The sequence below is a fragment of the Lysobacter niastensis genome (genome assembly GCF_015453285.1).
Lineage (GTDB): Bacteria > Pseudomonadota > Gammaproteobacteria > Xanthomonadales > Xanthomonadaceae > Lysobacter_J > Lysobacter_J niastensis.
Window position 1 is genome coordinate 1 of record NZ_JADLZT010000009.1, and the last position, 56,181, is coordinate 56,181.

At 64.0% G+C, this 56,181-nt stretch carries 55 protein-coding genes (1 of these 55 only partly in view); 21 read left to right on the plus strand and 34 right to left on the minus strand.

Annotated elements, in window-relative coordinates:
- Positions 1-462 precede the first annotated feature (462 nt).
- Positions 463-768: a tautomerase family protein gene (locus IU514_RS15255; protein WP_194932006.1), complete on the minus strand. Its 306-nt coding sequence runs from the start codon at positions 766-768 to the stop codon at positions 463-465.
- A gap of 263 nt (positions 769-1,031) precedes the next feature.
- Here IU514_RS15255 and tehA point away from each other — a divergent pair, with 263 nt between their 5' ends.
- Entirely contained in the window at positions 1,032-2,015 is a 984-nt protein-coding gene (gene tehA / locus IU514_RS15260) for a dicarboxylate transporter/tellurite-resistance protein TehA (RefSeq protein WP_194932007.1), read from the plus strand.
- A 71-nt stretch (positions 2,016-2,086) separates the two neighbouring features.
- On the opposite strand, the gene IU514_RS15265 is transcribed toward tehA, so the two are convergent.
- Positions 2,087-3,010, minus strand: coding sequence for an AraC family transcriptional regulator (locus IU514_RS15265; RefSeq protein WP_194932008.1), 924 nt, complete (start codon positions 3,008-3,010; stop codon positions 2,087-2,089).
- Between the two features lie 94 nt (positions 3,011-3,104).
- On the opposite strand from IU514_RS15265, the gene IU514_RS15270 reads away from it, so the two are divergent.
- From IU514_RS15270 to IU514_RS15285, 4 genes are all read left to right on the plus strand, one after another.
- Positions 3,105-3,542, plus strand: coding sequence for a nuclear transport factor 2 family protein (locus IU514_RS15270; RefSeq protein ID WP_194932009.1), 438 nt, complete (start codon positions 3,105-3,107; stop codon positions 3,540-3,542).
- 12 nt (positions 3,543-3,554) lie between these two features.
- Positions 3,555-4,646 carry a Gfo/Idh/MocA family protein gene (locus IU514_RS15275; protein ID WP_194932010.1) on the plus strand — a complete coding sequence of 364 codons (1,092 nt, stop codon included), beginning with the start codon at positions 3,555-3,557 and terminating at the stop codon, positions 4,644-4,646.
- A gap of 38 nt (positions 4,647-4,684) precedes the next feature.
- Positions 4,685-5,680 carry a quinone oxidoreductase family protein gene (locus tag IU514_RS15280; protein WP_194932011.1) on the plus strand — a complete coding sequence of 332 codons (996 nt, stop codon included), beginning with the start codon at positions 4,685-4,687 and terminating at the stop codon, positions 5,678-5,680.
- A gap of 82 nt (positions 5,681-5,762) precedes the next feature.
- The gene (locus IU514_RS15285; RefSeq protein WP_194932012.1) at positions 5,763-6,770 is read left to right on the plus strand and encodes a zinc-dependent alcohol dehydrogenase family protein; all 1,008 of its coding nucleotides are present in this window, start codon (positions 5,763-5,765) and stop codon (positions 6,768-6,770) included.
- Between the two features lie 93 nt (positions 6,771-6,863).
- Here the strand turns inward: IU514_RS15285 and IU514_RS15290 are convergent, their stop codons facing one another.
- Positions 6,864-7,298, minus strand: a complete 435-nt coding sequence (locus IU514_RS15290; RefSeq protein ID WP_228760782.1) for a DsrE family protein — start codon at positions 7,296-7,298, stop codon at positions 6,864-6,866.
- A 289-nt stretch (positions 7,299-7,587) separates the two neighbouring features.
- On the opposite strand from IU514_RS15290, the gene IU514_RS15295 reads away from it, so the two are divergent.
- Entirely contained in the window at positions 7,588-8,505 is a 918-nt protein-coding gene (locus tag IU514_RS15295; protein ID WP_194932013.1) for an SDR family NAD(P)-dependent oxidoreductase, read from the plus strand.
- 413 nt (positions 8,506-8,918) lie between these two features.
- Positions 8,919-9,644 carry a hypothetical protein gene (locus tag IU514_RS15300; RefSeq protein ID WP_194932014.1) on the plus strand — a complete coding sequence of 242 codons (726 nt, stop codon included), beginning with the start codon at positions 8,919-8,921 and terminating at the stop codon, positions 9,642-9,644.
- 126 nt (positions 9,645-9,770) lie between these two features.
- Here the strand turns inward: IU514_RS15300 and IU514_RS15305 are convergent, their stop codons facing one another.
- The 12 genes from IU514_RS15305 to IU514_RS15355 form a co-directional block, all read right to left on the minus strand.
- Positions 9,771-11,786 (minus strand): AAA family ATPase, encoded by a 2,016-nt coding sequence (locus tag IU514_RS15305; protein WP_194932015.1) that lies wholly within the window; start codon positions 11,784-11,786, stop codon positions 9,771-9,773.
- Positions 11,783-12,226: a hypothetical protein gene (locus tag IU514_RS15310; protein ID WP_194932016.1), complete on the minus strand. Its 444-nt coding sequence runs from the start codon at positions 12,224-12,226 to the stop codon at positions 11,783-11,785. Before IU514_RS15310 ends, IU514_RS15305 begins: the two co-directional genes overlap by 4 nt.
- On the minus strand, positions 12,223-12,432 hold the full coding sequence (locus tag IU514_RS15315; protein ID WP_324187853.1) for a helix-turn-helix transcriptional regulator: 210 nt from the start codon (positions 12,430-12,432) through the stop codon (positions 12,223-12,225). The genes IU514_RS15310 and IU514_RS15315 overlap by 4 nt, the downstream gene beginning before the upstream one ends.
- A 125-nt stretch (positions 12,433-12,557) precedes the next feature.
- Positions 12,558-13,826, minus strand: coding sequence for a tyrosine-type recombinase/integrase (locus IU514_RS15320; RefSeq protein WP_194932017.1), 1,269 nt, complete (start codon positions 13,824-13,826; stop codon positions 12,558-12,560).
- A gap of 751 nt (positions 13,827-14,577) precedes the next feature.
- Entirely contained in the window at positions 14,578-15,957 is a 1,380-nt protein-coding gene (locus IU514_RS15325) for an alginate export family protein (protein WP_194932018.1), read from the minus strand.
- 61 nt (positions 15,958-16,018) lie between these two features.
- Complete coding sequence (locus IU514_RS15330) at positions 16,019-17,644, minus strand: MFS transporter (protein ID WP_324187854.1); 1,626 nt, start codon at positions 17,642-17,644, stop codon at positions 16,019-16,021.
- An 11-nt stretch (positions 17,645-17,655) separates the two neighbouring features.
- On the minus strand, positions 17,656-18,051 hold the full coding sequence (locus IU514_RS19030) for a DoxX family protein (protein WP_324187855.1): 396 nt from the start codon (positions 18,049-18,051) through the stop codon (positions 17,656-17,658).
- A 60-nt stretch (positions 18,052-18,111) separates the two neighbouring features.
- Entirely contained in the window at positions 18,112-19,977 is a 1,866-nt protein-coding gene (locus IU514_RS15335; RefSeq protein WP_228760784.1) for an amidohydrolase, read from the minus strand.
- A 107-nt stretch (positions 19,978-20,084) separates the two neighbouring features.
- Entirely contained in the window at positions 20,085-20,360 is a 276-nt protein-coding gene (locus IU514_RS15340; protein WP_194932021.1) for a XapX domain-containing protein, read from the minus strand.
- 128 nt (positions 20,361-20,488) lie between these two features.
- The gene (locus tag IU514_RS15345) at positions 20,489-21,145 is read right to left on the minus strand and encodes a hydrolase (protein ID WP_194932022.1); all 657 of its coding nucleotides are present in this window, start codon (positions 21,143-21,145) and stop codon (positions 20,489-20,491) included.
- 166 nt (positions 21,146-21,311) lie between these two features.
- Positions 21,312-21,545 carry an ester cyclase gene (locus IU514_RS15350; RefSeq protein WP_194932023.1) on the minus strand — a complete coding sequence of 78 codons (234 nt, stop codon included), beginning with the start codon at positions 21,543-21,545 and terminating at the stop codon, positions 21,312-21,314.
- 78 nt (positions 21,546-21,623) lie between these two features.
- Positions 21,624-22,448 carry an alpha/beta fold hydrolase gene (locus IU514_RS15355; protein ID WP_194932024.1) on the minus strand — a complete coding sequence of 275 codons (825 nt, stop codon included), beginning with the start codon at positions 22,446-22,448 and terminating at the stop codon, positions 21,624-21,626.
- Positions 22,449-22,600: 152 nt separating this feature from the next.
- Between IU514_RS15355 and IU514_RS15360 the strand changes: the two genes are divergently transcribed.
- Entirely contained in the window at positions 22,601-23,050 is a 450-nt protein-coding gene (locus tag IU514_RS15360) for a MarR family winged helix-turn-helix transcriptional regulator (RefSeq protein WP_194932025.1), read from the plus strand.
- A gap of 5 nt (positions 23,051-23,055) precedes the next feature.
- On the opposite strand, the gene IU514_RS15365 is transcribed toward IU514_RS15360, so the two are convergent.
- From IU514_RS15365 to IU514_RS15385, 5 genes are all read right to left on the minus strand, one after another.
- Complete coding sequence (locus IU514_RS15365; protein WP_194932026.1) at positions 23,056-24,030, minus strand: pyridoxamine 5'-phosphate oxidase family protein; 975 nt, start codon at positions 24,028-24,030, stop codon at positions 23,056-23,058.
- 287 nt (positions 24,031-24,317) lie between these two features.
- Entirely contained in the window at positions 24,318-25,295 is a 978-nt protein-coding gene (locus IU514_RS15370; protein ID WP_194932027.1) for a copper resistance protein B, read from the minus strand.
- On the minus strand, positions 25,292-27,091 hold the full coding sequence (locus tag IU514_RS15375) for a copper resistance system multicopper oxidase (RefSeq protein ID WP_194932028.1): 1,800 nt from the start codon (positions 27,089-27,091) through the stop codon (positions 25,292-25,294). The genes IU514_RS15370 and IU514_RS15375 overlap by 4 nt, the downstream gene beginning before the upstream one ends.
- A 90-nt stretch (positions 27,092-27,181) precedes the next feature.
- A complete protein-coding gene (locus IU514_RS15380) occupies positions 27,182-27,601 on the minus strand; it encodes a CopL family metal-binding regulatory protein (protein ID WP_194932029.1) in 420 nt (139 codons plus the stop codon).
- Positions 27,602-27,657: 56 nt separating this feature from the next.
- Positions 27,658-28,068 carry an OsmC family protein gene (locus IU514_RS15385; RefSeq protein ID WP_194932030.1) on the minus strand — a complete coding sequence of 137 codons (411 nt, stop codon included), beginning with the start codon at positions 28,066-28,068 and terminating at the stop codon, positions 27,658-27,660.
- 174 nt (positions 28,069-28,242) lie between these two features.
- Between IU514_RS15385 and IU514_RS15390 the strand changes: the two genes are divergently transcribed.
- From IU514_RS15390 to IU514_RS15410, 5 genes are all read left to right on the plus strand, one after another.
- Positions 28,243-29,328, plus strand: a complete 1,086-nt coding sequence (locus IU514_RS15390; RefSeq protein WP_194932031.1) for a sensor histidine kinase — start codon at positions 28,243-28,245, stop codon at positions 29,326-29,328.
- 2 nt (positions 29,329-29,330) lie between these two features.
- Positions 29,331-30,185, plus strand: a complete 855-nt coding sequence (locus tag IU514_RS15395; RefSeq protein WP_194932032.1) for a LytR/AlgR family response regulator transcription factor — start codon at positions 29,331-29,333, stop codon at positions 30,183-30,185.
- 144 nt (positions 30,186-30,329) lie between these two features.
- Positions 30,330-33,446, plus strand: coding sequence for an efflux RND transporter permease subunit (locus tag IU514_RS15400; RefSeq protein WP_194932033.1), 3,117 nt, complete (start codon positions 30,330-30,332; stop codon positions 33,444-33,446).
- Positions 33,447-33,471: 25 nt separating this feature from the next.
- Positions 33,472-34,569, plus strand: a complete 1,098-nt coding sequence (locus IU514_RS15405) for an efflux RND transporter periplasmic adaptor subunit (protein ID WP_194932034.1) — start codon at positions 33,472-33,474, stop codon at positions 34,567-34,569.
- Between the two features lie 16 nt (positions 34,570-34,585).
- Complete coding sequence (locus tag IU514_RS15410; protein ID WP_194932035.1) at positions 34,586-34,948, plus strand: hypothetical protein; 363 nt, start codon at positions 34,586-34,588, stop codon at positions 34,946-34,948.
- Positions 34,949-35,026: 78 nt separating this feature from the next.
- On the opposite strand, the gene IU514_RS15415 is transcribed toward IU514_RS15410, so the two are convergent.
- Positions 35,027-35,977 (minus strand): alpha/beta fold hydrolase, encoded by a 951-nt coding sequence (locus IU514_RS15415; RefSeq protein WP_194932036.1) that lies wholly within the window; start codon positions 35,975-35,977, stop codon positions 35,027-35,029.
- A gap of 124 nt (positions 35,978-36,101) precedes the next feature.
- Between IU514_RS15415 and IU514_RS15420 the strand changes: the two genes are divergently transcribed.
- Positions 36,102-36,950, plus strand: coding sequence for an AraC family transcriptional regulator (locus IU514_RS15420; protein WP_194932037.1), 849 nt, complete (start codon positions 36,102-36,104; stop codon positions 36,948-36,950).
- 332 nt (positions 36,951-37,282) lie between these two features.
- A complete protein-coding gene (locus tag IU514_RS19170) occupies positions 37,283-39,493 on the plus strand; it encodes a methyl-accepting chemotaxis protein (RefSeq protein ID WP_194932038.1) in 2,211 nt (736 codons plus the stop codon).
- Positions 39,494-39,762: 269 nt separating this feature from the next.
- Here IU514_RS19170 and IU514_RS15430 read toward each other — a convergent pair whose 3' ends face one another.
- Positions 39,763-40,506 carry an aspartate/glutamate racemase family protein gene (locus IU514_RS15430; protein WP_194932039.1) on the minus strand — a complete coding sequence of 248 codons (744 nt, stop codon included), beginning with the start codon at positions 40,504-40,506 and terminating at the stop codon, positions 39,763-39,765.
- A gap of 262 nt (positions 40,507-40,768) precedes the next feature.
- Positions 40,769-41,308 carry a GNAT family N-acetyltransferase gene (locus IU514_RS15435; RefSeq protein ID WP_194932040.1) on the minus strand — a complete coding sequence of 180 codons (540 nt, stop codon included), beginning with the start codon at positions 41,306-41,308 and terminating at the stop codon, positions 40,769-40,771.
- Positions 41,309-41,378: 70 nt separating this feature from the next.
- Here IU514_RS15435 and IU514_RS15440 point away from each other — a divergent pair, with 70 nt between their 5' ends.
- The gene (locus IU514_RS15440) at positions 41,379-42,287 is read left to right on the plus strand and encodes an acyltransferase (protein ID WP_228760785.1); all 909 of its coding nucleotides are present in this window, start codon (positions 41,379-41,381) and stop codon (positions 42,285-42,287) included.
- A gap of 86 nt (positions 42,288-42,373) precedes the next feature.
- Here IU514_RS15440 and fabR read toward each other — a convergent pair whose 3' ends face one another.
- Positions 42,374-43,021 (minus strand): HTH-type transcriptional repressor FabR, encoded by a 648-nt coding sequence (gene fabR, locus IU514_RS15445; RefSeq protein ID WP_194932041.1) that lies wholly within the window; start codon positions 43,019-43,021, stop codon positions 42,374-42,376.
- Positions 43,022-43,110: 89 nt separating this feature from the next.
- Between fabR and IU514_RS15450 the strand changes: the two genes are divergently transcribed.
- Positions 43,111-44,214 carry a ferredoxin reductase gene (locus tag IU514_RS15450; RefSeq protein ID WP_194932042.1) on the plus strand — a complete coding sequence of 368 codons (1,104 nt, stop codon included), beginning with the start codon at positions 43,111-43,113 and terminating at the stop codon, positions 44,212-44,214.
- Between the two features lie 7 nt (positions 44,215-44,221).
- Positions 44,222-45,370, plus strand: coding sequence for a fatty acid desaturase family protein (locus IU514_RS15455; RefSeq protein ID WP_194932043.1), 1,149 nt, complete (start codon positions 44,222-44,224; stop codon positions 45,368-45,370).
- An 87-nt stretch (positions 45,371-45,457) separates the two neighbouring features.
- On the opposite strand, the gene IU514_RS15460 is transcribed toward IU514_RS15455, so the two are convergent.
- From IU514_RS15460 to IU514_RS15495, 8 genes are all read right to left on the minus strand, one after another.
- Positions 45,458-46,237: a hypothetical protein gene (locus tag IU514_RS15460; protein WP_194932044.1), complete on the minus strand. Its 780-nt coding sequence runs from the start codon at positions 46,235-46,237 to the stop codon at positions 45,458-45,460.
- A gap of 140 nt (positions 46,238-46,377) precedes the next feature.
- Positions 46,378-47,070 carry a hypothetical protein gene (locus tag IU514_RS15465; protein ID WP_194932045.1) on the minus strand — a complete coding sequence of 231 codons (693 nt, stop codon included), beginning with the start codon at positions 47,068-47,070 and terminating at the stop codon, positions 46,378-46,380.
- 319 nt (positions 47,071-47,389) lie between these two features.
- Positions 47,390-47,977: a hypothetical protein gene (locus tag IU514_RS15470; RefSeq protein ID WP_194932046.1), complete on the minus strand. Its 588-nt coding sequence runs from the start codon at positions 47,975-47,977 to the stop codon at positions 47,390-47,392.
- A complete protein-coding gene (locus tag IU514_RS15475) occupies positions 47,974-48,594 on the minus strand; it encodes an SCO family protein (RefSeq protein WP_194932047.1) in 621 nt (206 codons plus the stop codon). Before IU514_RS15475 ends, IU514_RS15470 begins: the two co-directional genes overlap by 4 nt.
- 14 nt (positions 48,595-48,608) lie before the next feature.
- Positions 48,609-49,136, minus strand: coding sequence for a c-type cytochrome (locus tag IU514_RS15480; protein ID WP_194932048.1), 528 nt, complete (start codon positions 49,134-49,136; stop codon positions 48,609-48,611).
- A 26-nt stretch (positions 49,137-49,162) separates the two neighbouring features.
- Positions 49,163-49,378, minus strand: coding sequence for a hypothetical protein (locus tag IU514_RS15485; protein WP_194932049.1), 216 nt, complete (start codon positions 49,376-49,378; stop codon positions 49,163-49,165).
- A complete protein-coding gene (locus tag IU514_RS15490) occupies positions 49,378-50,031 on the minus strand; it encodes a cbb3-type cytochrome c oxidase subunit II (protein WP_194932050.1) in 654 nt (217 codons plus the stop codon). Before IU514_RS15490 ends, IU514_RS15485 begins: the two co-directional genes overlap by 1 nt.
- 1 nt (position 50,032) lies before the next feature.
- Positions 50,033-51,658 carry a cbb3-type cytochrome c oxidase subunit I gene (locus IU514_RS15495; protein ID WP_194932051.1) on the minus strand — a complete coding sequence of 542 codons (1,626 nt, stop codon included), beginning with the start codon at positions 51,656-51,658 and terminating at the stop codon, positions 50,033-50,035.
- A 395-nt stretch (positions 51,659-52,053) separates the two neighbouring features.
- On the opposite strand from IU514_RS15495, the gene IU514_RS15500 reads away from it, so the two are divergent.
- On the plus strand, positions 52,054-52,773 hold the full coding sequence (locus IU514_RS15500) for a hypothetical protein (protein ID WP_194932052.1): 720 nt from the start codon (positions 52,054-52,056) through the stop codon (positions 52,771-52,773).
- 35 nt (positions 52,774-52,808) lie between these two features.
- On the opposite strand, the gene IU514_RS15505 is transcribed toward IU514_RS15500, so the two are convergent.
- Positions 52,809-53,177: a nuclear transport factor 2 family protein gene (locus IU514_RS15505; protein WP_194932053.1), complete on the minus strand. Its 369-nt coding sequence runs from the start codon at positions 53,175-53,177 to the stop codon at positions 52,809-52,811.
- A 348-nt stretch (positions 53,178-53,525) separates the two neighbouring features.
- Between IU514_RS15505 and IU514_RS15510 the strand changes: the two genes are divergently transcribed.
- Positions 53,526-54,038: a tautomerase family protein gene (locus IU514_RS15510; RefSeq protein ID WP_194932054.1), complete on the plus strand. Its 513-nt coding sequence runs from the start codon at positions 53,526-53,528 to the stop codon at positions 54,036-54,038.
- A 225-nt stretch (positions 54,039-54,263) separates the two neighbouring features.
- Here IU514_RS15510 and IU514_RS15515 read toward each other — a convergent pair whose 3' ends face one another.
- On the minus strand, positions 54,264-55,175 hold the full coding sequence (locus IU514_RS15515) for an MBL fold metallo-hydrolase (RefSeq protein ID WP_194932055.1): 912 nt from the start codon (positions 55,173-55,175) through the stop codon (positions 54,264-54,266).
- A 410-nt stretch (positions 55,176-55,585) separates the two neighbouring features.
- Between IU514_RS15515 and IU514_RS15520 the strand changes: the two genes are divergently transcribed.
- Positions 55,586-56,181, plus strand: partial view of a LysR substrate-binding domain-containing protein gene (locus IU514_RS15520; RefSeq protein WP_194932056.1) — the 5' portion only. It continues 445 nt past the right edge of the window; the window shows 596 of its 1,041 coding nt (coding positions 1-596); its start codon is at positions 55,586-55,588; its stop codon lies off the right edge, out of view.

A 56,181-nucleotide genomic window follows, 5' to 3' on the forward strand; every position in this document is an offset into this window, starting at 1 on the left:
GAGGGGGGTGGGGGGAACAGGCGCAGGCGGGGTGGTCGGCGCATCCTGGCTGCACCCCGCGAGCGGGAACTGCAACGCAAGAGCGCTTAAGCCGCTGCTGACGAGCAGGGCCCGTCGCAGCTGGTCGACCTTTCCGTTGGGGGTGAGTGACGACGAGGTCATGGTGAGCTCTAGACTGCGGAAACGTGGATGCGGGAGCACGAGGCTTCACGACTTGGGAGGGGGGGGTAGCCCGCCGATCGCCCAGCCATGCGCGAGATGGCTTTCGCGCTAGGCAACGCAGACACGTCGCAGACTTGATGTCCTTTCGGAAGCACGTGGCTTCGTTGCGATCGACGAACTAAGGGGGCGCCTCGGCGGGCAATAAGTCAATGCGATTCCAAGGCGGCGGGAACGCAGTTCGCAACAGCAGGCAAGCCCGACGCAAGAGCGCGAAACTCGGCGGCAAACAGGGTGGAGTTCTCAGCCCTTCGTCTTCGGTGGCATGAGGTCGGCGAACTCCTGCCGCGTGATTGGGTGGCCGTTTATCATCTCGAACACCTGCTTCGAGCGACCTAAGGTATCCAGCAAGGACCGGGGGCCCTCGAATGGACGGCCACCGATATGCCAACCATCGGTGTGCAGCTCTTCGATCAGAACCCACACCACCTCACGAAAGGCCTCAGAGCCTTCGCACTTCACCATCACGTCGGTGATCTGCCTGGCCATGTCGTGCTTCTGCTCAGGCGAGAAGACTCCATCTACAAGTTTGATGTTGACGAACGGCATGATCGGTACTCCGCAAGTGGGGGGCTGCATGTCAAGTGGCCATGCGCCAAGCAAGCAGACGCGCGCCAGCGATGGCGGTCAATACGACTCGGGCCTCCGGCGGTCTAACCCCGCAATCTTGAAAAGGACCAGCGCAACCATGCGCAACTGCGCGCCCAACGTCGCGCATAGACTCGGTAGCGAAAGATGAGACGCGTCGCGCACGACACGTGGAACATGCTCGATGCGCGCGACCGCTCATCTCCGTAACTACGGAGGTCACCATGCGCGCTATTGCACCGCCGGCCTCGCTCTTCGGTGCCGTACTCGGGATCGTTGGCTTGGGCGCGAGTTGGCGGGCAGCTGCCGTGCTGTGGAATGTGCCAACCACCATTGGCGAATCCATCATGGTTGCCGGCGCGATCGTATGGGCGATCCTGGCCATGAGTTATCTACTCAAGTGGCTGCTCCAGCGCGAAGAGGCGTTAGCCGAACTGCGTCATCCGATCCAGTGCTGTTACATCTCACTGGTGCCGGCTACGACCACGTTGATGGGCCTTGTCCTCGCGCCCCATTACCGCGGTACTGCAGTCGTGCTCTGGATCGTAGGCACCGTCTGTCAGATCGGCTTCGCGGCATACCGCGCCGGCGGCCTGTGGCGCGGTGGCCTGAACATTGAAGCGGTGACTCCGATCCTCTTCCTGCCATCCGTGGCCGCAAACCTCATCAGCTCGATTGTCGCGGGCGTGCTTGGCTTGACCTCGTGGGGCTTGCTGTTCTTCGGGATGGGCTTCTTCAGCTGGATCGTTATCGAGTCCGCGATCGTGTTTAGGCTATGGACTGCAGCGCCGTTGCCGATGCCGTTGAGGCCGGCGTTAGGCATTCACATGGCCCCGCCAGTCGTTGCATCGGTGGCGTACTTGGTCAATACCGACGGACCGGCGGATCTGTTCGTTCAAGCCATGTGGGGCTACGGCTTGCTGCAATTGGTAATGCTCGCGCGACTGCTGCCTTGGGTCAGCGACCAGCCTTTCTCCGTTTCCTACTGGGGCTACAGCTTTGGCGTCACCGCCATCTCGACAGGCGCGCTGCAGATGGCGTCACGCGGCGGAAGCGAGGCAATCAGCGTCTTGGCACCGCTGGTCTTTGTCATCAGCAACGCCGCCATCGCGGCGCTGGGAGTTGGGACGTTGACTCGGATCGTACAGGGGCGATTGCTGCCGCCGCGTCTGACGGGCGAGCGGACCGTGAAGGAGGCGCCGCCGTGACCCGGTACCACCGCGCAACAGCCAACAAGACTCCACAGGATCGTGGCATGGGCGCGCCGCGGAGGGCGGGCTCAGGCCGCCTCTTCGTGGTGCGTGCGACGAAACGCGCCAGGCGCCAGTCCCGTCTCGCGCTTGAAGACGCGGCTGAAAGCGGCGACCGACTCGTAGCCAACGCGTTCTGCCACCTCGGAGATCGAAAAGTTGCGTTGCTGCAGCAAGCGCACCGCACGGTGCACGCGCCAAGCGGTCAGGTACTCGAGCGGGGCCTGACCCACAACCGACTTGAACCGGGACGCGAACGCCGAGCGGGACATCCCTGCAATGCGCGCCAAACTCTCGACAGTCCAGTCGCCCGCAAAGTTCGCGTGCATCGCTTCAAGGCTGAGCGCCAGTTGTCGGTCCGAAAGAGCGGCAAGCCAGCCTCGCGCCAGTTCGTGGGGCTGAGCCGAGTAGGCGCGGAGGGCGTGCACGAACAGCAGCTCGAACAATCGGCTGACCACGGCTTCCGAGCCCAGCCCTGGACGCTCCGTCTCCAGAGCCAGCAGTTCAAGGACCGACTGGAAAGCAAGGCTGCGCGACTGATCGAGCTTCAAGTGGAGCAGCTTGGGAAGCACGCTCAGCAGCGGCCGTACTTCGTCGGTGTCAACGTCAAAGAAGCCGCTGACAAAGGTCGTGAGCGGGCCACCACCTCCCACCTCGATCCGATTGCCCACGCGCAGCTTCTCGACCTCGACGCAATCGATCGTCTGCGAAGCCTCGTCATCGAACATCCGGTAGGGATCGGCGTCAAACATGATGAACACGTCGCCACCGCACAGCCGGATCGGTTCGGGATGCGAGGACGTTGTCAGCACGGCCGACCCGCGCACGACCAGCACGAACTTCACCACCGGGTCGCCCCGCGAGGCCCAACCCCATGGCGCCGTGGCGTCCAGGCGCGTGAACTGCGCCCCGCGAATGTTCATTCCAGCGATTACGTCAGACAGAGGGTCCATGCGCCACCTTGGACGATCAGGCAAAAGATTCGGACGCAAAGTTCTAGATCATCCACAAAACCAACCATAGCATGGACGACAACGAGGTGAGTCCATGAATAGCGCAATCGAACAGGTAAGGCTGAACAAGGCGAGGTACTGCCGTTTCCTCGACACCAAGCAGTGGGAGGCGTTCGCCGCATTGTTCGTCGCAGACGCGAAGGCCTCGGTCTTCGATCCAGAGGGTGGGCTGATCGCCGAGTTCCAGATGGCAGGCGCATTCGTCAATGCCGCCCGGCAGTTCCTGGAGGGCGCCCGATCCATTCACCAAGTGCACAACGACGAACTCGAATTGGTCTCGGAAGACGAGATCAGCGCGATCTGGTCCATGGAGGACTACATCGTCTTCCCCTTTGCATCCAAGGGCGAACCCATAAGCGTGCACGGCTACGGCCACTACAACGAGCGCTGGGTCCGTAAGGACGGGGTGTGGCGGATTTCAAAGCTTGAACTTCGACGCACCATTCTCGAGCTCACCCCCTCAATCGACTAAGAAGCAGTACCCATGAACGACACCCCGATCCGCGTCGGCATCATCGGCGTCCACCCTGATCAGGGGTGGGCAAGCACGGCGCACCTCCCTGCGCTGAAGGCGCTCCCGCAGTACCACGTGCAAGCGCTAAGTCACCACGACGCATCCATTGCAAAGACCGCAGCGGAGAAGTTCGCGGTTCCTCTGCACTTCGATTCCAGCTTGGCCCTCGTCGAGCACCCCGAGGTTGACCTCGTAGTTGTCTCGGTCAAAGTCCCGCGCCACCGCGCGTTGATCATGCAAGCCCTCAACGCTGGCAAAGCGGTCTTCTCCGAGTGGCCACTCGGCGTCGACCTGGCCGAAGCGCAGATGCTGCACGAGGTCGCGACATCGAAAGGGCTGGCGTCGTCCATTGGCTTGCAGACGCGATCCGCTCCGGCGTTCGCGTATGTGCGCGACTTGATTGCGTCCGGCTACGTGGGCGAAGTGTTATCCGCCACCATGATCGGGTCGGGCATCATCTGGGGCGACGCCATGAGCGAGGGATATGCCTACACCCTGGATCCACTCAATGGCGCAGCGATGGTGAACGTGCCGTTCGCCCACTCGATCGATGGGCTGCTGCACGTCCTCAACGCACGTTTCGAGACCGTTAACGGCCTGCTAAGCAACGCCCGCCGGACAGTTCGGATGACCGAGACGGGCGTCGAGCGCCCGCTGTCCGTTCCCGACCAGATCCAGGTGGTGGGACGCTTGACCAACGGGGCGAACCTCACGGCGCACTTCCGCGGTGGCTTGTCGCGAGGGACCAATTTCCATGTCGAGATCAACGGTACTCAAGGCGATTTGGTCATCACCAGCCCGGTGGGCTATGTCGGCATCGGGGGCACCCGTCTGATGGGCGCGCGCCTGGACGAGGCGCTGCACGAGCTTGAGATCCCGGATAACTACGACCTCTACCGCGAAGTCGGCATGCCGGCGCAGAGCATTGCCATCGGCTACGCGCGGCTGGCTACGGATTTGCGCAAGGGCACCCGCCTCAGCCCGACCTTTGCAGATGCCGTTGAGTTGCACCGGCTGATCACCGCGGTTGAACACAGCGAAGGTGCGCAACAGCGCCTCTAACTTGCGTTGGCGCACTACAAACTTACCGAGCTCTGAATATGAAAGCCATTGCGATGTCATCCCCCGGCGGCATTGAAGTGCTGACCCTGATCGACGCTGCGGAACCGCGAGCCGGCATGGGGCAAGTCCTCGTGGAAGTCGCGGCCGCGGGCGTGAACTTCATGGACACCGGTGTGCGACGCGGCCAGTTTTGGACCGAGATGCCCAACCCCAAAGTCCTGGGGGTCGAAGGCGCGGGGCGAATCCTGGAGGTCGGTCCCGGCGTCGACGACCTGCAGCCCGGCCAGCGGGTCGCATGGGTATACGCCCCCGGAAGCTACGCCGAACGCTTGGTCATCCCAGCGAGCGCAGTCGTCCCGATTCCCGATGGCATCGATGATCGCACGGCCGCGTCATTGATGATGCAAGGCATCACCGCCAGCCACTTCGCAACCGAGTTTTACCCGATACAGCCCGGCGACATCGCGCTCGTGCATGCCGCTGCTGGCGGCGTCGGCCTGTTGTTGACCCAGATCATCAAACTGCGTGGTGGTCGCGTAATCGGCCGGGTGTCGCACCGGGACAAGGTCGCAACGGCTCAAGCCGCCGGCGCGGATCACGTGATCGTGGACGTTGAAGGCTGTTTCGCCGAAGAGGTGATGCGATTGACTCAGGGCGAAGGCGTGAACGTTGTCTACGACGGCTCAGGGCCAACCACCTTCGAGGGCTCGCTCGCGTCATTGCGCCGCAATGGCACGTTCTGCTGGTTTGGCCCAGTATTAGGTCCGCCAGCGGATTTCGATCTCACGAGCCTGCCACGCAGCATCAAGATCGGCTACGCCGTATTCTTCGATCACGTGCCAACGCCAGGGCTACTTCGCGCGCGTGCGGCGCAACTGTTCGACTGGGTCTTGGACGGGAAGTTGCGGGTATATGTCGGTGCTACGTATCCCCTCGCCGCAGCGGCGCAGGCCCACCTCGATATCGAGGGTCGCCGCACCACCGGAAAGTCGCTCTTGATGCCCGCAACGGGCCGCTCGGACGCGCCTGCCTGATCGGAGCGACACGTGTCTTGGGCGCGCCCCGCCGTACACGGCCCGGTTCGCCGATTCCAAACCCTCTACGTAGGAGATTGTCATGAACACCATCATTCCTTCTTCCATGCTCGCATCCGTGCAGGACGTCGAAGGCGAGGCGCTGCAGGTGCGCCTTGTCGCTGCCCCGACCTTGGAGGCGGGCCAGGTACTGGTGCGGGTGCAGGCCGTCGGGCTTAATCCCCTCGATACCAAAATCCGTGCTGGCAAAGCCGCGCATGCGCAACATCCGCTGCCGGCCATCCTCGGCATCGATATGGCGGGCGTAGTCGTAGCCGTCGGCCCAGGCGTAGAGGGGTTCGCGGCTGACGACGAGGTCTTTGGCATGACCGGCGGCGTAGGCGGCGTGCAAGGTGCACTCGCTCAGTTTGCAGTCGTCGATCCGGCCTTGCTCGCGCATCGCCCCAAGTCCCTCACCGCGCGCGAGGCGGCGGCGCTCCCCCTCGTGTTCATCACTGCTTGGGAAGGGTTGGTGGACCGCGCCCGGGTCGCACCGGGAAAGACCGTCCTCATTCACGGCGGTGCGGGCGGCATCGGGCACGTGGCGGTCCAGATCGCCAAGGCCCACGGTGCGACTGTGTTTGCGACAGCGAACGCCGCGCAGCGGGCTTACGTCGAAAGCCTGGGCGCCACGTTTATCGACTACCAGCAAGAGTCGGTGGAGGAATACGTTGCGCGGTACACCGACGGCGAAGGCTTCGACATCATCTTCGATACTGTGGGTGGCGCGATCCTGGACAACTCCTTCAAGGCGGCACGCCGCTACCACGGTCACGTCGTCAGCGCGCTGGGGTGGGGTACGCACTCCATCGCGCCGCTGTCCTTTCGTGGTGCGACGTACTCCGGCGTCTTTACCTTGATGCCATTGTTGAGCGGTCGCGATCGGGCGCATCACGGAGACATCATGCGCGAGGCGTCGCGCCTGGCAGACGCCGGACAGCTGCGTCCTCGTGTGGACCCCAATCGCTTCAGCCTGAATACTGCCGAAGAGGCTTACCAGTACGTCGAATCCGGCGACACGGCCGGCAAAGTGGTGGTCGAGGTGGAATAGCGGTCGTTGGCACACCGAATGTCAAGTCGCACCCGTAAAGCGATCTGGATGCATGGTGGCAACCGGCGTGGTCGCCACCATGCCCCACGCGGCTTACGACTCGGAGATCATGACGAACCCTTGCTGGACGAGCTCCGTCGTTCTCGCCATCGCATCAGTATTGATCTGGACGCCTTTCAGCGTGTCCGCATTCGTCCAGCCGTGTGCCTGCGCCGTGGCACCACACAACTCAATTCGCGCGCCGCGATCTATCAGGTTTACCAGTAAGCCCTTATAGGGATTCCCGGTATCGATATTGCGATCGCTGTTGTATGACTGGTCGTGCAGGGTCACGTGACCTGCGTTCGTGTGGAAGACGGCGACCACCTGCGCAGAAGCATTCCATGCGCCAACATCGTCCATGAGCAACTTGAGATGGAACAGCGCCGCGGGCAAATCCCCCTCGAAAGACAGAGACGCGATGCTGAAGACGTTCTTTACCCGCGCCAGCTTGACGGGGACATCAATGCGAAGTTCGTTGGTTTCCATGGTCAGGCTCCGGGAGATGGTGAACCCAGCGGCCGTGCCACGTGACGCAGAAGGCAACACGGAGTGGGTTTGTGCAGGAAGCGCCTGCCATCAAGACGAGTCAATGCCGCAACATGGTTTCGGTGCTTCGGTCAGCAATTACAAGAAAGCACTGCGCAATGCTGCGAAACCTTGTTTGAGCTGGTGCTACATCATTGACCTGCCCTGATGCGACGATGAAGTGGCGCCAAGTCCGGAACCAAATAGTGCGAGAAAGCTGCATTAGTTGTACGTTAGAGAGGCCATCAAGATGTTCACGACTCCATTTGGTTTTCAGTCCACCGCCGCACAGGTTCTGGAAGGCGTCGACCTTGCAGGCAAGCGTGCCATCGTCACCGGCGCGTCGTCCGGTATTGGCGTAGAGACGGCGAGGGCACTCGCCCGCGCGGGTGCCGAGGTCACGTTGGCGGTGCGCGACGTCGAGTCAGGACACCGTGTCGTGGCGCAGATACGCCAGGCCATAGGCGACGGGCAGCTTCAAGTGCGTCCGCTGGACCTGTCCGATCTCAACACTGTTCGTGAGTTCACCGACAGTTGGATGGGGCCACTGCACATCCTGGTGAACAACGCCGGCATCATGGCCACGCCGACGCTAGTACGCGGTGCCGACGGTTGGGAGGGGCAAATGGCGACCAACTTCCTTGGCCACTTTGCCCTGACGATGGGCTTGAAGGATTCCTTGGCTGACGCAGGCAATGCGCGCGTTGTGTGCCTAAGTTCTAGCGCGCATCTGCTGGCACCCGTGATCTTCGACGATCCACACTTCAACTTCGTTCAGTACGACCCGCTCGTCGCCTATGGGCAATCAAAGACCGCATGCGCGTTGCTGGCCGTCGGAATCACGCATCTGTGGCGCGGCAAATACGGGATCAACGCCAACGCCGTGAACCCGGGAGCGATCGCGACCAATCTGCAGAAGCACACGGGTGGACTGAAGACACCGGAGAGCCGCCGAAAGACGGTTGAGCAGGGCGCCGCGACCACGACCCTCCTGGCGGGATCTCCGTTGCTCAGTGAGACGAGTGGCCTCTACTTCGAGGACGGCAACGAGGCTCCACCCGTTCTGGCGAGGCCAGATGACTTCCGCGGCGTGGCCCCTTACGCACTTGATGCCGGAAACGCCGAAAGACTGTGGCGGCTGGGGTCGAGCGTGGTGTCGGGAGGATGACAACGCCTAGGCAGAACCCGGCCGAGGCCTCGGCCGGGTTCTCTTGGCGAGTCGGTGCGAGACGTGGCTCGTCGTTGGGCAATCGCAAGCGCGGCAGCCCACTTTCTTTCTAGTGAGGCTTGTTAGCGTCGATAACCGGGCCTTATCGGCAGTGGCCATCCCGCTAGGCCAACTGTTCGGTCCAAGTCTTTCGATATTGGCGTGCGTTCGCCCTTGGTCGAATAGCCCACCCTGGCTAAGGGTGAGTTGGTATACCTATGGGTACAGTAATTAAAAAGTGGGTTTCTGAGGACTACGCACGCCGAAAATCGGGCGGTGTCGGCGCCCCCGCAGACGCCACCCCTTTAGGAAGGACCCAAGACCAGGGGGCGGACCGATCGGCTATCGTCTGCAACACCAACCAGGGGACTTCGATGGGAATTCCGGCCGACCAATGCGTAGCGCTACTGCGTGACGCTCTTAGCAATAGACCGACCGACCCCTGGTCGGACGAGGCAGCAGCGTGGTTTGCCGAGGTGGCTGGCATCATCAACGCCCACGACGGTGTTCTCGGCATGCCGTTTCAGATGCTGATCCCGCGCGTAACAAACCGACACTCGGGTGGGCCGACCGCCGCTAACCTCACATTGAACGCACAGACGGAGTTCGTCACTAGGGCAAAGAGCGCGCTAACGCAGCTTCAGCTCGTAACCAACACGTTCACAACACGCCAACTTGGAGCGGGTGCGGTACATGACTACTTCGAAGAAGTCCGCCAGTTGATTGCGGGAGCGACGCGCGAAGTGCTGTTCATCGACCCCTATATCGATACCACCTTCGTTACGCGTTACCTGCCACAGATTCCGTCAGGTATTAGAGTTCGGCTGCTTACAGCAGAGCGACAAGCCGCCGCCCTTCGCGAATCTCTGAACCTGTATCAGCAACAGCATGGCACCGCTGTCGAGCTGCGTGTGATGCCCGATCGGTCATTGCATGACCGACACCTGGTCGTCGATGCCCGCGACGTGTACCAGTCCGGTGCGTCATTCAAGGACGGCGCGAGGAACGCCGCGACATCCATCAATCAGATTGTCGATGTAGCCGCAGACCTCATCCGCGCCCATGATGCGAATTGGACGGCCGCCACCGTAGTCGCCTAGCCAGGCCTGTCCGTTTTGTGTCCGTCGTCCGGTTGCCTATAGGCAAACCGGACAAAACGGACGCGGCAAATCGGGCAAACAGGACGCAAAGCGGGAACAAACCGGACGCAAACCGGACGCTGGGTTTCACAGCGCGCGGACGTAATCTCCATATTCGATGGCAATCTTTCCAGCGGTTTGAAGCGTACTGCGCAGGTCGTAGAACCGCTTCCGGTCGATGTCCTCGCCTGCAAGCCTGGCGCGCCATTCGTCAAGCTTCACGCGAGCGCCGTTCGGATCGTGCCCGCTGCGCTCCAGTCGCTGGCGGCGCTCGGCTTCCAGTTCCGCCAAGATTTGCAAGGCGACTGTCTGATGGCGACCGCGGCCAGCCTTACCGGCCTTCGCTGCAGGAACATAGGAAACGCCACTAAGGGCAACGCTATGCAACGGCTGCCCGTCGTCATCCCGGATCGGAAGCTCTACGCGATCCATGCGAAACGCGACTGGCTCGGGTTGCTCAGCGTCCTTCATCTTCGTGGCCTCGATGCGGACAAGGCCGTTTTCGTCCTTTGTGACCGAATACTCGGCGTCCAGCGCGCCCTTCAGTGCGGTTGAACCACGCGCGCGGGTCTTGTCGGCATGGCCCGAGTGGTGAACGATCATGACGCACGCGCGAAACCGCGTGCGGAGGTATTCGTCGAGGTTGGCAACGAATGCGCCCATGTCCTGCGCGCTGTTTTCATCGGCGCCGCCGAAATTGCGGGCCAAAGTGTCGATTACAATGAGGGCCGGGGCTTGCCCACTCGTCTTAGCCAGTTCCTCGACAGCTTCGGAAACCGCTTTGGCCGCAGCCATATCGAACAGGCGAGCAGGTCGCAGGCTCACGAACAGCGGAGCGCCCTTCAAAGAAACCCCGTTGTGTACCTCCCAACCGGCGAAGCGCCGCGCCAATCCGTTGTGACCCTCACCGGCGATATAGAACACGGGGCCCGGGGTCGTGCGGCGGCCATGCCAAGACGTACCCGTGGCGACGCAGCAGGCCAGATCGATGGCTGCGAATGACTTACCGCAGCCAGGGTCGCCGAACATCAACGCCAGGGAATCGGTTTCAACGTAGTCGCGCACCAGCCAGGTAATGGGCTTGATGTTCTCTCCGATCAAGTCGCCGACGCGACAAAAGGCGAAGGATCGCGCCCCAGCAGCGTCATGAGCGGCAGTGATCTGTTGTTCGTTCCGGAGCAACTCCCGTACAACTTCGATCCCATCACGGATGTACAGGTCGTTCACGTCTGCGCCGTCGGGCAGGTCACTGGGCAGCTCAATCCACGTGCAGCCCAAGCGTTCGGCATCCGCTTCGCGGGCCGACTCCTTTCCGCGGTCGGCCACCAGCACGAGACGCGACGCACGGGAGCGCACTGCGGCGGCAACGCGTGACGTGTTTCCCGACCCAAACGTCACCACGGCCGGGGCGCCAGTCGCTTCGTGAACTGTCCATGCGGCTCCGATGCCCTCTACGATATAGGCAGGTGAATCAGTGTTCAGATCGCCCACGACGTAGAGCGTGCCTGCCATAGTCGCGCCCGACAGGTTCAGTTTTTTGCCCGGTGTCGGAGGGATGAATTGAATGCTCTGCAACAGCCCATCGGTTGTACGCGCTGGGATCATCAGCCAACCGTCGATCGCCTCCCCAGCAATCCGCAGTCGGCCGCGATACACCCGCAGCCCACCAGGGTCGCCACTTTTGCGGACGATGTAGCCATGTTCGGCCGTTGCGGGCTCGGCAGCGTCCCACAGTCGGAACGGATCAGGCGTAGGCGTGCGGGCCACCTTCCTCGCTGATTCCTGGTGTGATTGCGGCGGAGTAGACGCCAGCGGTGCCGAGCGCTCATCCCATCCATTTTCCCGCGCCAGGTGGAAGAGGGTGGCGGGTTTGATGCCGCCGCCCCTGCGCCAACTCTCCCACCGGGTGCGGGTGTCGCGCTCGCCCTTGTAACGATCGCCGCCGTGGCTACTCCATGAATTGAATGCTTCGAAATCTACCCCCGCCGCTTTTGCGGCCATACCGGCTTTCAGCCAGACCTCTCCGCTGCAGTCCGGTGGTATTGCGTGCAGGGCCGACAGCGCCCGAGCACATTCCATGTTGTCGCGAAGCACGGCGCTCATGCGGTCCTCTTCCTCTCAAGGGCGCGCATGTCGGCGAGCATCATCGCAGCGTCCAGTTCATCGAAGTCGAACTGCGAGTAAGGGTAACGGCGAGCCTCTTGCGCCAATGACCTTGCGGCAGCCTCCGGATCGAGGTGATTCCGTATTGCGGCCACAATCACACGCTGTGCTGCAAGGAGGCGCTGCCCGTTCAATGCACCCAGGGTCGGAAAATCAAATTCATCCTCCGGGAGCATGAATTCGAGGAAACGCAAGAACTCGCGTCCCGGATTCATCCTGTGCCGACGCGGAATGCAAGTCACACGCGGCTTTCGAGCCCAGCAAGGCGGATGGTCGATCACGATTGAGCTAGGGTGTTCGTCGTGCTCGGTGGCAAAAGAGGTGAAACTTTCTGTCACATTCCCGTCAAGGCATGGGGTATGGGTGGTATTGGAAGTCATGCAACACGCATCCTCAGGCGCGACTCGGCGATGCGCGATTGGATCCAGGCCTCTACATCGGCAGAAACCCAGCCCGCGGCGCGGGGGCCAATCTTTACCTGCTTTGGGAATGTCCCCTTCGCCATGTGATCGTAGATCGTGGCGCGGGGAAGGCCGGTCATTTCTGACACGACCGGCAAGCGAATAATCTTGATCTGTTCTGACACGCTGACACCCTGTTTCTAGTGGATGGGGCCAGTGTGGAAGGGCGTCTAACTGAAATCCTCTCGCGGGATTTCCGCGCGACTTGGAGGGCGGCGGGGGCTAATGACCGCCTGTAAGTCTTTGATTTTCAGAAGCCGAGTGCAGGAAGCTTAGCGATTCCGGCCTTAACTTCAGAGGGCAGGAGAGAGGCGTAGTGCTTGCGCGTAATGCGACTGTCGCTGTGCCCAAGAGCCTTCGCTACGAGCTCGATGTCCTTCGTGGCCACCAGCAGAAGCTTGCCGTAGGTCGCGCGCGTGGTCTTGAAGGTGACTTCTTCGAGCTGCGCTGCTCGCACTGCCGTGGCCATCGGCTTAGCCGCATCGGACCGCGCCCAGATAGCGCCACTCTCCCTGACAAATATCGGATCATTTTTTTGGCGGCCAGCCGTCAAAGCGTCAAACAGAGCGACGCCCTCTGGCGTGAGGGGCTGAGTCAGCGTCTTATAGGTCTTGGACTGCCGAATGGTTACGGTTCCATGGGCAGCGTCGAAATCCCGCACGCGCATCGTGCAAAGTTCGCCGTAACGGGCACCAGTCATGAGTGCTCCCTGCAGCAGGGTTCGCAGGTCAGCCGGGGCAGCGCCCAACAGTCGCGTTATCTCGTCCTTGTCGAGCATCCGCGGTACTGGATCATCGCCCAGGGCGAAGGGGGACACATTTCGCCACCAATCCGCCATATCGTCGGGCAACCCGTCGTGCTGGCGTGCCCATGTGAGGGCGGCCTTCGCCATCGTGAGAATACGGTTCGCGGTCGCACGCCGGCTGCGGACCTGTTCGGGATCGGTTGTGTCGAACTCTTGGATCCGGCCGCGTACGGTCGGAGCCAAAGTCGCCATGCCTGCATGCCACTTCCGCATTGCCTTGGCATCCAGGGCGGTTACCAGCCTGGCGCCAATGTCCTTGCGTGCGTGACGCTCCCAAACTTGCTTTGACATTTGGGCGGTGGACGAGGGCATCACACGGTTGAAGCGTCCGCCAGGCGTAACCTGGCGCTGCTCTATGTAGACGTCGAAAACTTGATTCAGCGTTAGCCCATCGGAGTAATGGCGGGGAAGGGGTTTGCGATCCTCCAATTGCATGGTCGTCGCCAGCTTCACAGCCTGAGCGTAGGACAGCACGATGGTTCCGTCGGCCTTGATCCCGTCGTCGGGGGTTCCGATTCGCTGCTTTCGATAGGCGCCTGCCACCCGTTGGCGCACGAACCATGAAACGTCCCGAGCACCTTTGGCGTAGCCGATGGCCGTGCCCGGAACCAATTCGACCCAGTAGGGCTCGCGGCGCACATGAAGTCGATTGCGAGCCTCTGCGCTCGATATCCGCACGCCGCTCTGGCGGCTACTTACGGGCTTTCTAGCCATTGGTGAATCCCCCGATCTTGCGGCCGCCGCCACCGGGGCGGCGTTCCCACTACTGCGGTAAAGTGCGGTAACTTACCGACCTAGATGCCATTGGACGCTACCGTACAATAAGTAGGACAAAAATCAATAGCATCAAATGGTTAGGTATTCACGGGTGTGAATATTCTGACGCAATTGAACAGCTAATGACACCCTTTCACGGTAGCGACCGGGGTTCGAATCCCCGTGGGGACGCCAATTAGATCAAACACTTAGGGCTGCCGAGAGGCGGCCCTAAGTGTTTTTCGAAGTCGTAATTGATCGCCCGATAGGCAACCGGTAGGCAAGTTTCTCGCCCGAGGCGGCCGCGAGGATCGGCTTGCCGCATGAACGACCTCGGCATAACCCAGTCGTTCTTCGAGATACACACGTGATTGGTGCGGCGACACAGGAACGCATACAGGTCAGTCATCTTCAGCGCGGCCGCAATGAGGATGGTCGCGAAAGCCAGCACTCCGCATCAGTGCGGTACCACATGGGCGAGTCGGCGACGTTGCCATGACGTGCGCATCGAACTCGCTGCTGTTCCAGGGCGCCACGTGCAGATAATCCCGACTCATCGCCGCTAGGGTTACGGTTGAGGGCCTGTTCTGCATCGCTCAGCGCCGACTTGTCGACACCACGCGTTTCGCCAGGGCCGTGACGAATGCATCCAATTGCGCCTTCGACCTGCCGCTCGGATAAGAAGGCGTTTCGATGAAGCGTACAGTGCCTACCAGGCGAAACTGACCTCGAAGCCTGCATAGTTGCTGTCGCTGCCGCCGGCATTGCGCAGCACTTCGGCAACGGCGTAGTGAACCAGCTCGGCTGCAATCGAGACGTTGCGGCTCAACGTCCATTCGGCCTTGAGCTGCGCATAGGTGCCTGTCCTGCGCTTGGGTTGTCCGGCGGTCGCGGCGACTGGGACATTCGGTTGCAGATAAACCGCGTCAGACGTGCGCTGGCGCCAGAGCATGCCGAACGCCGCCGTGGTCTCCAGGCCAACGAAAGGCTCAATTGTGATCGACGGCTTGAGCTGAATCAGGTTGACATACCCGGTATAGCCGGCGAGCGAGAAGGAGTAGGAACCGTTCGGGAACAGGGGATTGAACGTCTCGATGCGGCCATCACCGCTGCGCCGGTCGCCGGAAGCTGAGTCGGCCTGGATGCCCAGGCGCGGCGACCAGGGTTGCTGCGTGAACGTGTAGCCAGCGCGGCCCGCCAGCGCCCACGCCTGGACCTCCGCGTCACCCACAGAGCCCTGCTGGAGCATGCCTTCGACATCCCAGTCCCATGACGCGGCAGACCCCGCGAAGCGCACATCGATCACGTCCCGGCGTTCGCGTCCCGACCCGTCCGGGTAGTCGGCACCGTCGGCGGCGTACCTCGCATAGAAGGAGCTGAGGGAGCGGTCCTCAAGACCATGGTGCTCGGCCCGTAGGAGGTCGAAGCGTAGGTGGCGATTGGATTGATCATCGAACGATTCGTCCGCACGGTACTGGACCGGCTGGCTGATGAACCCGCTCACCTCCCAGTCGTCCCGCTCATAGCGCAGCAACGCCGCATCGAAGGACTGGCGGACGTTGGGGCCATCGCGAAGACTGAGAAAGCGCTGCTGTTCGAAGGCGAAATCCTGGCGCCCCAGACGGGCCATCAACGTGCCGCCGCCCAGCGCAACTTTGTATGCGACGAAAGCATTGCGGAGGTCCAGTGGATTGCGGTCGGTTGGCGAAGGATCGGCCTTGCTGATCGACCTGACATCCTCGACCTGCACGAAAAGCCGCCAATGCGCGTTGAAGTTGACGTCGGCGTGCATCTGCAGGCGCTGCAGAAGATAGGAATCTGGCATGGCGCGCGTGCCGAATCCTGGCGCGTCGTTGCTCTCCAGACGCTCACGCCCATTTGCGCCCAGCGATACAAAGCTGCGCGGATCATCGGCGATCAACGGCAGGTACTTGAGCCGATCCAGGGGGCGCGTACGCAATGCCGGATCCGAGAGCGCCGACCAGTCCTCCTGCCATCGGTTGCTGCGAAGCTCGGGGCGCTCTGGCGGATGGACGGTCTGTGCAGCCGTCCCATCGTCGGTGTGCGCCCGGGCAGTGACCAGCAGCATCGCGACAACGACGCCACAAGCGAATGGTCGGGCGCGTCCAACGGGGGCGCGTATCACTATCTTACCCAGGTGGCGAAGACACGCCCGGTTGCGCTGCGAGCAGATGCCGCACGACGGGCGGGGACGACCCGCGGTGATACGCAATCGCCTCCCGCTGCAGGTCAGCATCGGCCTTCGAGACACGATGATGCTGACGCATATGCTCGGCCCATGATTCGACCAGGAACCACTCGACAATCTGCTCCGGGTTGGCGGCGTCCTCGGTAACGCCCCAAAGATAGGCCCCGTCGCGGCGACGCCCCTCCGACAACCTGCGTAGCACCTGCAAGAATGCCGCCTGCTGCTCCACGGGCACCTGGTACTCGATCTGCACCATCACCGGGCCACGGTCGTTGGCCACAGGGGTGGCAAGTAGGGGTTGGGGCCAATGGTTCGAGGGCTCCAGGTCGGCCTCGCCGCTGGGCAAGCGGACGCGGTGGAACGCGACTCCGGTGATCGCAAGGCCGACGCCACCAATCAACAGTGCTTGCGGTACGCCGACGGTCTGGGCAACCAAGCCCCAACCGAAACTGCCTGCGGCCATGGCGCCGTTGAACACCATCAGATAGATCGCCAACCCGCGGCCGCGCACCCAGTTCGGCAGTACCGACTGTGCCACGCCGCTCAATGTCGTCAGCGCCGTGATCCAACCGGTGCCGAGTACGAGCAGCAGCGCCACCGCGGCCCACCTCGGTGGCGCGAGCGCCAGGCAGCCAATGACGATTGCGGCGCACAGGGAGGCGGCGAGCAGCAACCGATCCGAATCTAGGCGCTGCCGCAACGCGGGTAACAGGAACGCACCGGCAATCGCGCCGGCGCCCACGGCGCCAAGGAGCACGCCGTAGAAGCCCGCGGAGCCTTCCAGCATCTGCCGGGCAACGAGCGGCAGTAGCGCCCATACGCAACTGGCGAACAGGAAGAACACCGCCGCACGCAGGAGGACGACGTGCAACTGCCGGCTGGTCCGCGCGTAACGCAGTCCGGCGCGAAAGGCACTGAGGAACTGCTCGTCTAGATCGCTCGCTGGCGCCTGCGGACGACGCCACCACAGCAGTGCGGCGATGACGAGGAGATAGCTGGCAACGTCCGCGCCGTAAGCCGCCGCCGCGCCGAACCCGGCCAGGAGCAGGCCGCCGACGGCTGGGCCAATGGCCCGCGCGATGTTCACGCCCAGCGAGTTCAGCGTGACGGCGCTGCGCAGCGACTCGCGCGGTACGAGTTCGGGCACGATCGCTTGCCAAGCCGGCATTGCCAGCGCGGTGCCGACGCCTCCAAGGAACGTCAGTGCCACCAGGTAGCTGATCGTCATTGACTTCGTCGCGGCCAGCAGAAGCAACGAGCCGCTGACCAGGAGCAGCAATATCTGGGCGGAGATCAGGAAGCGGCGGCGATCGAGGATGTCGGTGAGTACGCCCGCCGGGATCGCCAACAGGAAGATCGGCAGCGTCGCCGCAGTCTGGATCAGCGCGACCATCGCAGGGCTGGGCGAAAGGTCGGTGACCAGCCATGAGCTGGCGACATCGCGCATGAAAGAGCCGGTGTTGCCCACCACCGTTGCGGTCCATAGCACAGCGAAGGTGGCGTGGCGAAGCGGCGCGAAGGCGCCCCCGGAATTGGCTCGGCCAGCGTCGGACGGTGTGGAGGGCACGGCTGCGTCCTTTATGCCGCTGCCGGCGCACGCAGGTCGTGCCAAGCGATCAGCACGAACGCGCCGACGAGGCCCAGATGCTCGAAGAACGCATTCATTACCATCATCTGCTCCGGTGGCTGCATCTCCCAGAACCGATTCGCCACAAACGTGGCGCCGATCGTGAAAGCGGCGAGTATCAGCGCGCCCAGCCACCGCCACCAGCCGATGAGGATCATCAGCCCCGCGCCCAGCTCGACGGCTATCGTCATGATCGCCAGCGGTGTCGCCGGCGCGAGCCCGAAGTGCTGCATCTCGGCAATCGCGCCTGGGAAGTTGAGCAGCTTGACCAGTCCGCCCTGCAGGTAGGCAGAGCAGATAGCCAGCAGGGCCACCCAGTGCAGCCATCGTGCAGCGAACAGGTTCACGAACCAACGGGGAGCTCGGCTACTGGCAGGCGCATTCATCGTCGGTGACTCCGGGTCTGATCAAACAGCCCAGCACGCGCATCCCAGCGCGCCCCAGAAGCTCTTTGGATCTGCTACCGGGACGCTGTTTGCCCACGCCATGGCATGCCCGTGGCCGTGCACCTGGCAACGTTTGGAACATCCGCACGAGGCCACCGACTCCTGAAGCGCTGTACGTGACGCGGTCGCCTTGCCCCACGCCGCGTAGCCGCCGTAGGTGCGTACCGGCGACCAGTCGGGCATCGCCGGCGGCGGTGGTGTGTCGTGGGCGACGAAGGGTCCGGCCGCGTAGACGATGCGGCCACCGGTAACCGTCAGCAGCGAGGTGATCTGCGTGATCTCATCCTCCGGGCAACTGTAGAAGTCGCGATCCGGCACCATGAGATCGGCGAGCTGGCCCGCCTGGATGCGTCCCTTCTTGCCCTCTTCGTTGGAAAACCAGGTGACGTTCTCGGTCCACATTCGCAGAGCGTCATCACGGCTGAGGCAGTTGCGCCGCGGATAGAGCGACATGCCGGCGACGGTACGCCCCGTAGTCAGCCAGGCCAGCGATACCCAGGGGTTGTACGACGCCACCCGGGTTGCGTCGGTGCCAGCCGAGACCCTTACGCCGGAGGCGAGGATGCGCGCCACAGGCGGCGTGGCTTCTGCCGCTGCCTTCCCGTAGCGCTCGACGAAGAACTCGCCCTGGTAGGCCATGCGGTGCTGCACGGCGATGCCGCCGCCGAGCGCAGCAACGCGTTCGATCGACTTGTCCGAGATGGTCTCGGCATGGTCGAAGAACCAGTGGAGGTCGCCGAAGGGGATCTCCTTGTTGACTCGTTCGAAGACGTCGAGCGCGCGACTGATCGTCTCGTCGTAGGTCGCATGCATGCGCCAGGGCCAGCGGTTCTGCACAAGGATCCGCACCACCGATTCCAGGTCGTCCTCCATCGTGTCAGGCAGGTCCGGGCGTGGCTCGCGAAAGTCCTCGAAGTCGGCGGCCGAGAACACCAGCATCTCGCCGGCACCGTTATGGCGGAAGTAGTCGTCTCCCTGCTGGTACTTCGAAGTGGCCGTCCACTTGAGGAAGTCGTCTTTCTCCTGCTTCGGCTTCTGTGTGAACAAGTTGTAGGCCAGACGGATGGTCAGCTGGTCTTTCTCGGCTAGCTGACGGATCACTTCGTAGTCTTCCGGATAGTTCTGGAATCCGCCGCCGGCGTCGATGACGCTGGTCACGCCCAGGCGGTTGAGTTCGCGCATGAAGTGGCGCGTCGAATTGAGCTGGTACTCGATCGGAAGCTTGGGCCCCTTGGCCAGCGTGGCGTAGAGGATGTTGGCATTCGGCTTGGCCAAGAGCAGACCGGTTGGGTTCCCACTGGCGTCGCGCGTGATCTGGCCACCCGGGGGTTCCGGAGTGTCGCGGGTGTATCCGACCGCCCGCAATGCTGCGGCGTTGAGCAATGCGCGGTCATACAAGTGCAGGATGAAAACAGGCGTGTCCGGCGCGATCGCGTTGAGTTCTGCAATCGTCGGCAGGCGCCTTTCTGCGAACTGCTGCTCAGTGAAGCCTCCTACCACACGCACCCACTGCGGCGGTGGCGTCACCGCCACTTGTTGCTTCAGCATGGCCATGGCGTCGGCGAGGCTACGTACGCCGTCCCAGCGCAACTCCAGGTTGAAGTTGAGCCCGCCCCGAATGACATGCGTGTGGTTGTCACACAGGCCTGGCAACGCTTGGCGGCCGTGGAGATCGATCACCTTCGTGCCTGGTCCGACCAGAGCGAGGATCTCGCGGTCATCTCCAACATGGGTAAATCGCCCATCCTTGATCGCCACAGCGGTCACGTTTGGCCTGGCGCGATTTAGCGTGGTGAACTTCCCGCCGTGGAGGATCAGATCAGGCATCGCTGGAGCTCCTGACGCAGGTAGTGCCAATAGGGAGGTCGCGGCGACAGCGGTACCCAAGAAGGCGCGGCGACCCTTGTCCACATCGCTTCCTGACCGACCGGAGCTCATGACAGCGGTGGATCCTTCCGCGGCTCGTCCGACTGTTTGCACTTGGGCAGTTCACCAAACATGTGCGGCTTCACCTGATCCTGCACCCATGCCGCCGACCGGGTCTCCGGCTTCAGGAAATTCTTGACCAGCGGCGGTATCTGCTCGCCGACCAGGATGCCTAGCAGTCCGACCAGCGCGATCACCGGCGGCGCCGGCGAGCGCACGTTGAGAAGTGCATAGATGATGCCCACCAGCAGTCCGGCGGCGAGCGAGAGTAGATAGGGCTTCATCGGGTACCTCCGCTGATGGGAAGGGCGGCGGCACGTCGCGGGGGTAACGATCGTGCGGCCGCCTCAGGAAGCGCCTGGGACGATTCGCTACGCCTGAATGAACGTCAGCACGCCTGGGAGGAGGCCGGTCAGTGCCCGCCCTCCTGGCCGCCGAACATCGTCTTCGCGTACTGAATGCCTATGCCGTAGCCGCCGGCCAGCTCGCGGGCGATACCGGTCGTCAGTGCATAGGTCTCTCCACGGGCCCAGTCGCGTTGCAGTTCGAGCATGTATTGAAGACTGGTCATCGGACGCGCACCGGCTTGGATCATCCGCGCCACGGCACGCTCATGCGCTTCGTCCGAGACGTCGCCACAGGCGTCGGTGATGACATACGTCTCGAAACCTTGATCGATCGCCGAGAGCACGGGTCCGACAATGCACACACTGGTCCATAGGCCAGCGAAGACCAGCCGGGCCTTGCCGATCTCGTTGACCCGATTGGTGATCTGGGAGTCTTCCCAGGCATTCATGCTGGTGCGGTCGTACACCGGCCCACTACTGAATGTCTCGGTAATCTCCGGAAACAGTGGTCCCGAGAAGCTTTTCTCGGCGACGGTCGTGACGATGCTGGAAACGCCGAAGCCAACGGCCGCCTTGGATACCAGGGCGGTATTGGTGCGCAGGGAGCCAATGTCGATGGACCGGACGGCGAACGCCATCTGCGACTGGTGATCGATCAGGATCAGGGTGTGATCCTTGGGAGTGAGCAGAGTCTTGCCGGGGGTGGGAGAGGCCTTAGTCATGGCATTGCTCCAGAAGAAGAGGGGATTTCGGCTACATCGTCATGTCACTGCGCGCAGGGTCTGCATCTGCTGAACCAATGGTCGCCCTTAATTTTGCGGCTACCAAAGAGTGAGGGTGTGAAGGGCAGGGAGTGCCTAAGCAACCCGCTACTACGAGCGCGCCAGATCAATCTTTGAGCTGACGCATGATGGTTGCGAGATCGGCCACTTCCCAGTGCTCGCCAAGCAAACCAGCCCCAACTCGGTAGAGCTGGAAGGCCATGGCATCGATCCGGTTTCCAGTTGCATTGAGGCCCAACGCGGCGTAGTCGCCATGCTCCGGTGCGGCGCAAAAGTCAGCTGATCCGGCAGCGCACGACGGCATATGCGCGGAGGCCGACGTGTAATAGAGGCCCGACAAACTGTCGAGCCTCCGGAGACCGCGCTACAGAGCGTAGTCCTTTCGCATTGTGCGCTGCGCCTGAGCCTGCCTTACAAGTCAATGCGAAGCGCGCTTTGTCTTTTCCGCTTGCGTTACCTTCTTGGCTGCGGCATCGATGACGTCCGCAACCACTCGTGGCTGCGTCATATAGACGGCGTGGCTGGCTGGCGTGTACGTGATCTTTGCGCCGATGCGGGTGGCCATGTGCACCAGCATCGCCTGGTCGAAGGCTTTATCTTCGGTCGCGATCACTGCCCAACTGGGCTTGGTGCGCCATGCCGCGTGCGTTAGCGGCGTCCCGAAGACCGACATGTTGATCGGCACCTGCGAGTCGCGCATGAACGCCGCGTCTGCGTCGCTGGCATCGTGAGCAAAGCCGGCTTTGAACTTCTGCAAGTCCAAATAGCCAAAGCCGTCCTTGTGAGTGTCGATCACGAACTCTGGCGTCGCGGCAAATCCCTGGTACTGCTGAGCAGTTGTTTCTCCGGCATCCGGCGCCAGCGCTGAAACATAGACCAGGCCCGCGGCCTTGGGATGGACGCCCGCCTCAGTGATGACAGTACCGCCCCACGAGTGACCCACCAGAATCGCGGGTCCATCCTGGCGATCGAGGACGCGTGTCGTGGCGGCGACGTCGTCCGCGAGCGAGGTCAGCGGGTTCTGCACCATGGTCACGTGATAGCCGCGTCGAGTCAGATCGTCGTAGACGCCACGCCAGCCTGAGCCATCGGCAAAGGCACCATGGACCAGCACTACATTCTTTACCGGGCTGGTGGCAGCTGGATCGGGCTTGGCCGCCTTAGATTCGGCAGCATGGGCAGCAACGGGTAGGGCAACCGCGACCAGCAGGGTGGTCAGTGAGCGGGCGAGCAACGAGTTCATGGCGTTATCTCCGGGGAGGGGTGGCGTGTCGCGATAATCGTTATCGCGATAATTACAAGCTAGGCCGGCCCGGGGTTGGTTGTCAAGATATTCTTTATCGTGATAACTTTTAACGACTCGATCTACCAAGGACTAGGGTCCAGGAGCAGGCCATGGCATCGAAAGCACCCTTTCCGTTGGACGAACAGCTGTGCTTCTCCTTGTACGGGGCCAGCATTGCGATTACCCGTGCTTACAAGCCGCTGCTGGATGAGCTCGGCCTGACCTATCCGCAGTACCTCGCCCTCAGCGCGCTGTGGGAAGCCGACGGCCTGACGGTGAGTGGCATTGGCGCGCGTTTGGCGCTCGAGCCAAGCACTATCACGCCGCTGGTCAAGCGGCTGGAGACCGCCGGACTGGTGGAGCGCCAGCGCAGCGCCCACGACGAACGCCAAGTGCACGTGCAGCTGACTCAGTCCGGTCGCGAACTGCGCTCACGCACACGATGCTTGGCGGAACTGCTCGCGGACCGCTCGGGCATGGCGTCGAAAGAACTGATCGAACTGAACCGACAGGTCCAGCGACTGCGCGACGCGATGTCGGTTCCTCAAGAACAGGAGTAAGGCTCTCAGGCACGCTGGTGGGTATGCGGGACGGGCCCCCACAACCCGGTCATCAGGCTGTTGGGCGAGTACTCCTTGAACATCAGTCGCCTGCGCAATGCGCCACGGCGACGAATCGCGTGCTCGACGCGCACACTCCACAAGCGTTCCGCGCCCTGCAACGCGTTGATGCGGTCGGAATCGAAGTCGATGCTGGCGGCGCCCGTCACCTGCAGGACGTCGCCGCGACGGAAGTCGATGAACAACAGGCCGGCGCGGCCGGTGGCGAGTATGTTGCCGAGCGTGTTGAAGAACCGATTACCGGAGAAGTCGGGAATCGTCAGGAGATTGCCCTCGACGCGCACGAAGCCGGCGCGGCCGCCGCGGTGCGACATGTCGACCTGGCGACCCAATGCGTCGGGATCGGCGTAGGTCGCGACGAAGAATGTATCAGCCGCTGCGATCAGCGCGGCCGCTTCCGCGTCCAGCACATCGAGCGCCTCCACCGCGCCGGCGGGCGTAGGTTCGCGCAAGGACGATACCGCCTCGCGCGTCTGGATGTACTGGGGACAATTACCGTACGACTGTTCGACCTCGACTGAAAACCCGGTGCGGTCGACTGCCACGACGTGGCCGTTCATACGGTTCCTGCGCCGCGTATGGAACTCCAGGCCGAGCATCCCGATCGGCGTGCCTGCTACCAGCAACGTGCCCATCGGATCGCCGATATCGGGCAGGCCGCCGACGGCCAGGTGCGCGGCATCCGGCGAACGAATGAAGCCAGGTTCGCCTTCGACGATGCTCGCCCACGGCTGCCCATCTCCATCGACTGCACCCACGAAGATGTCCGGAAGTTTGGTGAACAGCTCACGGTGCTGGTCCGGCATGAAGTCGCGGATGACCTTGGGCCCGATCACCTCCATGCGTTCGCTTACGCCGAGGCGGTCGTGTATCTCGCGTTCGCCGCGGTGCCACGGCGAGGGTGGGTGTTCGGTCGGCATGATGACCTCGCGGCGACGGCGTGATGCCCTTTGACCCGAGACTAGGCCTTTACGCGCGATGGCGCCATGACACTTCGGGCAATGCTGCGTTGCAGGAACTGAATCCGTCGAGTCCGCTATCTGGCCGATAGCAGAGGTGCCCTATCGTTGGATCACGCGGTCAACTGATTCTCGTAGTAAGGACGGAACTGCCGAAAGGCGGCCCTTCCTGCTTTTGCGCGCCACGTCCGGTCGGGGTCGGGAACGCGGCGAGCCCTCCCTGGCTCGCCGGTTTCATGAAGGGCCGTTCAGAACCAGACGCGCACGCCGGCCACTACCCGGGTGTCGCGCGCGTCCTCACCTTCCTCACGACGGAAGTCCGCGGTGTCGCCGAAACTGCGCTCGTGCACGATGCCGATGTATGGCGCGAAGCGTCGCGTGACCTCGTAACGGAGCCGTAGTCCGGCTTCGACGCTCGCCAGTCCGGAACCAATCCCGCGTTGCGGGTCGTCCTTCCCGTAGAAGTCGGCTTCGATCAGCGGCTGCAGGATGAGGCGACTGGTGAGCAGCAGCTCGTATTCCGCTTCCAGATTCAACGCCGAGTGCCCTGACTCGCCGAGATAGGCGGTTGCCTGTACCTCGAACTTGTACGGCGCGAGTCCTTGCACACCCACCGCGAGCCAGTCGCGCGATGCGCCCGGCTTGAAGTCGTGGCGGACACCGGCGACAACATCCCACCAGGGCGACACGCTTCGCCCGTAGAAAGCCTCGAGATTCGCCGCTTCGGTGTGGCTGTCGACGCGTTCGCCTTCCGAACGCAACCACAGGCGATTGAGGTCCGAGCCAATCCAGCCCTGGGCCTCCCAGGCCTGGCCGCTGCCATGATCGGCGTCCCAGGCTTCGAGGCGGTTGAAAGCCACGTAGGTGTTGAGCTCCTTCGCGTGCTGCATGTGGTGCTGCAGCGGCGGAAAGGCAGCCGCACGGTCGGCATCCGTGACGGGAGGTACGGGCGTCTTCGGTTCGGCCGGCGACGGCATGTCATGGCCCATCGCGGAATGGTCCATCGCGCCGTGATCCATCGAGCCATGATCGATTGGCTTGGGCGCCTCCGCGTCGTTGCTTTCCTCGGCGCCTTGCTGCTGGTGCGACGAATGCTGATCTTCCTGTTGCGCAGGAGGCTGTGTCGCACCGTGATGCGAGTGGTCCTGCGCGTGCGCGTTGCCAGTCAGCGAGAGGATGATCGCGAACGCGAGTCCGCCGAACGGAGTGGAGTGACGGCCTGTCATTCTTCGACCCTCACTTCCCGCATCATGCCCGCTTCCATGTGGTAGAGCAGATGGCAGTGGTAAGCCCAACGTCCCAGCGCATCGGCTCGGACGCGGTAGCTGCGACGCGTGCCAGGCGGCATGTCGACGGTGTGCTTGCGCAGGTGGAAATTGCCGTGCTCGTCCTCGAGGTCGCTCCACAGGCCATGCAGGTGGATCGGGTGCGTCATCATCGTGTCGTTGACCAGCACGATGCGCATGCGCTCGCCGTAGTTGAGACGAACCGGTTCCGCGTCCATGAACTTCTGGCCGTTGAACGACCAGGCGAACTTTTCCATGTGTCCGGTGAGGTGCAATTCGATCTCGCGGCTCGGCTCGCGGCCGTCCGGATCGTCGAACAGGCTCTTCATCGCGCTGTAGGTGAGCACGGTGCGGCCGTTGCCCCGCAGGCCGATGCCGGGGTCGTCCAGCTTCGGGCTGACGGCGCTCGACTGCATGTCGACCAGCGGGTTGTTGGTTTCGCTGGCTGGATGGTTCGGCATCGCGCCACCGCCATGATCCATCTGGCCCATGTTGGCGCCGCACCCGCCCTCCATGCCTTTCATGCCCATGCTGGCACCGCAGCCGCCTTCCATCCCCTTCATTCCGCCGCTGCCATGGTCCATGCCGCCGTGGCCCATGTCGTCCATCGTCAGGATCGGCCGCGGATCCGGCGCGGGAAGCGGTGCTTCGAGCCCCTGGCGAACGGCCAGCGTGCCGCGGGCATGGCCGGTGCGCCCCATGTCCTGGGCGAAGATCGTGTAGGCGTCCTGGCCGCTGGGCTCGACGATCACGTCGAAGGTTTCCGCCACTGCGATGCGGAACTCGTCCACGGTCACCGGATGGATGTATTGCCCATCGGCCGCCACCACCGTCATCTTCAGGCCGGGAATGCGCACGTCGAAATACGTCATTGCCGAGCCGTTGATGAAGCGGAGCAGGACTTTCTCGCCGCTGCGGAACAAGCCGGTCCAGTTGCCCGCGGGTGCCGTGCCATTGAGCAGGTAGGTGTAGGTGTGGGCGTTGATGTCTGAAATGTCGGTCGGCGTCATCCGCATGCGCCCCCACATGCCGCGGTCCTGCAGCGTGGCCGACAGCCCGTCGCGGTTCGCGTCGCGCACGAAATCGCCGACGGTGCGTTTGTAGAAGTTGTCGTGCTCCGACATCTTCTTCATGCGCCGGAACAGCGCCGCCGGATCCAGATCTGTCCAGTCCGACAGCAGCACGACGTGCTCGCGGTCGTAACGGTACGGAGGCGGTTGGCTCGGATCAATCACGATCGCGCCGTACAGGCCCGCCTGTTCCTGGAACATCGAATGGCTGTGGTACCAGTACGTGCCGGACTGGCGGATGTCGAAGCGGTAGGTGAAGGTCTCGCCGGGGTGGATGCCGTCGAAACTCAGGCCCGGCACGCCGTCCATGTTGGCGGGCAGCAGGAGGCCATGCCAATGGATGGAACTTGGCAGACCCAGGCGGTTGGCCACGCGCAGCGTCACCGCGTCGCCTTCGCGCCAGCGCAGCACGGGGCCGGGAATCGATCCGTTGACGGTGATGGCGGGACGCGTGCTTCCGGTGAAATTGACCGGTGCCGCACCGATCGAAAGATCGAACTGGGTACCGGTCAGCGTCTGCGGTGAAACGGCCAGTCCGGCCGTGGCGAAAGCGGGCTGGCGCCACAGGCCGGCACCGGCGGCAATCCCGCCGACTGCCAGGCCGGTGACGAAGCGGCGTCGCGATGGCTGGAAGCCGTTCGCTCGCCGCAGGAAATCAGAAGACATGCATGACTCCGTAGTGCGCGAATAAGCACGGAGAACGGTGCCGGGCGGCAGCCGATGCTCCTCGGATGAAGCGTCGCCTGGGCGACGGGATCAACCGATCGGAGGCCTGATCAGGTCCGCCAGCGCGGGCGCCGAATGTCCGGCGGCGACGCGGCTTGCCTGCACGGCATGCAGTTCGACAGAAACGTCGGCCAAGGCCTCCGGCATCGCCAGCGAGGCGTGCTGCAGGCAATCGCAGGCACACAGCGAAGCCTCGCAACAGTCGGGGCCACCATGCTTGGCGGGTGCGGCATGCGGAGAGGCCTCCTGCGCCACATGCATGGACGCAAGGCCACCTTGCTCCATGGAATGGCATGGCGGTGCAGCCGGGTGCGCGGCCGCGCTGGCCGCTTGCACGGCCGTGGCCATATGCGATACCTGCATTTCCGTGGACGCAAACGCGTAACCCCAGCCATTGAGCATCAGGCTGAAGCACAGCAGCAATCGCAGCAGGAAGGCGGGAAAGCGCATCACGCTACTTTACCGCGCCCTCGTGCAGGCACGCGAGGCGTGCCGTGAACCCCGGTTCATCCGGCCAGCGAGGACGCGATGCGGATCTCGCCGGTAAGCGCCTTGTGCATCGGGCAGGCATTGGCGATCTGCAGCAGCCGCTGGCGCTGGGTGTCGTCAAGTTCACCGCGCAGGTGGATCTGGCGGGTGATGTCGGTACCCCCGTTCACGGGCTCGCCCTCGGGGTTGAAGCGAAGCTCGACCTCGACACCGGTCAGCGGCCAGTGCTTGCGTGCGGCGTACATCTGCAGCGTGATGACGGTGCACGCGCCCAGGCTCGACAGCAACAGTTGTGAGGGGGTGGGGCCGGTATCGCCGCCACCCAGTTCGGCGGGTTCGTCCGCAGGCCACCGGTGACCATGGTCGTCAGTAAGGGCAACGGAGTAGGGAGCAGTGCCGCTGATGGCGCGGACAGTGGGGATGTCCATCGGGTTCCTTGTAGCTCGGAAGAGCCGCCAGTGTAAGGGTCGCGGCTCGCTGCCCGCAGGGCAGGGAGGGCCAGGGTATGCGGCCAGCCGTGCAGATCTTCCGACGAGCCGTTGCGGGCCTGGACAGGCGTTGGCGTAGCATCCCGGTATCTGCGTCGTTCCGACTGACTGCCCATGGCCATTGCCGCATCGCATCCGCTGGACCTGCCGCGCCAGCACCTGTTCTGGGTGCTGCATCTGAGCGGCTGGATGGCCTATTTCGGGCTGGGCTACCTGTCGGCGATGGCACACGGCAAGCCATCGGGCTACTGGATAGTTCCACTCACCGCGGCCTGCACCGGTGCCGTGGTAACGCTCGGGCTGCGCTTCCTGCTCCGCGCCTGCTGGGGCCTGACGCCGAAGAAGTTGATGGCGGTCATGGTGCTGCCGATCCTGGCCAGTTCGGCGCTGATGGACCTGACCACGCGTGCCGTGCTGATCGAGTTCTGCGACACCTGCGTGCCGGGCAACCGGGCCGCGTTCGTGGCTTACGCTTTGAGCTACATCTACGTGGTGTTGGCCTGGGTCGGTCTGTACCTGGGCATCAAGTATTACCGGCAGTTCCAGGACGAAACCCGACGGGCGCTCGCGGCCCGCACGATGGCGCACCAGGCGCAGCTGAAGATGCTGCGCTACCAGCTGAATCCGCATTTCCTGTTCAACACCCTCAATGCCATTTCGACGCTGATCCTCGATCGCGACAACGCCACCGCCAACCGCATGGTGCAGGGGCTGTCGGCATTCCTTCGGCATTCGCTCGACAACGATCCGATGCAGCGCGTCACCCTTCGCCAGGAGTTGGACGCGCTGACGCTCTATCTCGACATCGAGAAGATTCGCTTCGCCGAGCGCCTGCGCATCGAGACCAGCATCGACGAGGACTGCTGGCGTGCGCTGCTGCCGAGCCTGCTGCTGCAGCCGCTGGTGGAGAATGCGATCAAGTACGCCGTCGCCAAGCAGGTGGCCGGCGGCCTGCTGCGCATCGAAGCGCAGCGGGAAGGCGGTCAGCTGGTACTGCGCGTGATCGACGACGGTCCGGGTTGCCAGTGCCTGGAAGGCGACCAGATGCCCGCCGGCAAGGGCGTGGGCCTGCGCAACACGCGCGAGCGCCTGCATGTGCTGTATGGCGAGGCCAGCGGGTTCTCGGTGCGCAATCGCGAGCGAGGCATCGCGGTCACGCTGCGGCTGCCGTTCGAAACCTCGCAGACCGTCGGAGAATGACCATGGACAAGGCGGTGACGGGCGAAACGGGACATGCCATTCGCTCCGGAGTCGTACGGCTGCGCGCGTTGGTGGTCGACGACGAGCCGCTGGCGCGGCGAGGCCTGGAGATCCGCCTGGGTGAACATCCGGACATCGAGATCGTCGGCCAGTATGGCGATGGCGCATCGGCCATCGCGGGCCTGCGCGAACACCGCCCGGACCTGATGTTCCTCGACGTGCAGATGCCAGGCATGGATGGGTTCGAGACACTGCGCCACATCCCTGCCGACGAGATGCCACTGGTCGTGTTTGTCACCGCATACGACCATTACGCGATCCGCGCGTTCGAGGCATCGGCGACCGACTACCTGCTCAAGCCAGTCGACGAGACCCGGCTGCACCAGGCGCTCGCCCGCGTGCGCCTGGCCCATTCGCAGCGTGAGGCCAGCGGGCATTGCGCGCATCTGCTCGGCCTCCTCGGCGAATTGAGCGGGAAGCCCTTGCTCGAACTGGACGAGGCACTGCGCCCAGATGCCATCGAACAACTGCGCCGTGACGAGAAGCTCGCCGTGCGCGATGGTGGGCGCACGGTGCGCGTGGATCTGGCCAGCATCCGCTGGATCGACGCGGCGGGCGACTACATGTGCATCCACACCGACCAGGAAACGCTGGTGCTGCGCGCCACCATGCGCGACCTGGAGAAACAACTCGACCCGCAACGCTTTCCGCGTATCCACCGCTCCACGATCGTGAATGCGCGTCGCGTGGTGGAACTGCGTCCGCACACCAATGGTGAGGGCTACCTGCGGCTCGACTGCGGGCAGGAGCTCAAGCTCTCGCGCAGCCATCGCGACAAACTGGCGTTGATGCTGTAGCCGCGTGATCGCGGCGTGACGACAACGGTTCGTCGCGCTGCCTGCACCATTGGCCGCAACCCGGCCGGCGAGGTGACTTCCGGGCCATATCGGTGATCGCCGCCAGGCGCATCGTGCGCTCCGCCCCCAAGCGCGGAACGCCCAATGAAGCTCACCGAAGCCTCGCTTCGCAACCCTGCCGCCATCGCCGTGGTCGTGGCCATGGCCTGTGCGTTTGGCCTGATGAGCCTGCTCAAGCTGCCATTGCAGCTGTTCCCCGACATTGAGCGGCCGCAGATGTCGATCCAGACCGGATGGCGCGCCGCATCGCCGCAGGAAATGGAGTCGGAGATCGTCGAACCCATCGAGGCGGTGATGCAGGGCCTGCCAGGCCTGGAGGAGATCGCTTCCAACGTCAACGCCGGCAACAGCTGGATCAACCTGACGTTCGCCGTCGGCAGCGACATGGACGCGATGCTGGTCGAAGTGCTGTCGCGCATGAACCGCCTGCAGCCATTGCCCCGCGATGCCACACCACCCGTGGTGCAGGCAGGTGCCGACAATGCCAACAACTCGCTGACCTATTTCTTCGTGCAGAAACTGCCCGGCACGCGCGGCGACATCCTCGACTACCGGCAGATGATCGAGGACCGCATCGTGCCGCGCCTTTCGGCGGTGGACGGCGTCGCCGGCGTGGAAGTCAACGGAGGCGCGCCGGAAGAACTGACCATCACGCTGAACCTGGAACGCGCGGCCGCGCTCGGAATCCAGATTCCGGACGTGGCGGCGGTGGCTGCGCGCGCGACCGACGTGTCTGGCGGCGTGGTCGAAACCGGCCGTCGCGAATACGTGCTGCGCTTCGCCGGACGTTATTCCCCCGAGGCGCTTGGCAACCTGATCCTGGCCTGGCGCGACGGCCGCCCGGTGCGTCTGGGCGATGTCGCGACAGTGGAAGTGAAACGGCCCGAGCAGCGATTCTTCGCCTACCAGAACGGCAACCCTGCCATCGGCCTGCGCATCCTGCGCGAGAGCGGCGCCAACGTGCTGGACACGCTGGAGGAAGTGAAGCAGGTCGTCGCCGACGTGCGCGAGAAGGAGCTGCGTCCGCGCGGTCTCGACATCGCGCAGAGCTTCGACGCCTCGGTGTTCATCAATCGCGCCATCGGCCTGCTGTCGGGCAGCCTGTTCGCCGGCGTGTTGCTGGCGGTGGGTTGCCTGTGGTGGTTCCTGCGCGACGTGCGGGCGACCGCGCTGATCGCCTGTGCAATCCCGATCTCGCTGCTCGCCACATTCATCGTGCTGCAGCTGACGGGCCGCAGCCTCAACGTCATTTCGCTGGCAGGCCTGGCCTTCGCGGTCGGCATGGTGATGGACGCCGCCGTCGTGGTGGCCGAGAACATCGTGCGGCTGCGGGAAGAGGGCATGCCGGCACACCAGGCGGCGCTGGAAGGCACGCGCCAGGTGGGCGGTGCGCTTGTCGCTTCGACGATCACGACCGTGGCGGTGTTCCTGCCGGTGATCTTCATGGACGACGTCGAAGGACAGCTGTTCGCCGACCTCGCACTGACCATTTCGATCGCGGTCGGCATCTCGTTGCTGGTGGCCGTGACCGTGCTTCCAGCCGCCGCCGGCAGCTGGCTGCGTGGTCGCCGGGATTCTCAGGAGAAGCACCGGTACTGGTCGCACATCAGCGACTGGGCGCTGCGCACGACGACGGGACGCAAGCGCCAGTGGGCGTGGGTGATGGCGCTGGTCGTCGCACCGGCGCTGCTGGCGCTGCTGCTGATGCCCAAGATCGACTACCTGCCGCCCGTGAAGCGCGCCGCAGTCGATGCCGTCTTCAACTTTCCGCCGGGCATGAGCCCGGAGCGCGTCAACCACGAGATCGTGCCGACGATCCTGCAGCGCATGCGCCCCTACATGGACGGCGAGAAGGCGCCGCAGCTGAGCAACTGGTACGTCAACATCTGGCCGGGCGGCGGCACGATCGGTGCGCGCGTGGTGAACCCCGATGACATCGGTGAACTCGAGCGCATCGTTCGCGACGAGATCGTCGTGGGATTCCCGGACACCCGGGCGTTCGCCAGCGAAGGCGAGCTGTTCGGAAGCTTCGGCGGATCCGCCCGCGCCATCGCCATCCACCTGCAGCACTCCGACGGCGAGGCATTGGCACGCGCCGCCGAAGCCGGACGCAAACTGCTGGCCGAGCGCTTCCCCGGCGCAAACGTGCAGGCCTGGCCCAATACCGATGCGGGGACGCCGGAACTGCGCGTCAATCCCGATGATCGCCGCCTCGCCGAAGTCGGCTGGCGCCGTCCTGATCTCGGCACCGTGGTGCGCACGCTTGGCGACGGCCAATGGCTGGGCGAGCACTTCGATGGCGATCGCCGTCTCGCGATCATCCTGCGCAGCAATCGCGAGGACGGATTCGAACGTCTTGGCGCCGCGCCGCTGGCCACGCCTCAGGGCGGCGTGCTGAGCCTGGGAGAACTGGCGCAGGTGGACACCGTGCTCGCCCCGAACCAGTTGCGTCGCATCGACCGGCGCCGCACCGTGACGCTGACCGTCGATCCACCCGCTGCCATGTCGCTGGAAGAAGCGCTGGGCATCGTCGATAACGATGTGGTGCCCGCCCTGCGCCAGGGGCTTCCGGCCGATGCCGATGTGCGTGTCTCCGGCAGTGCCGACCGGCTGGGCGAAGTCGTCGGCAGCATGGGGCTGAATTTCGCGATGGCGCTGGTCGTGCTGTTCATGCTGATGGCGGCGATGTTCCGCTCGCTGCGCGACAGTGCCTTCGTCATGGCGTCGCTGCCGATGGCAGTGCTCGGTGGCGTGTTGGGCCTGCGAGCGCTCGATCTGGCGGTCGGGCAGACGCTCGACCTGTTGTCGATGATCGGTTTCATCATGCTTCTTGGCATGGTGATCAACAACGCCATCCTGCTGGTCGCGCAGACGCGCGAAGTGCAGGCCGCGGGCGCCAGCCTCGACGATGCGTTGAAGCAGGCGCTCGACCAGCGGCTGCGTCCCATCCTGATCGCGGCGCTGACAGGCGTGCTCGGCGCGCTGCCGATGGCAATCAACCCCGGTCCCGGCGCGGTGATCTACCGCGGTCTGGCAGCCGTGTCGGTGGGTGGCGTCGCGCTCAGCCTGCTGTTCACCGTGGTGCTGGTCCCGGCGCTGTTGCGCCTGGCCGAGTCGCGCCGCCGCGCAGCGCCTGCTGCCGAAGCGCCTGCTGCTGAAGTGGATCCCGCGACTCCACTCGTTGCCGCCATTTCTTCCTGATTCGTTCCTCCCCCCGGAGATAGCCATGCGCACCTTGCACAAGACCCTGCTGGCGACGGCCTTGGCCGTCATCGCTGCCGTACCCTTCATCGATCTCGATGCCGATGCCAGTGCGCCGGACAAGCCCGAGATGCCGCCGGCCGTGGTCAGCGTCGCGCAGGCGGTTCGCACCGAACTTGCACCGCGGCACTGGGCGCCGGGCAGCGTGATCAGCCGCCAGGACGCGCACGTGGCGAGCGAGCAGGGCGGTCGCGTGGTTCGCGTGGCTGAGGTGGGGCAGAAGGTGAGGGCAGGCGACGCGTTGGCCGTGCTGGACGACACCACGTTGCGGCTGCGCGAGCAGGAAGCGCAGGCGGACATCGGCCGAATCCAGGCGCAGTTGGAACTGGCGACGCGCCAGGAGCAGCGCTACGCACAACTTGCCGCGCAGCAGAACATCGCCCGCGCCCAGTACGAGCAGCTGCGTGCCGACCGCGACACGCTGGTGCAGGATCGTGCACGCGCGCAGGCGCTGTTGGCCCAGACGCGGCATCAGCGCTCGCAGATGACGGTGCGTGCGCCGTTCGATGGCGTCGTGGCCGAGCGCGAAGTGCAACTGGGTGAATACCTCACCGTCGGCGATCCCGTCGCGCGTGTGGTCGATACCGCCTCGCAGGAGGTGCGTGTGCGCGCACCGGTGGATCTCGGGCGTCACCTCGCCGTGGGCACGCCGGTCGTGGTCCGCACCGGTGGCAGCGAGCAGCCGCATCCGGTCAGTGCCCTGGTGCCGGTTGGCGACGAAGCCTCGCGTCAGCTGGAACTCCGGATTGCCATGTCCGCCAACGAGCTTCCGGTCGGCAGCGCAGTGGACGTGGGCATGCCGAGCGGGGCGGCGCGCAACGTGGTCGCGGTACCGCGCGACGCGGTGGTGATTCGTCCGGAAGGCGATTTCGTTTGGCGTGTCGACGGCCAGGGCAGGGCAGAGCGGCTGGCCGTCGACACGGGGGCCGAGGTCGGCGAACTGGTCGAAGTCACCGGCGGCGTGCGTGCCGGTGATCGTCTGATCGTGCGCGGCGGTGAACGCGTCGAAGCAGGGCAGCCCGTCGTCGTGCAGGACCCTGCGCGCGCGACCGCTGCGCGGTGAGTCAAGGAGTCCCGGTATGAAAGCGTGGATGTTGTGTGCGCTGTTCGTGGCCGCTGTCGGCGGCACGCAGGCCGTGGCCGCGCCCCGGGCGGACCGGGGGCAGGCCCTGGGGTACGCCGCGAAGCTGCGCAGCTTCGTGGAAGGCGACTGGATGGCGCGGCGTTACCGGCTGGTCGCGACGATGTCGGTCGGCAGCCAATGCTTCACTGTCTCAGCGGAGGGCCAAGCCCGGACACTGGTCGATGCGTTGGATGTCCGCTGGTGCACAGGGCGCACAGATACATTGAACGGCAAGGCGTCGCAGCCGCCGCATCTCGCGAGCCTGCAGGTCAGCACCCGCTTGTTGCCGCAGGCCGCCACGCAGCGGTCAACGTGCTGAGCCGGGGGTGCTGATCGTCGAACGACATCGGCCCCGCATCACGCGGGGCCGATGAGTCGTGAAACCGATAGCCAGCGTTTACTTGCGCAGGAACGTCAGCAGGTCCTGGTTGAGGCGATCCTTGTGCGTGTCGGTCAGGCCGTGCGGCGCGCCCGGATAGACGATCAACTGCGCACCCTTGATCAGCTTCGCCGAGGAGCGGCCGGCGGCGTCGATCGGCACCACCTGGTCGTCGTCGCCATGGATCACCAGCGTCGGCACGTCGAACTTCTTCAGGTCCTCGCGGAAGTCGGTGGCGGAGAACGCCGCGATTGAGTCGTAGGTGTTCTTGTGGCCGCCCTGCATGCCCTGCGCCCAGAACGACTGGATCAGGCCCTGCGAAGGCTTGGCGCCCGGACGGTTGAAGCCGTAGAACGGGCCCGAGGCGATGTCGAGGTACAGCTGCGAGCGGTTCTCGATCGACGCCTTGCGCAGGCCGTCGAACACCTCGATCGGCAGGCCGCCCGGATTGCTTGCGGTCTTCAGCATCAGCGGCGGAACCGCGGAGACCAGCACCGCCTTCTTGACCCGGCTCGTGCCGTGGCGGCCGATGTAGCGCGCCACTTCGCCGCCACCGGTGGAGAAGCCGACCAGCGTGACGTCCTTGAGGTCGAGCGTCTCGATCACCGCCGCGAGGTCGTCGGCATAGTGGTCCATGTCGTTGCCGTCCCACGGCTGGCTGGAGCGGCCATGGCCGCGACGGTCGTGGGCGACGACGCGGTAGCCCTGCGATGCGAGGAACAGCATCTGGGATTCCCAGCTGTCCGAGCTCAGCGGCCAGCCGTGGCTGAAGGTGACGACCGGGCCGTTACGCGGGCCCCAGTCCTTGTAGTAGAGCTGCACGCCGTCCCGGGTGGTGATGTAGCTGGAGGTCTGTTGGATGCCGACGTTGGAGGCGGCAGCCGGCGCCTGCGACGGGGCGGCGTTGGCGTTGAACGACAGGGCGAGGGCGAGGGCGCTCAGGGCCAGCGTGCGGGTCAGAACGTTCATGGGATGCTCCGGATTCCTGTGGGGGTTGGGTTGGGGAGGTGCGCTCCCCGCAGGAACTACTTTGCGCGCTCGCCCAATACGGTTGGTGGCGTATAGTTCTGAAAACATGATCAGGAGTATCGAGATGGCTGACCGCCTCGAATCCCTGCTGGCCCGATTCTCGATCCGCGCGCAGATGTTCCATTCCGGAAACCTATGCGGAATCAATGACATGGCGCCAGATGGCGACAGCGGCCAGCTGCACCTGATCAAGCAGGGCACGGTGGACGTCAGCCACGGCGGCAAGGTCGAGCTGCGGATCGCCACGCCCAGCCTGCTGATGTATCCCCGGCCGCTGCCGCACCGTTTCCTGATGGACAGCGACACCGGTGCCGACCTGACCTGCGCCCACCTGCGCTTCGAGGGCGGAAGTGCCAGTCCGATCGCCGCGACGTTGCCAGCGTTCGTGTGCCTGCCGCTCGAACAGGTGCCGGGCCTCGACAGCGTGCTGTCGCTGCTGTTCGCCGAAGCCTTCTCGCAGAACTGCGGACGCGCCGCGTTGCTGGATCGGTTGTTCGAGGTCGTCCTGATCCAGGTCCTGCGCCACCTGATGGACAGCGGCCAGACCCAGGTCGGCATGCTCGCAGGCCTGGCGGACCCGAGGTTGCGGCGCGCGATTGTCGCCATGCACGAACAGCCCGCGGAGGAATGGAGCCTGGAAGCGTTAGCTGCCCGTGCGGGCATGTCGCGCAGCGTCTTCGCAAATTCATTCCGCGACACTGTGGGCTGCACGCCGGGCGTCTACCTGCAGCGCTGGCGCGTGTCGCTCGTGCAGCAATCGTTGCGCCAGGGCCGCGCACTCAAGCTGATCGCCGACGACGTCGGCTACGGCAGCGAAGCCGCGTTGTCGCGTGCCTTCAAGGCACACACGGGGAGTTCGCCGCGGGAGTGGAAGAGGCTGCAGCTGCTGCACGAAACGCAAGCCGCAACATGAAGGCGAGGGCATGCAGGCAGCGATGAAGGTCCTGCCGTCGATTCATCATCGATCGCGAGTGAATACCAAAGCGGCACTGCCGCACATTCATATGTGACATTTCACATGACTGCGCCTCGCCGCAAGCAGCGCCGGCCTCGTTCTCGCGCGCAGCGATAAATGTGACTCACTTTCCCGGGGGAGGCTGCCGATACCCACACTGAGCGATCGGCAGGCGTGCCCGCGCCCACGCGGCGACACCCAGCGATCACCGGTTCTGCACGGACAGCGCGCTCACTCATCGCAAGGATCAAGCGCGATTTCGCCTCCTGCACGAAACCGAAGGAAACACAATGAAAGCGTTGATTGATCTGTATCAGAACATGAGCCTGCGAAAGCGCCTGATGCTGGGGTTTCTCGTGCCGGTGGCGCTGCTGGTTGTCATTGGTCAGTCGAGCGTCATCGCGCTGCGGCACGCGCGACGCGGACTTGAGACCGTCTATCTCGACCGCGTGGTGCCGCTACGCGGCTTGAAGGCCATCGCGGATGGATATGCGGTCGACGTGATCGACGTCGTCAACAAGTGCAACGGCGGGCTGACCGACGCGGCAGATTCGCGTCATCGCCTGACGGACGCACGGCAGCGCATCCATGAGCAGTGGTCCTTGTTCCTGGCCACCGAACTCACCTCGGAAGAAGTGCGGCTGTCGAAGGAAGCCGAGTCCCGGTTCACGGCGGCCAACGCCGACGTCGACAAAGTCGTGGCATATCTCGGAACCGTCGAAGGGCCATGCGCTGGGAAGCTGGCACAGTTCGACGGAGCGCTGTACCGGACGGTCGACCCTATCGGCGAAACCATAGCCAAACTGATCGACCTGCAACTGCGGGAAGCCAAGCGCGAATACGACGTCGCAGGCCAACGCTACTGGACGATGCTGTGGTGGATCGTGTCGCTTGCAGCGCTGTCGGCGTTGGGTGCCGGCATCACGGGGTGGTTCATTGCACGCGGTTTGATCGGTCAGCTCGGCGGGGAGCCTTCCTATGCCATCAGGATGGTGCGGCGCATTGCCCAGGGAGACCTCAGCCAAGACATCGACGTGGCCTCGCAGAAGCCTTCGCTGCTGGGTGACATGCGCAGCATGCAGGACCAACTGCGCGCATTTATCGATGCGCAGACCGCCATGTCGGTGCAGCACAAACGTGGCGAAGTGGACACCCGGATGGACGCCCAACGATTCCCCGGGACGTTTGGCGAGATGGCAGCGTCGTTGAACAGCCTCGTGGACGTGCACACGCAGGTGAGCGCACGCGTGGTGGATCTGATGGGGCAGTACGCGGTAGGGGACCTCAGTCGGGACATGGACGCGTTGCCGGGAAAGCTGTCTGCCATCAGCGACGCAATGGCCACCGCCAAGGCGAACCTGGTCGCGGTCAACCGCGATATCGAGCGCCTGGTGAATGCCGCCGCGTGCGGGGACTTCACCGCCCGCGGCGACGCCGACGACTATCAGTTTGCTTTCCGCGCGATGGTGGAAGGACTCAACCGGCTGATGCATGCGGCCGATTCGGGGCTTCGCGACGTGGGCGGCGTGCTCGAGGCGTTGGCCGCCGGCGACCTGTCTCGCCAGCTCGACGGCCAGTATCAAGGCGCGTTCGGCAGCCTGGCGGCCAGCGTCAACGCTACCGCGCGGCAACTGGGCGCTATCGTCACCGGCATCCAGGCCGCAACCGGCGCAATACACGCAGCATCCAGCGAGATTGCAGCCGGCAATGACGACCTGTCTGCACGCACGGAGCAGCAGGCGGCGTCGCTGGAAGAGACGGCAGCATCGATGGAAGAGTTGACCTCGACGGTGCGGCAGAACGCGGAGAACGCCCGTCAGGCTAGCCGGGCCGCGGAAAGCGCCTCGGAAGTCGCGACGAAGGCGGGCAGCGCGATGACGAACGTGGTGTCGACCATGAACGACATCCATGCCGCCTCGCGCACGGTCGTCGACATCATCACGGTGATCGACGGGATCGCATTCCAGACCAATATCCTCGCCCTCAATGCGGCTGTCGAAGCGGCGCGAGCCGGAACCCAGGGCCGCGGGTTCGCCGTGGTCGCCACGGAAGTCCGGGAACTCGCGAAACGGTCGGCCGCAGCTGCCAAGCAGATCAAGGAACTGATCGAGGCGTCTGCGGAAAAGGTGTCGACCGGAGCCAGGCTGGTCAACGAAACCGGCAGCACCATGGCCCAGGTGGTCGATGCGGTGCGGCGCGTGTCCGACCTGGTGGCAGACATTTCATCCGCGTCCGCGGAGCAAAGCGTGGGCATCGAACAGGTGACACAGGCCATCACGCACATGGATCAGAACACGCAGCAGAACGCGGCCCTGATCGAGGAAGCCACGTCGGCGGCGCGATCGCTCGAGGAGCAAGCCAATGGGCTGAGCAAGGCCGTCAGCACTTTCAAACTGGCTCGCGACGATGCCAATGATCGCGGTGCGCAGCGTGGCGTAACGTTGCTGGCGGATCACGATGCCGGGACGCGTAAGCATCGCTTGGTACCGGTTGGGGTATAGGGCTACAACATGGCCGTCGTTTGGCCGTCATCCGATCCGGATGGCGGCTTCCGTCCGAACCAGCTAGGGGCGGAGGCCATTGCGATGGCCGCCCCGTAACACTCGGGGTATTACATAATATGCATTATGCGAAGTTACATCTTGGCCCTTGGGGGGCGTCACCCTCGCGGCTTGCCTCCTGCTTCGGGCTCTTTCCCGCCTAAAGGAACGACCCGATGGAACGCCCCCCGTGCTGGTCAGAGGCTTCCGGCATCACCTTGGCTTGTGATTCAGGCGCAGGCGCCGAGTGCGCTACTCGCCTGCGGCTGCGTTGCATCGCGCTCGCCCAACGCCCAGTCCGCAGCCCGCAACGCTTGCAACTGCATGGTGTCGAACAACGGAACGTCGACGTCGGAAGGCGACACCAGCATCGAGATCTCGGTGCACCCCAGCACGACAGCCTCCGCCCCCTGGTCCGCCAGCCGCGCGATCACCTGTTGATATCGTTCGCGAGACTCCGGGACGATCCGACCGACGCACAGCTCATCAAAAATGATCCGGTGCACCGCCTTGCGGTCATCCTCGCCGGGCGTGAGGACTTTCAGTCCATGGTGGCGTTCCAGTCGCTCGCGATAGAAGTCCTGCTCCATCGTGAAGCGAGTGCCGAGAAGGCCCACCGTGGAATGGCCCGCATCCTTGACCGCGGCTGCGGTGGCATCGGCTATGTGCAGTAGCGGAATGGCGATTGCCGATTCGATCTCGTCCGCCACAACGTGCATCGTGTTGGTGCAGACAACGACACAATCCGCGCCCGCGGATTCCAGTGTCCTGGCGGATCGGGCCAACATCGTCCCGGCGGCGGCCCAATCTCCTGCGCGTTGCAATCGGGCGATCTGCTCGAAATCCACGCTGTACAGAAGCAGCCTGGCTGAATGCAGGCCACCGAGTCGATCCCGCACAGCTTCATTGATGAGGCGGTAGTACGAAGCGGTGGACTCCCAACTCATCCCACCCAACAGTCCGACGGTTTTCATCAGGCCCCATGTTCACGAAGATACCCGCGATCCATAGTGCTGGAGCCATTGCAGCTCGTCCTTGAGCTGGATCAATTCGGCCGCAGGTAAGGGTTGTAGGCGGGGCCATACCTGGCGAACTTCATGCAGGTGGCCGTCTCCATCGTGTGTAGCGTCCCCTGCTCCGTCATGCAGTGCACCCTTCCCTGCCCTCCAAACCGGATGACATGCAGGCACGTAGCCGACGTAGTCGCTTGAGGCCCGGGTTCCATTCGGTCAGTGGCTAACCGGCACCGCCTGCGCCAGCCATCCCCAGCTTCTTCTCAAGAAGCACGGCGTCAAGCACGCCACGGTAGTAGCCAGGCACGCGGCCACGAACCCTATAGCCTTGTCGCTGATAGAAGCCGATGGCACCTGGATTGTCGGCCCTGGCCTCGATGCTGATTCTCTCGAGCCCGGCCGTCAGAGCGCACTGCTCGAGCCACGAGAGGACATGTCTGCCCAATCCCCTGCGGCGTTGGTGTGGCTGCACCCCAAGAAGGACAAGGTGTGCGGCCGTATCTCCATAGTCCATGATTCCGAATCCAAGCAGGCATCCGCTTTCATGGACTACAGCCACGTTCGTGGTCCTGGACCGGATAGCCTTTTGGATCCTGCTTGGCGGGTAGCTCCAGCCAAGTCCGAGTTCGATGGAGTCGCGCGATAGTTCGGCGATGGCACGAGCATCGCTTAGGGTCGCGAGCCGAACTGGCGGTATTGCCAACACAGTTCGGTCATCGTACACCGACGACAGGCTGAAGCCGCGACACTCGATACGCGCCAAGACTTGGCCCGTGCCGACCGGCGGTCATCCAATCCATGTGGGGTGACGCAGCCCGGGTTTTCTCGGGACAATGGGCATCCTCCTGATGCTCCGTGCTTCCATGCTCCCATTGCGCCTGGCACTGATATCCCTGCTGATCGCGGCCAACACCGTGCTGCATGTGGTGCCACTGCTGTCGATAGCGGTGGTGAAGGCCCTACTGCCGTCCAATCGGCTGCGGCTTGCCAGCAATCCGCTGCTCACCGGTCTGGCGGAAAGCTGGATCGGGGTGAACAACTGGATGATGGACCGCTTCACCCGCACCCGCGTCAGCCTGCAGGAAGATGCACCGCTGCAGGCCGACGGCCACTATCTGGTGCTGGCCAATCACCAGAGTTGGGTCGACATCCTGGTGTTGCAGAAGGTGTTCAATCGGCGCATTCCGCTTCTGCGCTTCTTCCTGAAACGGCAGTTGTTCTGGGTGCCACTACTGGGGCTGGCGTGGTGGGCGTTGGATTTTCCGTTCATGGGCCGATACACGCGCAAGCAAATCGCGCGCCACCCCGAGTTGGCCATGCGCGACATCGAAGCCACACGCCGAGCCTGTGAAAAGTTCCGCGCGATCCCGGTCGCGATCATGAACTTCGTGGAGGGAACACGCTTCACGCCCGCGAAGCACGCGACCCAGGGCGCGCCGTACCGGTACCTGCTCAAGCCGAAGTCCGGCGGCGTAGCGTTTGTGTTGGACGCGATGGGCAAGGGCTTGCACGCGCTCCTGGACGTGACTATCGCCTATCCCGGCGGCAGACCCTCGATGATGGACTTGCTGGCCGACCGCATTCCCGAGGTCCGGGTGCATGTGCGCCAGCGCCCGATCCCCGAAGAGTTGCTGCATGGCGACTACCAGGACGACCGCGCGTTTCGGGCGCGTTTCCAGCAATGGATGAACGGCCTGTGGTGGGAGAAGGACGAGGACATGACACGCCTGCTGCCGGACTAAGGGCTGAGGCATGAGGCCCGTGCTCAGCGTGCGAGGCGCGTGCCCCCGGATTGGTTGCGTCCAGCCACCAACAGCCGGTCGACCGGTTACTTCGCGGCGACGACCCGTGCGCCCGCCAGGATCATGCGGACCATGTGCGTCAGCTGTTCGATGAGTTCGGCGTCCTTTTCCGGCGGCGAGTCCATGGCCGTGGCGCCCATCGCGAACACCAGGCGGGTGATCGCCTTGGCGACCAGTGCCGGTTCGTGCAGCGTCACGTGGCCGGCGGCGTACAGGCGCACCAGGTCGATGCGCAACTCTTCCTCGAAGAACGTCAGTTCGCGATCCACTGCACGCTTGAACGCGTCCGAACCCACGGTGCCTTCGCGCAACAGGACATGCAGCAACTTGTCGTCGGCGCGCACCTGCTCCACGAACGCTTCGACCGAGCCGCGAACGATGCTGTGGTCGGTTGCCGCGCGGTGGCGCGCCGCGCCGACGATCCTGCGCAACGATTGTCCTGCCAGATCGATCAGCGCCACGGCGAGTTCGTCGATGTCGCGGAACTGGCGATAGAAACTGTTGGGGGCGATCCCGGCTTCGCGCGCGACCTCGCGCAGGCTGAGGCTGGAGACACTGCGGTGCGGCCCGATCAGTCTCAGGGCTGCCGCCAGGAGGTCGTCCCGGGAAATCGAGGCCTTGCGCCCTGAGGCGGTGTCGGCGGAGGCAGGGGGCTGAGTCACGGCGATCGTCATGGGGTGGAAGACCCGGGCGCTGAATCATATCGGCCAGCATTAATATACACGTGTATACACGTATGTATTCTCGTGTGTATAGTGCGGTCATGAGCGCCGCCCCCACTCCTTCGCTCCGCCCGCCGGGCCGGCTGAAGCGCATGCTTCGGCCGCTGGTGAGTCCGGAAGTCTTTGATTTCTGGGCCTCCAAGGTCGATCCGGCCTGGTCCTGGGACCGCCCGCTGGCCCGGATCGTGGCACGCCGGGTCGAGTCCATCGATGCAGTCACCCTGCTGTTGCAACCCAACCGTCACTGGGGCGGCATCCGGCCTGGCCAGCACATCAACCTCAGTGCCGAGATCGAAGGCACCCGGGTTACGCGCAGTTACAGCCTGAGCGACACCCGCCGGGCGGATGGCAGCATCGCGGTCACCGTGAAGGCGATCGAAGGCGGCAAGCTGAGCCAGCATCTGTGCCGCGAAGCAAAGGTCGGAGACGTACTCGACCTGGGCCAGGCCTTCGGCGAGATGGTCCTGCCCGATGCCGTGGAAGGCGCCTGGCTGTTCCTCGCTGCCGGCAGTGGCATCACCCCGCTGATTGCCATGACCCGCGAACTGGCCGCACGCGGCATGCCGGCACCGCTGACACTGCTTTACTGGGCGCGCACCCGCGACGAACACTGCTTCGTCGACGAACTGCGCGACCTGGCCGCCCAGCACCCCGATTTCCGCGTGCACTTCATCCTGACACGCGACACCGCGACAGCCGCGGACGAATGCGAAGGCCGAATCAGCGATTCGCAACTTTCGGCGCTGGTGCCGGACCTGCCGACGCGCCGAATCCATGCCTGCGGCCCGGGCGGCTTCGTCGACGGCGCGCGCACGCTGGTGGCGTCGCGCGCGCAGTCCTTCCAGGCAGAAGCGTTCACGCCGCTGCCGCGCGTGATCGAGGACAGCGGCACCGTGCAGGTGACGCTGGCGGCGAGCCGCCGGACGCTCACGCTGCCGCGCGGCCAGTCGTTGCTGAAGGCCCTGGAAGCCGAGGGGCTCAAGCCCGCCTCCGGTTGCCGCATGGGCATCTGCAATACCTGCGCCTGTGGCAAGCGCTCCGGCACGACCCGGCACCTCCATACCGGCGACGTGCAACACGAGCCAGTGTCCGCCCTTCGGCTGTGCGTCAACAGCGCGACCAGCGATCTCGTACTTGAACTGTGATCCCGACATGAGCCTGCCCAGGAAGAGTACGCCCCCCCGGAACCGCGCGCTGTCCGCAGACGAGCTCGACCGCTTTGCCGTCGAACTCGATGGCGTGCGCGCACGCACCGTCGCCACCCTTGGCCAGCGCGATGCCGACTACATCCGCGCCATCGTCAAGGCGGTGCGCTACACCGGCTTCGCGGGGCGACTGTTGCTGATGGCCGGGGCGATCGGCGGCGCGTTCGTGCCGGCCGTGCTGGTGCCCGCGTGGATCGCAGGTGTGCTGCTGCTGGCGCTGTCCAAGATCCTCGAGAACATGGAGCTTGGCCACAACGTCATGCACGGTCAGTACGACTGGATGCGCGATCCGCACCTGGACGGCAAGACCTACGAATGGGACATCGCCGGTACCGGCGACAACTGGCGCAAGACGCACAACTTCAAGCATCACACCTACACCAACGTGCGCGGCATGGACGATGACATCGGCTACGGCCTGCTGCGCATCTTCCCCGAGCAGCGCTGGAAGCCGTTCTATCTCCTCCAGCCGGTCATCGCGGTGATCTTCGCGCTGCTGTTCGAGTGGGGCGTGGCGATCCAGGACCTGCGGCTGGGCCGCTGGTTGTTCGGCAAGACCAGCAACGCGCAGATGCGCAAGCTGTTCCGTCCGGTCGGCCGCAAGATGGCGCGACAGGTGCTGAAAGACTATGTGCTGTTCCCGCTGCTGGCCGGCCCGTTCTTCCTGCCGGTGCTGCTGGGCAACGTGGTGGCCAACGTCCTGCGCAACCTGTGGACCTACACGATCATCTTCTGCGGTCATTTCACCGCGGACGTGGAGACGTTCTCGAAGGACTCGATAAAAGGCGAGTCGCGCGGCCATTGGTACCTGCGCCAGCTCCGCGGTTCCTCGAACCTCACCGGCGGCAAGCTGATGGACCTGATGTCGGGCAACCTCAGCCACCAGATCGAGCACCATTTCTATCCCGATGTCCCGGCCAACCGCTATGCCGCGATGGCCGTGGAGGTGCGCGAGATCTGCGAGCGCTACGGACAGCTCTACAACACCGGCTCGCTGCCGCGGCAGTTCGGGCAGGTGATCTGGCGCATCCTGCGCCACGCCTTGCCCAGCCGGCCGGTGGCGCGAAAGACGCGGTTGCTGCATTCGGCGTCCTGAGCGCTGCGAACAGCGAATCGGGCATCGACCCCGAATGCCTCGGGACGTCGATCTGTAAAAACGCGCGCCGCGCGCTTCGGGCGGGCGCTACGACTTGGCTTCCCTGTAGGCCTTGGCGAAGTATTCCAGGGCGGTACGCGTCTTGGTTTCCTGCGCGCCCTTAGGGTCCAGGCCGAGCTGCTTCAGGTGCTGGTCGAATTCCTCGTGGGCGCGGGGCGCCTCGTCCGGCGGCACCTTGATCGAGGCCTCGACCAGGTCATCGCCGTTGGGGAGCCGCCACTCCTCGATGGTCAGCTGATAGGGAAAGCCCTTGTGCTTCAGCTTCCAGCGCAGCACGCGGATGGGGCCCATGACGCGGAGCTCCTCGAAATCGAACTTCCCTTGGTAGAACTCGCCCAGGAAGCGTTCCTGGTCGCTGGAGAACAGCTTGGCGATGGCCCGCTCGCCCTTGGCGACCTCCTCGATCTCGTCGCGCTGCTGCACGACGGTGTGGGAGGCGGAGCACACCACGCGATTGCCGACGCAGTCTGCCTCCAGCTTGAAGCCTTCCGTTCGGCGCCACTCCTCGGCGATGGCGTCCGCCTTCACCGGTCGGAACTTCACGGTGGAATCGTCGTCATCGCCCTTGACGAGCCGGGCACGCAGGGCGACGCCAGCCTTGAACAGGTCGAGACGCGGCGTGTCGTAGAAGTAGATGACGCGGACCTCCGCCGTGTCTTCGTCGACCTCCATCGCGCGCGCCGCACGCAGCTCCTGGTCGGGTCGGATCGTTACTTTGACCTCGACGGCATCCATCTCTGCCAGCGGATGGGCACCCGTGCGCTGGGTCTTCGGGGTCGCGGGGGTTCTCGGGCTCGACCTGCTCATTACGACCTCCTTGCGGGATCGGCCAGGCTTTCCTCGTGGCGGGGTCCGTGCATACCTGCTGGATCACGGCAGCGCCAGCCCGCGCCAGCATCCGGATTGTCCTACGGGGCGCGCCGCGCGCACCTGCCGGTTGTCCGAAACTAATCCCGGTGCTCGTGCTCAGCATCGGCGGACAAGCCGAGTCCCATGCCGACACCGGCGGCCCCGCCCATGCCGGCCATGCCGGCCTTGTCGCCGCCCTGCTTCGCTTCAGCGCTAGCGCCGCCTTCGCCTTTATCTCTTGCGGGTGATGATGGGCGACTGGGACCTTGCGGCGGAATGAGGAGGTCGCCTGGCACCGGGTCCAGGTCGAGCACGCTGCGGATGAAATTGCGCAATGAGACCACCAGTTCATGCGTGTACACGGGGCGGCCAGCCGCCAGCTCGGCGGCGGCATGCGCGGCCAGCCTGACCTGCTCGTCGGTCCCGAGCAGCAAGACGTCGGACAACGCACTCTCGACGGCGTGGCGCTTGCGCCGCGATCGCTCGGTGCGCGGCCATTCGGCAAGCCGCGACATCCCAGGCTCCACGCCACCAGGCTGGCTGCCGCGTTGCAGGTCGCTCAAAAGAATCGGATCGACCGCCAGGTTGCCGGTAAAGGAGCCTCCCAGGACCTTGTAGGCGGCGATGAGCGTGCGCAGGCGCTCGTTGATCTGCCGATTCTCGCGTTCGCGCCGGTGCTGGACGGTCTGCATCAGCGCCAACCGGATACCCACGCCGATCAGCGTGACCAACGCCAGCCCGATCATCGTGGACAGCAAAGTCTTCCAGGAATTGAAGTCAAGACCGCGCATGCAGGCTCCTGGGACGCCGACATCGACGTGATGCGGTCAGGCGCCACAGCGAAACGTACTGCATCGACGCGCAGGACGATGTGCATGCCCAGCATTCGCACCGGACGGGTAAGGCCGAAGGCCGCACCCGGGACTGTCTCGCCGTAGACGACAGCCCCGGGTGCGCTTCGCTTACCCGGGCTACGTGGGCTTTACGTGCCGGCCTGCCCGGCCATCCAGCGTCCGCTTTGGATCGAAAGCGGACGCTCGCTGAAGGCTCTCCGCCTCGCTCCTTTGCACTCACTTGGCGTACCGCCGATAAGCCCAGGTTATCGCCGCGTCAGTAGCGAGAAGAGTTCATCACAGCCGGGGCTTCCCGGAAGGCCAGTGCCATCCACGCCAACACGGTCGCGATCGCGAGGGCCACGAGCCCCATGCCGGCCCAGGCTTGATCGCCCAGGAGATAGGTGCTGCACAGACGCTCCGGCGCCTGCTGGTAGAGCGCGCCGGCCGCTCCGGTCATCCACGCCCAGTTCAAGACGAAGAACGATTGGACGGCGGGGCGTGCTTCACGAAGCGAGATGCGGGTGAGCCAGCCGGCCGCCAGCAGCGAACAGACCTTCAGCCATCCCACGAATGGATTCAGCACGGCGGCATCGAGCGACAACGGCAGCATCCAGAATGCCGAGACCACCATGGACATCGTCAGACCCGTCAGGCCACTGGCGTTGACCTGGCGCAACCAGGACGGTCCTTTTCCCGTTCCCGGCGTGGCGGCCCACGCGCCGATCGCGAACAGCAGCGGCAGTTCGACGACCATGTGGGTCACCATCTTCTGCTCAAGCCAAGGCTGGAGCAGCGCGATCCCAGTCAGTGCCGCTCCAGGCGCGATGGCCTTCCCGACCGCATGCCAGCGCGAGCGCATCATGGCGACCGGACCCGTGCCGCAATTCGAACGAACGCCAGGTCTGCGGCATCGGGGTCGAGCGCATCGAACAGACGCCCGCGCCTGTCGACAAGAAACAGCGCGCCGTTGTGCGTGTACCCGCCAGCGCCGTCGGGAAGGACGACTACTCCAAAGGCATTGAGGAGACTGGCGAGGTCGGACGAATCCGCCACGGTGGCGATAGTCCAATGCCCCGGGTCGGCCTTTACGCGACGCGCGTACTGCGCCAATTCGTCGGGTGTGTCCCGGGCCGGGTCGAAGCTGATGGTCAGCAGGCCGACCTGCCCCTCGATGTCCGCATCGCGCAGCTTGGCTTGCAGGTATGCCTCGCCTGACGCAGTCAGGAGGCACAGCGTTGTGCATTGTGTGTAGACCAGCGACACGACCGTGTACGGCCGCTTGGCGGCAATCTGCCTGAGGTCCACGTTCTGGCCATGGCTGTCGAGCAGTCGGATTGGGGGCAGATCACGCGGCGACTCCGCCAGTACGCGCTGCCGCGCCTGATCGCTCGTGACGGCGTGGAATCCATGCGTGATGACATGGAGGCCGCATACCGTTGCGATCGCGACTGCGGCGACGGCCATCCAGGTGGGCAGCATCCGTCGTGTTCTGCTCACTGCCCTGCCCCGCGTTCCGCCATCAGCTCTTTTGTGGTCCATGGCGGGCGACGATCGACCGTCCGGCTACGCACGGCAGCAACGTCCGCTTCGGTCACCGGCGGCGCGTCATTACCCCACGACCCGCGGACGTGGGTGAGTACGTCGGCCACTTCGCGGTCGCTCAGATGCGAGAAGCCTGGCATCAGTCCCGAGTAGCCGATGCCGTTCACGTCGACAGGGCCGCTCAGACCGTGCAGCGTGATGGCGATGAGGCGATCGGGATCGCCATTTGCCCACGGCGATCCGGCAAGCGGTGGAAAGACCGGAAACCGCCCTTCGCCCTGGCTCTGGTGGCAACTCGCACACGAGCTCGCGTACAACCGCGCCGGCGACCGTGTCGCATCGACAACGGCAGCCCGTACGGGCGCAGACGCCTGAAGCCGGGTCAGATCCTTCGCCGGGTTTGTCCGCATCCACGGAAGAACCGCCCAGACAGCCAATCCGAGCGAAAGACTCCAAAGCGTCAAACGGTGGTCACGCATGAAAAAGGTTGACCGAGGTCAGGCGGTCATCCGGCTCGCGCGGTCGGCGCAGCGGTGGACGACTGCTTCGCTTCGGGCGTGCTCGAACTTCCCAGTCCGGGCTTCTGTGAAGCGATGTAGTAGACCGCCCAGGTCAGCAAGAGCGCGACCAGCACGAGGAAGATCTTCGGAATCGGTCGATGGAGCTCCTGCGGATCCGGGTGCTCCTGGTCGCGGCCAGCGGGTGGTTCATGGTTCTTCATCAGTTCACTCCACTCCCCTCGCCTTCGCGGATGGCCATGGCCTGCTCCTTCGCTTGGGCGGCGTTGCCGGCTTCCACGACCTCGTACTTCCGGCGCATCGCTTTCAGGTAAGCGACCAGGTCTTCCGCGTCACGCGTTGGCACGATCTTGCGCCCGGGAGGCGTGGCCGTCTTCGGCAATGGCACCGTGTATTGCCCCGGCCGGACTTCGGCGTCGACGATCGATTCAAAAAGGAACGGATATGCCGGCATCACGCTCGCCGGCACATAGGCCCGCGGTTGGTACAGATGTCCGTAGTGCCAGTCCTGCGACGGGATGCGATCGCCCACGTTGAACAGGTCGGGGCCTGTGCGCATGGTGCCGAGCAGTGTCGGCCGGTCGTAGAAATAGTCCGCAGCGACCGATGGACGTCCCCAACCGCGGGATGCATCGGCGCGACCGGCGCCGGTGGCGCTGGGCTGCTGCGTATGGCACGCCATACAGCCGTTGGAGATATAGATCTGGCGGCCGCGCAGCTCCTGGTCCGTATAGGGTTTGAGTCCCTTCGGCGGCGGCACGTCCTTGAGCTGCAGGAAGGGGGCCGCAATCATTGCTGCCGTGGCGAGCGCGAGGGTCAGCATCGCACCACCGACAAGTTTGACTTCGTTTTCCATCTCAGTGCGTCGCGGTCAGAGGGGTCGGATCGTGCGAGGTACTGCGCGCTGCGGTGGCGACGACCTGACGCTGCCTTTCGGCAGCCTTGAGTGCCAGAAAGAAGTGCACGGCGAACACGAAGTGCCCAAGCGTCATCAGCGAGCCGCCCACGCTGCGTCCGATCAGCCAGGGATGGGTCACTTTCACCGACTCGATGAAAGGCTTGGCTGCATCCAGCAAGGACAGTCCCTGCAGGACGCCGCCGATGCTGAGCATCACGATGTAGGTCGCGAAGCCGGCCACGACCAGCCAGAAATGGAGGGAGATCAACGCGGGCTTGGGCCACTTGACGTCAAGGACTCGCGGCACGGCGAAGTACATGCCGCCGAAGAGCACCATCGACACGAACCCGTACAGGCCGATGTGGGCATGGGCGACGGTGAAGTGCGTGAAATGGGTGATCGAGTTGAGCGAGCGCAGTGCTTCGAAGGACCCTTGCACCGAGGCAACCGTGTACATCATGGCACCGAACACGACGAAGCGAAGCGTGTGCGAGCGCTTGAGCGTGGCGAAGTATCCTTTCAGCGTCAGGTGCTGGTTGATCGAGAACGCCAGCACCGGGATCAGCATCATCACGCTCTGCACGATCGAAAGCGTGACCAGCCATTCGGGGATCGGTCCGCCGATCAGATGGTGGGCGCCGACCTGGCCATAGAAGAACGCAAGCGTCCAGAAGCCCAGCAGCGAAAGGTTGTATGACTGCACCGGACGGCCGATCACCTTGGGCAGGAAGTAGTAGACGCAGGCGAGCGACAACGGCGTGTAGAACAGACCGAGCACGTTGTGCCCGTACCACCAGTTCATCGTCGCCTGCTCCACGCCGAAGTGCAGGCCCGGGATGTTGGCCACGATGTACAGGATCGGGAACCAGAACAACGCGGCGCCCATGTACCAGACCGAGACATACAGGTGGTGCACCCGACGTTGGCGCAGCATGAACACCATCGGTAAGCCGATCATCATCCCGCCAATGGCGAACAGCGTGCCGATGTACCAGGGAATCTCGAGCCATTCCATGCCCGTGCTGAGTCCGTTGGCGAGGCCGACGATGCCGGTGACGAGGCCCGCGTTCCAGATGAGCGCACCGGTGATGATGAGGCGCGGAAACTGCAGCGGCGTGCGCAGAAGGCGCGGCAGCAGCCAGACGACCAGGCCCAGCAGGCCCATCGGCGCCCAGCCGTAAGCCACAACGTTCAGATGAATGGTGCGCAATCGCCCGAAGGTGAGCCATGACTGGTCCACCAGCAGGTCGGGCACATGAAGTTTGATGGAGCTCAGCAATCCGGCCGCCGAGCCCACCAGCAACCACACCACCGCGAAGGTGAACAACACGAACACTGGAACCGCCGTGGCCCGGTCCGCGGTTGCACGGTCGCGCAGTTCGGCCTGCTGTGCGGCGTCACGGGGCTCGAGGCGCGAGATGCCGTTTGCGGGGTCATCGAAGCGGCCGATCTCTTCCGGGGCGAAGATCACGCCGGCGCCGCTGGATTCCTGATCGAAGAGTCCCTTGCGCAGGGACCAGATGAAAGCGAACAGGCCGCCAATCGAAAGGAGGAACGTGGCGAGCAATAAAGCGGTGGGGTTCATTTGGTTACTCGGTGTACCCGGACCTTTCAAGGCGCGGCGCAGCGTACGCCTGCGCTATCGGGTTAGTAAGGCGCAGATGACCTCGTCGAAAACCGGATCAGTTCGCCGATCAGAACGCACGCTCGGAGACGCCATCGGCGCCGGCACGCGCAGCGCGGGCGCCTCGCAGCAACATTTCGGAGCCTCATTCTTCCGTGGTGTGGAAGAAAGCATTTCGCCGTGCGCTCTTTCTGCGACTGATCGACGCGAGTAGCTTCGAATCGCAGGCCACTCGCCGAACGAGCGTGCTTGCCGACACTCTCCTGAGGAAGCTTCATGAACATCCCCCGCACTCACGTCCTGCGCGAAGCGCGCAGCCAAAGAAACCCGCCTGCAATCCGCATCGGGGGCTCGCCATGAATGCTCTCCTGGCCAATGTCATCGATGCCCATGGCGGGCTGACTCGCTGGAAGCGGCATGACGCCCTTTCCGCCACGATTGTTACAGGCGGCGGATTCTGGCCCCTCAAGGGACTCCTCCAGGATCCGACGCCCCGGACGGTCCGGGTATCACTCCATGAGGAGCGTGCTTCGGTCGCCCCGTTTGGAAGACCAGAGTGGAAAACCGCGTTCACGGCGGATCGCGTTGCCATCGAAACCGTCGACGGCGAGGTGGTTCGGGAACGCCTGGACCCGAGAGGGGCGTTCGAAGGTCATGGCATGACCACGCCGTGGGATCCGCTTCACCGCGCCTACTTCAGTGGATACGCGATGTGGACATATCTGTCCGCACCCTTCTCCTTGGCCATGCCGGGTTTCGAGGCCGAGGAGATCGACCCGTGGAAAGACGGCGATGAAACATGGCGCGGCCTGCGCATGAGCTTTCCAGGCCACATCGCCAGCCACAGTGCGCGGCAGGACTTCTACTTCGGCCCCGACTTCCTGCTGCGCAGGCATGACTACCAGGTCGACGTTGCCGGTGGCTTTGGCGCCGTGCAGTACGTCCACGATATCGTCGACGTGGATGGGCTGAAGTTTCCGAGCCGGCGCCGGGTGTATCTACGTGGACCCGATCTGCATCCGGTGCGTGATCTGCTGATGGTCTCGATCGATCTGAGTCGCTTCCGCCTGGAGTGAAAGGCGTCTCCCGCCGAGATCCGAGTCGAGCAGCCTTACGAGCCGTAGAAGAACTGCTCGTGCACGATCTTGCCGTCGCGAACGCGATACACGCAGATTTCGTTGATCTGTGAGCGACCCATGCCCTTGAAGGTCGCATCCACTGTCATCGCGACGCTGAACCAGTCACCCGCGATCACCGGGTCGCTGCAGCCGGCGCTGTGGACCTCCTCGACGCCCTCTGCGAACTTGCGGCTCTTCTCGAATATGGCCGGAAGGCCCGTGGCATTGCCGAGCGATCCCGCCGGGGCCCACGGCGGTTCGATGCTGATGGCGTCTTGTGCATACAGTTCGCGCTGCGCCTGTTCGTACTGCGCGGCGCGGCACAACTCGACCAGGCGCTTGGCTACAGATTCGATGTTCATTGTGATGGCCATGACGGGATGGTTGGAAAGCATGCAACGGGCGATAGCAGTGGCACAAAGGCATCGACCGGTTCGTCGAACCGCCAGACAGTCTTGATTATCGTGCTGCGCCAATAGCTCCCGTGTTGCATCACCCGGGAGGGTGATCATCGGTGATGTCGCGCTCGCGAAAGATGCTTTAGCACTGCCCGACGGCCACATTTCTTCCAGAACACGAAAGACAGACCGCCGAACAGCGCGGATTTTCTTGTGTGCCCCGGGCTCCTAGATTGCCTGGGTCGGCGCCACTGGCCCGATCAGCACACGCCAAGCGAGTTTCCGCGCTCCATCCAGAACAGGTTCATCTCCATGCCAATGATCGACGCATTCATCCCGGAACATGCCCTCACTCCTGACGCGGAAGCGCGCCTTCTCAAGGAGCTGACCGATATCCTCATCAGAGCAGAAGGCTACGATCCGGGTAGTTCAAATGCACAACGGATCTCCGTGCTTCACCTGCATCGCCCCGCAGCAGTCTTCGTCGGAGGCGAGCCTTCAAAGTTGCCGCGCTACCGCATCATCCCGTTTGCGCCCGAAGGCCAGTACACCGACGAATCGCGTGCGACCGTTGTCAGGGAAATCACCGAGGCGGTCGCTCGTGCCGAGAACACGCCTTTCGATGAGATCGCGCCCCGCGTATGGGTCTTTCCGACAGAAGTTCCCGACGGCCAATGGGGTGCTAAGGGAATCATTCTCCGGCTACCCGATATTCACGCCATGCTCGCCGGGGAAGACAGGCGGAGCGAAGGCGAGGAACGGCTCGCGCGACGGCGCAGCGAAAAGGCGCTGGGCCTGGGAATAGTTCGAGCGACCGACAAGTGAGCGTGCGCGTCGATGGGCAGACGATATGCAACACGTCAGCGCCACATCGTCATCACAGCCCTCGACGGCAAACCTGATCTATCCTAGCCAGCGCCTCGTTACGCAGAGACTGCGCGCATTCTCTGGACTTCGCGATTCAGAGACTAAGAGAGAAGCTTGGCTGACCACGGTCAGAGGCTGTCTCGAGGGCAGGCCCCCAAGGAGCCCAACCCTCTGAGATGAGCTTCAGTAATCCCAGTCGCTCGGTACAAAACGAAACGCGTCACCGGCGACCGCCACCCGGCCCAGGGATGGGAACGGTAAGTGACAGGCCACCACCGGCTCACCGGTTGCCGCCAGTTCCTGCATGAGACGGACCCGGACACGAACCGCCTCTTCGGGGTCGTGGTCGAAAGCGTTATGCCACTCTGGATGATCGAAGTGATCCGGAAACACGGAGTCCCCGAGGCACGTCAGCCGCTCGCCGCCGGACGCAAGGCGGACCACGCTGTGCCCGGGGGTGTGGCCTCCGGTGCGACGCACGACCACCCCCGGCGCCACCTCGTGCTCCGCCTCGAATGGACGAAGCTGGCTGCGGTACTTTTCCACGAACCGCTCTTCGGCCGAGCGGAGCACGTCCGGAAACCCGCCGAAAGTGTTGCGGGAGAAATCGGGCGACGCCCAGAACTCGAGCTCGGCGGCCGCCACGTGGATCGGCACGCCAGGACGCAGCCGCCCCCCCAGTCCGTCGGCAAGCAGCCCTCCAACGTGGTCCACGTGCAGGTGGGTAATCACCACGTCGGTCACGGATGAGGGATCGATGCCGGCGGCGTCCAATCGCGAGGCCAACCGTCCAACTCCCGGGGAGTCAGGGAACTCCGCCCCTACCCCAGAGTCGATGAGTACGGTCCGCCCGCCGCTACGCACCACGACCACGTTCAGTGGCCACTTGTACGCGTCTGGAGACTGAAATCTGTCGCGCAGCCATGCCGCCAGATCCGACGGGGCGGCATTGGTGGCCAACGTCTCGGCTGGCAGTGAAAACACTCCATCGCTGATCACCAGCACTTCAATATCGCCGACTCGCAGCGCGTAACGGGAAGGGACCAGATCATCGGGCCGGCTAACGGAACGCGCGGTGGTATTCACGAAAGACATGAGGAAATCTCCACGACTAGCGCCCGACCGGCCGGGCCAAACCAGTCGGACGCTGGCTGCTGTTTGCCGTTGAGCACCCAGGGTTGCCGGGTGCGCTTCACGGCAGAAGGCCCTATGGACCGAGCATGGTTAGCTTCACCAGACGCATCAAGGCCTCCTGCCCTGTTCATTGATTCCTGGCGTGAACCACGGTGCGGTCAACACCGGTCCTACCGGAATGGCCTGATCGAACAATACGCTGCGGGTGTGCTCGCTCGCCTTCTTAGTTAACGCATGACATACCCAATCGTAAGCCACGCAATCGAGTCACGTCCGCGAGATGCCGTGCCATTGATCGACGTGCGTGCTGGCATGCTCTCTGGATACACCGCTGGTGCTGCCTCGCCTAGAGAGCCGAACAAGGCACCACGATGAATGCGATGACCCAGGTTCCGGTGGACCGCCTCAGTTCACTGCCATCGAGCTTCTCGGCCAGTTACTCGGGCGTCATGGCATTCATCGCAGTGGCACACGAAGGCAGCTTCGCGCGAGCGTCCGATCGCCTGGGGGTCGGCCGTTCGGCGGTAAGTCGAAGCATCCAGAAACTGGAGAGTCAACTGGGCACACGTCTGTTCTCACGAACCACGCGTTCCACCACGCTCACCACCGAAGGCGAACGGTTCTTCGAGAACTGCCTGCCCGGTGTTGATCGCATCCTGCAGGCTCTGGAGGAAATGCGCGACTTGCGCGATGGCCCACCGCGCGGGCAACTTCGGATCAGTTCGCCGCACGGCTTCGGACGCAAGGTCCTGGCTCCACTGATGAACGAGTTCCGCAAGCTCTATCCGGAGATCGCCATCGAGCTGATGCTGGACGAACGGGTGGTCGACTTGACGGCCGACCGCGTCGACGTGGCCTTCCGCGACGGCCGGCTGAGCGACTGTCAGGTGATCGCCAAGCAGTTGATTCCCAGGCAGATGCTCGTCTGCGCGTCGCCCGCTTACGCACGCCGGTATGGGCTGCCCGC

What these genes read in the sequence shown, in the direction of transcription:
- IU514_RS15455 (WP_194932043.1), top strand. Translation starts at nt 44,222, where the DNA reads ATGAGCCTGCCCAGGAAGAGTACGCCCCCCCGGAACCGCGCGCTGTCC.
- IU514_RS15410 (WP_194932035.1), top strand. Translation starts at nt 34,586, where the DNA reads ATGAAAGCGTGGATGTTGTGTGCGCTGTTCGTGGCCGCTGTCGGCGGC.
- IU514_RS15365 (WP_194932026.1), bottom strand. Translation starts at nt 24,030, where the DNA reads ATGCCGACCGAACACCCACCCTCGCCGTGGCACCGCGGCGAACGCGAG.
- IU514_RS15265 (WP_194932008.1), bottom strand. Translation starts at nt 3,010, where the DNA reads ATGGACCCTCTGTCTGACGTAATCGCTGGAATGAACATTCGCGGGGCG.
- IU514_RS15465 (WP_194932045.1), bottom strand. Translation starts at nt 47,070, where the DNA reads ATGCGCGGTCTTGACTTCAATTCCTGGAAGACTTTGCTGTCCACGATG.
- IU514_RS15415 (WP_194932036.1), bottom strand. Translation starts at nt 35,977, where the DNA reads ATGAACGTTCTGACCCGCACGCTGGCCCTGAGCGCCCTCGCCCTCGCC.
- IU514_RS15370 (WP_194932027.1), bottom strand. Translation starts at nt 25,295, where the DNA reads ATGACAGGCCGTCACTCCACTCCGTTCGGCGGACTCGCGTTCGCGATC.
- IU514_RS15295 (WP_194932013.1), top strand. Translation starts at nt 7,588, where the DNA reads ATGTTCACGACTCCATTTGGTTTTCAGTCCACCGCCGCACAGGTTCTG.
- IU514_RS15480 (WP_194932048.1), bottom strand. Translation starts at nt 49,136, where the DNA reads ATGCGTGACCACCGTTTGACGCTTTGGAGTCTTTCGCTCGGATTGGCT.
- IU514_RS15515 (WP_194932055.1), bottom strand. Translation starts at nt 55,175, where the DNA reads ATGTCTTTCGTGAATACCACCGCGCGTTCCGTTAGCCGGCCCGATGAT.
- IU514_RS15385 (WP_194932030.1), bottom strand. Translation starts at nt 28,068, where the DNA reads ATGGACATCCCCACTGTCCGCGCCATCAGCGGCACTGCTCCCTACTCC.
- IU514_RS15395 (WP_194932032.1), top strand. Translation starts at nt 29,331, where the DNA reads ATGGACAAGGCGGTGACGGGCGAAACGGGACATGCCATTCGCTCCGGA.
- IU514_RS15335 (WP_228760784.1), bottom strand. Translation starts at nt 19,977, where the DNA reads ATGCCTGATCTGATCCTCCACGGCGGGAAGTTCACCACGCTAAATCGC.
- IU514_RS15490 (WP_194932050.1), bottom strand. Translation starts at nt 50,031, where the DNA reads ATGGAAAACGAAGTCAAACTTGTCGGTGGTGCGATGCTGACCCTCGCG.
- IU514_RS15470 (WP_194932046.1), bottom strand. Translation starts at nt 47,977, where the DNA reads ATGATGCGCTCGCGCTGGCATGCGGTCGGGAAGGCCATCGCGCCTGGA.
- IU514_RS15400 (WP_194932033.1), top strand. Translation starts at nt 30,330, where the DNA reads ATGAAGCTCACCGAAGCCTCGCTTCGCAACCCTGCCGCCATCGCCGTG.
- IU514_RS15285 (WP_194932012.1), top strand. Translation starts at nt 5,763, where the DNA reads ATGAACACCATCATTCCTTCTTCCATGCTCGCATCCGTGCAGGACGTC.
- tehA (WP_194932007.1), top strand. Translation starts at nt 1,032, where the DNA reads ATGCGCGCTATTGCACCGCCGGCCTCGCTCTTCGGTGCCGTACTCGGG.
- IU514_RS15505 (WP_194932053.1), bottom strand. Translation starts at nt 53,177, where the DNA reads ATGAACATCGAATCTGTAGCCAAGCGCCTGGTCGAGTTGTGCCGCGCC.
- IU514_RS15495 (WP_194932051.1), bottom strand. Translation starts at nt 51,658, where the DNA reads ATGAACCCCACCGCTTTATTGCTCGCCACGTTCCTCCTTTCGATTGGC.
- IU514_RS15405 (WP_194932034.1), top strand. Translation starts at nt 33,472, where the DNA reads ATGCGCACCTTGCACAAGACCCTGCTGGCGACGGCCTTGGCCGTCATC.
- IU514_RS15305 (WP_194932015.1), bottom strand. Translation starts at nt 11,786, where the DNA reads ATGAGCGCCGTGCTTCGCGACAACATGGAATGTGCTCGGGCGCTGTCG.
- IU514_RS15460 (WP_194932044.1), bottom strand. Translation starts at nt 46,237, where the DNA reads ATGAGCAGGTCGAGCCCGAGAACCCCCGCGACCCCGAAGACCCAGCGC.
- IU514_RS15485 (WP_194932049.1), bottom strand. Translation starts at nt 49,378, where the DNA reads ATGAAGAACCATGAACCACCCGCTGGCCGCGACCAGGAGCACCCGGAT.
- IU514_RS15360 (WP_194932025.1), top strand. Translation starts at nt 22,601, where the DNA reads ATGGCATCGAAAGCACCCTTTCCGTTGGACGAACAGCTGTGCTTCTCC.
- IU514_RS15380 (WP_194932029.1), bottom strand. Translation starts at nt 27,601, where the DNA reads ATGCGCTTTCCCGCCTTCCTGCTGCGATTGCTGCTGTGCTTCAGCCTG.
- IU514_RS19170 (WP_194932038.1), top strand. Translation starts at nt 37,283, where the DNA reads ATGAAAGCGTTGATTGATCTGTATCAGAACATGAGCCTGCGAAAGCGC.
- fabR (WP_194932041.1), bottom strand. Translation starts at nt 43,021, where the DNA reads ATGACGATCGCCGTGACTCAGCCCCCTGCCTCCGCCGACACCGCCTCA.
- IU514_RS15345 (WP_194932022.1), bottom strand. Translation starts at nt 21,145, where the DNA reads ATGACTAAGGCCTCTCCCACCCCCGGCAAGACTCTGCTCACTCCCAAG.
- IU514_RS15320 (WP_194932017.1), bottom strand. Translation starts at nt 13,826, where the DNA reads ATGGCTAGAAAGCCCGTAAGTAGCCGCCAGAGCGGCGTGCGGATATCG.
- IU514_RS15430 (WP_194932039.1), bottom strand. Translation starts at nt 40,506, where the DNA reads ATGAAAACCGTCGGACTGTTGGGTGGGATGAGTTGGGAGTCCACCGCT.
- IU514_RS15475 (WP_194932047.1), bottom strand. Translation starts at nt 48,594, where the DNA reads ATGCTGCCCACCTGGATGGCCGTCGCCGCAGTCGCGATCGCAACGGTA.
- IU514_RS15325 (WP_194932018.1), bottom strand. Translation starts at nt 15,957, where the DNA reads ATGCTGCTGGTCACTGCCCGGGCGCACACCGACGATGGGACGGCTGCA.
- IU514_RS15255 (WP_194932006.1), bottom strand. Translation starts at nt 768, where the DNA reads ATGCCGTTCGTCAACATCAAACTTGTAGATGGAGTCTTCTCGCCTGAG.
- IU514_RS15420 (WP_194932037.1), top strand. Translation starts at nt 36,102, where the DNA reads ATGGCTGACCGCCTCGAATCCCTGCTGGCCCGATTCTCGATCCGCGCG.
- IU514_RS15510 (WP_194932054.1), top strand. Translation starts at nt 53,526, where the DNA reads ATGCCAATGATCGACGCATTCATCCCGGAACATGCCCTCACTCCTGAC.
- IU514_RS15375 (WP_194932028.1), bottom strand. Translation starts at nt 27,091, where the DNA reads ATGTCTTCTGATTTCCTGCGGCGAGCGAACGGCTTCCAGCCATCGCGA.
- IU514_RS15310 (WP_194932016.1), bottom strand. Translation starts at nt 12,226, where the DNA reads ATGACTTCCAATACCACCCATACCCCATGCCTTGACGGGAATGTGACA.
- IU514_RS15275 (WP_194932010.1), top strand. Translation starts at nt 3,555, where the DNA reads ATGAACGACACCCCGATCCGCGTCGGCATCATCGGCGTCCACCCTGAT.
- IU514_RS15290 (WP_228760782.1), bottom strand. Translation starts at nt 7,298, where the DNA reads ATGGAAACCAACGAACTTCGCATTGATGTCCCCGTCAAGCTGGCGCGG.
- IU514_RS15270 (WP_194932009.1), top strand. Translation starts at nt 3,105, where the DNA reads ATGAATAGCGCAATCGAACAGGTAAGGCTGAACAAGGCGAGGTACTGC.
- IU514_RS15340 (WP_194932021.1), bottom strand. Translation starts at nt 20,360, where the DNA reads ATGAAGCCCTATCTACTCTCGCTCGCCGCCGGACTGCTGGTGGGCATC.
- IU514_RS15300 (WP_194932014.1), top strand. Translation starts at nt 8,919, where the DNA reads ATGGGAATTCCGGCCGACCAATGCGTAGCGCTACTGCGTGACGCTCTT.
- IU514_RS15500 (WP_194932052.1), top strand. Translation starts at nt 52,054, where the DNA reads ATGAATGCTCTCCTGGCCAATGTCATCGATGCCCATGGCGGGCTGACT.
- IU514_RS15390 (WP_194932031.1), top strand. Translation starts at nt 28,243, where the DNA reads ATGGCCATTGCCGCATCGCATCCGCTGGACCTGCCGCGCCAGCACCTG.
- IU514_RS15355 (WP_194932024.1), bottom strand. Translation starts at nt 22,448, where the DNA reads ATGAACTCGTTGCTCGCCCGCTCACTGACCACCCTGCTGGTCGCGGTT.
- IU514_RS15280 (WP_194932011.1), top strand. Translation starts at nt 4,685, where the DNA reads ATGAAAGCCATTGCGATGTCATCCCCCGGCGGCATTGAAGTGCTGACC.
- IU514_RS15450 (WP_194932042.1), top strand. Translation starts at nt 43,111, where the DNA reads ATGAGCGCCGCCCCCACTCCTTCGCTCCGCCCGCCGGGCCGGCTGAAG.
- IU514_RS15440 (WP_228760785.1), top strand. Translation starts at nt 41,379, where the DNA reads ATGGGCATCCTCCTGATGCTCCGTGCTTCCATGCTCCCATTGCGCCTG.